At 61.6% G+C, this 57,671-nt stretch carries 52 protein-coding genes and 1 pseudogene (1 of these 53 running past the window's edge); 29 read left to right on the plus strand and 24 right to left on the minus strand.

Features of this window, described 5'->3' with window-relative positions:
• On the minus strand, positions 1-1,831 hold a 1,831-nt coding region (locus N8H71_RS22550), incomplete at its 3' end, for a methyl-accepting chemotaxis protein (protein WP_262195743.1).
• 282 nt (positions 1,832-2,113) lie between these two features.
• Between N8H71_RS22550 and N8H71_RS22555 the strand changes: the two genes are divergently transcribed.
• Both N8H71_RS22555 and N8H71_RS22560 read left to right on the plus strand, forming a co-directional pair.
• Complete coding sequence (locus tag N8H71_RS22555; RefSeq protein WP_119428670.1) at positions 2,114-2,368, plus strand: hypothetical protein; 255 nt, start codon at positions 2,114-2,116, stop codon at positions 2,366-2,368.
• A gap of 30 nt (positions 2,369-2,398) precedes the next feature.
• Positions 2,399-2,968 (plus strand): lipocalin family protein, encoded by a 570-nt coding sequence (locus N8H71_RS22560; protein ID WP_262195744.1) that lies wholly within the window; start codon positions 2,399-2,401, stop codon positions 2,966-2,968.
• A 48-nt stretch (positions 2,969-3,016) separates the two neighbouring features.
• On the opposite strand, the gene N8H71_RS22565 is transcribed toward N8H71_RS22560, so the two are convergent.
• Positions 3,017-4,381 carry a formimidoylglutamate deiminase gene (locus N8H71_RS22565; RefSeq protein WP_262195745.1) on the minus strand — a complete coding sequence of 455 codons (1,365 nt, stop codon included), beginning with the start codon at positions 4,379-4,381 and terminating at the stop codon, positions 3,017-3,019.
• A gap of 146 nt (positions 4,382-4,527) precedes the next feature.
• Between N8H71_RS22565 and hutC the strand changes: the two genes are divergently transcribed.
• The 21 genes from hutC (at position 4,528) to N8H71_RS22670 (ending at position 29,497) form a co-directional block, all read left to right on the plus strand.
• Positions 4,528-5,238 (plus strand): histidine utilization repressor, encoded by a 711-nt coding sequence (gene hutC / locus N8H71_RS22570; protein WP_170844914.1) that lies wholly within the window; start codon positions 4,528-4,530, stop codon positions 5,236-5,238.
• Positions 5,235-5,804, plus strand: coding sequence for a HutD/Ves family protein (locus tag N8H71_RS22575; RefSeq protein ID WP_262195746.1), 570 nt, complete (start codon positions 5,235-5,237; stop codon positions 5,802-5,804). The genes hutC and N8H71_RS22575 overlap by 4 nt, the downstream gene beginning before the upstream one ends.
• Positions 5,805-6,225: 421 nt before the next feature.
• Positions 6,226-7,908, plus strand: a complete 1,683-nt coding sequence (gene hutU, locus N8H71_RS22580; protein WP_039764719.1) for a urocanate hydratase — start codon at positions 6,226-6,228, stop codon at positions 7,906-7,908.
• A gap of 144 nt (positions 7,909-8,052) precedes the next feature.
• A complete protein-coding gene (locus N8H71_RS22585) occupies positions 8,053-9,525 on the plus strand; it encodes a purine-cytosine permease family protein (RefSeq protein ID WP_134023464.1) in 1,473 nt (490 codons plus the stop codon).
• 70 nt (positions 9,526-9,595) lie between these two features.
• Entirely contained in the window at positions 9,596-10,564 is a 969-nt protein-coding gene (locus N8H71_RS22590) for an ABC transporter substrate-binding protein (RefSeq protein WP_007952476.1), read from the plus strand.
• An 84-nt stretch (positions 10,565-10,648) separates the two neighbouring features.
• Positions 10,649-11,500 carry an ABC transporter permease gene (locus tag N8H71_RS22595; protein ID WP_262195747.1) on the plus strand — a complete coding sequence of 284 codons (852 nt, stop codon included), beginning with the start codon at positions 10,649-10,651 and terminating at the stop codon, positions 11,498-11,500.
• The gene (locus N8H71_RS22600) at positions 11,497-12,327 is read left to right on the plus strand and encodes a quaternary amine ABC transporter ATP-binding protein (RefSeq protein ID WP_179692956.1); all 831 of its coding nucleotides are present in this window, start codon (positions 11,497-11,499) and stop codon (positions 12,325-12,327) included. The genes N8H71_RS22595 and N8H71_RS22600 overlap by 4 nt, the downstream gene beginning before the upstream one ends.
• 145 nt (positions 12,328-12,472) lie before the next feature.
• A complete protein-coding gene (gene hutH / locus N8H71_RS22605) occupies positions 12,473-13,996 on the plus strand; it encodes a histidine ammonia-lyase (protein WP_262195748.1) in 1,524 nt (507 codons plus the stop codon).
• A gap of 114 nt (positions 13,997-14,110) precedes the next feature.
• On the plus strand, positions 14,111-15,643 hold the full coding sequence (gene hutH / locus N8H71_RS22610; RefSeq protein ID WP_262195749.1) for a histidine ammonia-lyase: 1,533 nt from the start codon (positions 14,111-14,113) through the stop codon (positions 15,641-15,643).
• 100 nt (positions 15,644-15,743) lie between these two features.
• Positions 15,744-16,949 carry an imidazolonepropionase gene (hutI, locus tag N8H71_RS22615; protein WP_262195750.1) on the plus strand — a complete coding sequence of 402 codons (1,206 nt, stop codon included), beginning with the start codon at positions 15,744-15,746 and terminating at the stop codon, positions 16,947-16,949.
• A 10-nt stretch (positions 16,950-16,959) separates the two neighbouring features.
• Positions 16,960-17,757 carry an N-formylglutamate deformylase gene (hutG, locus tag N8H71_RS22620; protein ID WP_262195751.1) on the plus strand — a complete coding sequence of 266 codons (798 nt, stop codon included), beginning with the start codon at positions 16,960-16,962 and terminating at the stop codon, positions 17,755-17,757.
• Positions 17,758-17,925: 168 nt separating this feature from the next.
• Positions 17,926-18,393 carry a DUF3757 domain-containing protein gene (locus N8H71_RS22625; RefSeq protein ID WP_262195752.1) on the plus strand — a complete coding sequence of 156 codons (468 nt, stop codon included), beginning with the start codon at positions 17,926-17,928 and terminating at the stop codon, positions 18,391-18,393.
• Between the two features lie 165 nt (positions 18,394-18,558).
• Positions 18,559-19,506, plus strand: a complete 948-nt coding sequence (locus N8H71_RS22630) for a choline ABC transporter substrate-binding protein (protein WP_262195753.1) — start codon at positions 18,559-18,561, stop codon at positions 19,504-19,506.
• On the plus strand, positions 19,506-20,423 hold the full coding sequence (locus tag N8H71_RS22635) for an alpha/beta hydrolase (RefSeq protein WP_262195754.1): 918 nt from the start codon (positions 19,506-19,508) through the stop codon (positions 20,421-20,423). The genes N8H71_RS22630 and N8H71_RS22635 overlap by 1 nt, the downstream gene beginning before the upstream one ends.
• 104 nt (positions 20,424-20,527) lie before the next feature.
• Entirely contained in the window at positions 20,528-21,499 is a 972-nt protein-coding gene (gene pip / locus N8H71_RS22640) for a prolyl aminopeptidase (protein WP_007952436.1), read from the plus strand.
• Entirely contained in the window at positions 21,496-21,933 is a 438-nt protein-coding gene (gene dtd, locus N8H71_RS22645; protein ID WP_064592873.1) for a D-aminoacyl-tRNA deacylase, read from the plus strand. Before pip ends, dtd begins: the two co-directional genes overlap by 4 nt.
• A gap of 321 nt (positions 21,934-22,254) precedes the next feature.
• The gene (locus N8H71_RS22650) at positions 22,255-24,069 is read left to right on the plus strand and encodes a glucan biosynthesis protein G (RefSeq protein WP_085608516.1); all 1,815 of its coding nucleotides are present in this window, start codon (positions 22,255-22,257) and stop codon (positions 24,067-24,069) included.
• The gene (gene mdoH, locus N8H71_RS22655; RefSeq protein ID WP_262195755.1) at positions 24,062-26,632 is read left to right on the plus strand and encodes a glucans biosynthesis glucosyltransferase MdoH; all 2,571 of its coding nucleotides are present in this window, start codon (positions 24,062-24,064) and stop codon (positions 26,630-26,632) included. Before N8H71_RS22650 ends, mdoH begins: the two co-directional genes overlap by 8 nt.
• 247 nt (positions 26,633-26,879) lie before the next feature.
• Entirely contained in the window at positions 26,880-27,677 is a 798-nt protein-coding gene (locus tag N8H71_RS22660) for a transporter substrate-binding domain-containing protein (RefSeq protein ID WP_039772466.1), read from the plus strand.
• A 133-nt stretch (positions 27,678-27,810) separates the two neighbouring features.
• Entirely contained in the window at positions 27,811-28,770 is a 960-nt protein-coding gene (locus N8H71_RS22665; RefSeq protein ID WP_007952431.1) for an amino acid ABC transporter permease, read from the plus strand.
• Positions 28,763-29,497, plus strand: coding sequence for an amino acid ABC transporter ATP-binding protein (locus tag N8H71_RS22670; RefSeq protein WP_262195756.1), 735 nt, complete (start codon positions 28,763-28,765; stop codon positions 29,495-29,497). Before N8H71_RS22665 ends, N8H71_RS22670 begins: the two co-directional genes overlap by 8 nt.
• A 128-nt stretch (positions 29,498-29,625) precedes the next feature.
• Here N8H71_RS22670 and N8H71_RS28950 read toward each other — a convergent pair whose 3' ends face one another.
• From N8H71_RS28950 to ubiE, 11 genes and pseudogenes are all read right to left on the minus strand, one after another.
• Entirely contained in the window at positions 29,626-30,498 is an 873-nt protein-coding gene (locus tag N8H71_RS28950) for a methyl-accepting chemotaxis protein (protein WP_371807397.1), read from the minus strand.
• Positions 30,481-31,542, minus strand: a pseudogene (locus N8H71_RS28955) (methyl-accepting chemotaxis protein); the annotation flags it as partial. The gene N8H71_RS28950 and the pseudogene N8H71_RS28955, both read right to left, overlap by 18 nt.
• A gap of 94 nt (positions 31,543-31,636) precedes the next feature.
• Complete coding sequence (locus N8H71_RS22680; RefSeq protein ID WP_262195758.1) at positions 31,637-32,344, minus strand: 16S rRNA (uracil(1498)-N(3))-methyltransferase; 708 nt, start codon at positions 32,342-32,344, stop codon at positions 31,637-31,639.
• A complete protein-coding gene (gene tatC / locus N8H71_RS22685) occupies positions 32,341-33,129 on the minus strand; it encodes a twin-arginine translocase subunit TatC (RefSeq protein ID WP_279309681.1) in 789 nt (262 codons plus the stop codon). Before tatC ends, N8H71_RS22680 begins: the two co-directional genes overlap by 4 nt.
• The gene (tatB, locus tag N8H71_RS22690; protein ID WP_262195759.1) at positions 33,126-33,590 is read right to left on the minus strand and encodes a Sec-independent protein translocase protein TatB; all 465 of its coding nucleotides are present in this window, start codon (positions 33,588-33,590) and stop codon (positions 33,126-33,128) included. Before tatB ends, tatC begins: the two co-directional genes overlap by 4 nt.
• A gap of 10 nt (positions 33,591-33,600) precedes the next feature.
• Complete coding sequence (locus tag N8H71_RS22695; RefSeq protein ID WP_007952423.1) at positions 33,601-33,879, minus strand: twin-arginine translocase TatA/TatE family subunit; 279 nt, start codon at positions 33,877-33,879, stop codon at positions 33,601-33,603.
• Positions 33,880-33,904: 25 nt separating this feature from the next.
• On the minus strand, positions 33,905-34,237 hold the full coding sequence (locus tag N8H71_RS22700) for a phosphoribosyl-ATP diphosphatase (RefSeq protein ID WP_007952422.1): 333 nt from the start codon (positions 34,235-34,237) through the stop codon (positions 33,905-33,907).
• The gene (gene hisI / locus N8H71_RS22705) at positions 34,230-34,631 is read right to left on the minus strand and encodes a phosphoribosyl-AMP cyclohydrolase (RefSeq protein WP_007909357.1); all 402 of its coding nucleotides are present in this window, start codon (positions 34,629-34,631) and stop codon (positions 34,230-34,232) included. Before hisI ends, N8H71_RS22700 begins: the two co-directional genes overlap by 8 nt.
• 80 nt (positions 34,632-34,711) lie before the next feature.
• Positions 34,712-36,316, minus strand: coding sequence for a ubiquinone biosynthesis regulatory protein kinase UbiB (gene ubiB, locus N8H71_RS22710; RefSeq protein WP_007952420.1), 1,605 nt, complete (start codon positions 36,314-36,316; stop codon positions 34,712-34,714).
• The gene (locus N8H71_RS22715) at positions 36,313-36,936 is read right to left on the minus strand and encodes a ubiquinone biosynthesis accessory factor UbiJ (protein WP_039772453.1); all 624 of its coding nucleotides are present in this window, start codon (positions 36,934-36,936) and stop codon (positions 36,313-36,315) included. Before N8H71_RS22715 ends, ubiB begins: the two co-directional genes overlap by 4 nt.
• Positions 36,936-37,706, minus strand: coding sequence for a bifunctional demethylmenaquinone methyltransferase/2-methoxy-6-polyprenyl-1,4-benzoquinol methylase UbiE (ubiE, locus tag N8H71_RS22720; RefSeq protein ID WP_085746406.1), 771 nt, complete (start codon positions 37,704-37,706; stop codon positions 36,936-36,938). Before ubiE ends, N8H71_RS22715 begins: the two co-directional genes overlap by 1 nt.
• Positions 37,707-37,871: 165 nt before the next feature.
• Here ubiE and N8H71_RS22725 point away from each other — a divergent pair, with 165 nt between their 5' ends.
• From N8H71_RS22725 to N8H71_RS22735, 3 genes are all read left to right on the plus strand, one after another.
• Positions 37,872-38,147: a polyhydroxyalkanoic acid system family protein gene (locus tag N8H71_RS22725; protein ID WP_007952417.1), complete on the plus strand. Its 276-nt coding sequence runs from the start codon at positions 37,872-37,874 to the stop codon at positions 38,145-38,147.
• A 259-nt stretch (positions 38,148-38,406) separates the two neighbouring features.
• The gene (locus N8H71_RS22730; RefSeq protein ID WP_007952416.1) at positions 38,407-38,829 is read left to right on the plus strand and encodes a phasin family protein; all 423 of its coding nucleotides are present in this window, start codon (positions 38,407-38,409) and stop codon (positions 38,827-38,829) included.
• Between the two features lie 10 nt (positions 38,830-38,839).
• Positions 38,840-39,682: a phasin family protein gene (locus N8H71_RS22735; protein ID WP_262195760.1), complete on the plus strand. Its 843-nt coding sequence runs from the start codon at positions 38,840-38,842 to the stop codon at positions 39,680-39,682.
• A 101-nt stretch (positions 39,683-39,783) separates the two neighbouring features.
• Here the strand turns inward: N8H71_RS22735 and N8H71_RS22740 are convergent, their stop codons facing one another.
• The 10 genes from N8H71_RS22740 to N8H71_RS22790 form a co-directional block, all read right to left on the minus strand.
• The gene (locus N8H71_RS22740) at positions 39,784-40,404 is read right to left on the minus strand and encodes a TetR/AcrR family transcriptional regulator (protein ID WP_007952414.1); all 621 of its coding nucleotides are present in this window, start codon (positions 40,402-40,404) and stop codon (positions 39,784-39,786) included.
• 28 nt (positions 40,405-40,432) lie between these two features.
• Positions 40,433-42,115 (minus strand): class II poly(R)-hydroxyalkanoic acid synthase, encoded by a 1,683-nt coding sequence (phaC, locus tag N8H71_RS22745; RefSeq protein ID WP_262195761.1) that lies wholly within the window; start codon positions 42,113-42,115, stop codon positions 40,433-40,435.
• 151 nt (positions 42,116-42,266) lie between these two features.
• Positions 42,267-43,121, minus strand: coding sequence for a poly(3-hydroxyalkanoate) depolymerase (gene phaZ, locus N8H71_RS22750; protein ID WP_007952412.1), 855 nt, complete (start codon positions 43,119-43,121; stop codon positions 42,267-42,269).
• Between the two features lie 140 nt (positions 43,122-43,261).
• Positions 43,262-44,941 (minus strand): class II poly(R)-hydroxyalkanoic acid synthase, encoded by a 1,680-nt coding sequence (gene phaC, locus N8H71_RS22760; protein ID WP_262195762.1) that lies wholly within the window; start codon positions 44,939-44,941, stop codon positions 43,262-43,264.
• Positions 44,942-45,199: 258 nt separating this feature from the next.
• Complete coding sequence (locus N8H71_RS22765) at positions 45,200-45,577, minus strand: gamma-butyrobetaine hydroxylase-like domain-containing protein (RefSeq protein WP_085711048.1); 378 nt, start codon at positions 45,575-45,577, stop codon at positions 45,200-45,202.
• 153 nt (positions 45,578-45,730) lie between these two features.
• Entirely contained in the window at positions 45,731-47,068 is a 1,338-nt protein-coding gene (gene hslU, locus N8H71_RS22770; RefSeq protein ID WP_262195763.1) for an ATP-dependent protease ATPase subunit HslU, read from the minus strand.
• Positions 47,069-47,123: 55 nt separating this feature from the next.
• On the minus strand, positions 47,124-47,654 hold the full coding sequence (gene hslV, locus N8H71_RS22775; RefSeq protein WP_007968352.1) for an ATP-dependent protease subunit HslV: 531 nt from the start codon (positions 47,652-47,654) through the stop codon (positions 47,124-47,126).
• 232 nt (positions 47,655-47,886) lie between these two features.
• The gene (locus N8H71_RS22780; RefSeq protein ID WP_115076257.1) at positions 47,887-48,603 is read right to left on the minus strand and encodes an SPOR domain-containing protein; all 717 of its coding nucleotides are present in this window, start codon (positions 48,601-48,603) and stop codon (positions 47,887-47,889) included.
• Position 48,604: 1 nt separating this feature from the next.
• Positions 48,605-50,341 carry an arginine--tRNA ligase gene (gene argS / locus N8H71_RS22785; protein WP_262195764.1) on the minus strand — a complete coding sequence of 579 codons (1,737 nt, stop codon included), beginning with the start codon at positions 50,339-50,341 and terminating at the stop codon, positions 48,605-48,607.
• Positions 50,342-50,551: 210 nt separating this feature from the next.
• Positions 50,552-52,771 (minus strand): primosomal protein N', encoded by a 2,220-nt coding sequence (locus N8H71_RS22790; protein WP_085608409.1) that lies wholly within the window; start codon positions 52,769-52,771, stop codon positions 50,552-50,554.
• 284 nt (positions 52,772-53,055) lie between these two features.
• Between N8H71_RS22790 and rpmE the strand changes: the two genes are divergently transcribed.
• From rpmE to N8H71_RS22805, 3 genes are all read left to right on the plus strand, one after another.
• Entirely contained in the window at positions 53,056-53,274 is a 219-nt protein-coding gene (gene rpmE, locus N8H71_RS22795; RefSeq protein WP_007952398.1) for a 50S ribosomal protein L31, read from the plus strand.
• Positions 53,275-53,315: 41 nt separating this feature from the next.
• Positions 53,316-54,098, plus strand: coding sequence for a thermonuclease family protein (locus tag N8H71_RS22800; protein WP_262195765.1), 783 nt, complete (start codon positions 53,316-53,318; stop codon positions 54,096-54,098).
• 184 nt (positions 54,099-54,282) lie between these two features.
• Positions 54,283-55,551, plus strand: coding sequence for a malic enzyme-like NAD(P)-binding protein (locus tag N8H71_RS22805; RefSeq protein WP_007952395.1), 1,269 nt, complete (start codon positions 54,283-54,285; stop codon positions 55,549-55,551).
• A 178-nt stretch (positions 55,552-55,729) separates the two neighbouring features.
• On the opposite strand, the gene N8H71_RS22810 is transcribed toward N8H71_RS22805, so the two are convergent.
• Positions 55,730-57,671: the 3' portion of a penicillin-binding protein 1A gene (locus N8H71_RS22810; RefSeq protein ID WP_262195766.1), read on the minus strand. It continues 506 nt past the right edge of the window; the window shows 1,942 of its 2,448 coding nt (coding positions 507-2,448); its start codon lies off the right edge, out of view; its stop codon occupies positions 55,730-55,732.

Genomic DNA, 57,671 nt, shown 5'->3' on the forward strand with positions numbered 1-57,671 from the left:
AAGCCCGCAACGTCGCCTGCAAGTTCTCCACCCCTTCCTGGTTCAGCGTGTTGATCTCGTTGATATCAACGTTGATCGACTCGACCACCGCCGTCTGCTCTTCCGTCGCGGTCGCTACCGACTGATTCATGCCGTCGATCTCGCCGATACGCTGGGTCACGCTGCCCAGGCGTTCGCCGGCCTGGTTGGCGATGCCGACGCTGCTTTCGCTCTCACGCTGGCTCTCGGTCATGATGCCGACCGCCTGACGCGCGCCGACTTGCAGCTCTTCAATCATTTTCTGCACTTGCTGCGCCGAGTCCTGGGTGCGGTGCGCCAGGTTGCGGACTTCGTCGGCGACCACGGCGAAACCGCGACCGGCTTCACCGGCACGGGCCGCTTCGATGGCCGCGTTGAGGGCCAGCAGGTTGGTCTGCTGGGAGATGCTGGTGATCACTTCCAGAATCTGCCCGATGTTCACGGTGTTGCTGTTCAGGGTTTCGATGTTGCCGCAGGAGTCGCTGATCTTCGCCGACAGTTGCTGCATCGCGTGGATGGTCTTATCCACAACCTGCTGGCCGTCTTCGGCCAGGCTGCGCGCATCGCTGGAATGTTGCGAGGCGAGGGCGGCGTTCTGGGCGATTTCCTGAGCGGCGGCGCCGAGCTGATTGATCGCGGCGGCCACGCTGTTGGTGCGCGAGGCCTGCTGGTCGGAGTTGAACATCGACGAGTTCGACGCCGCGACCACGCGCAGGGCGACTTCGTTGACCTGTCCGGTGGCCGACGACACCTCGCGGATCGAGGTATGGATGCGCTCGACGAAACGGTTGAACGACAGCCCCAGCGCGCCGAATTCATCGTGGCCGTGGATGGTCAGGCGTTTGGTCAGGTCACCTTCGCCTTCGGCGATGTCGTGCATGGCGCGGCCCATGGTCAGCAGCGGCTGCATCAGCACACGGATCAGCATGCCGAGCAGGGCGATGATGATGACTACGGCGATGACCATGGCGATCAGCGCCGAGGTGCGGAACTCGCTGAGCATCGAGAACGCGGTGTCCTTGTCCAGCACCAGCGCCACGTACCAGTCGGCCGACGGCACGCCGTTGACGTGGGTGAAGGAAATCAATTGGGTCTTGCCATCGAATTCGACTTCCTTCAGGCCCGGGCTGACTTTCGGCGCGCCGTTGGGATAGGCCTCGGCGAGGGTCTTGAGCACCAGCTTGCTGTCCGGGTGGATCAGGATTTTGCCGTCGGCACTGACGATGAACGCGTGGCCGTGGCCGCCGAAGTTCAGCGAGTTGATGATCGCGCTGACGCTCGACAGATCAATGTCGGCACCGGCCACACCGATCATCTGGCCCTGGCGCTGCACCGGGGTGGCAACGGTGATCACCAGTTTGCCCGACGAGGCGGCGATGTACGGTTCGGTGACGATGGTCTGTTGCGCAGCGTTGGCTGCCTTGTACCAGCCACGGGCGCGCGGGTCGTAATCCGGCGCGCGGTTGCCGGCCGGAACCGAGAACATCACGCCGTCGGCACCGCCGAAGTAGCTGAGCTGGAAATTGCCGGTGTAGGCGGGCAGGTCGATGATGCGTTTGAGGCTGGCCGGGGCGTTGCCGTCGACGACAACCTGTTGCGCCATCGATTGCAGCAACTGGATGCGGCTTTCCAGCCAGGTCTGGATGTTGCTGGTGGTCAGGCTGCCCAGTTCCTGCATCGACGATTCGGTGCTGCTTTGCAGGGCTTCGCGCTGGCGATAGTCGTTGAACAAAATGAAACAGGCGAACGCAACGGCCACCACGAGGGCGGCAGCCAACAAGATCTTGTGGCTGAATTTCATGTTTCTGGTCATTAAGTGAGCTACCGCGAAGGGGCTGGTCAAGAAAGGGCGGCAATTTGCCACACTATCGGGCTTTGCGCTGCTCTTATTTCGACCGCTGCGCGCCAAAGATTAGGCGCCTTTTGCGAAATGCGACGAAATGCTCAATAGCCTTACAAACTGTCTGATTTACCGGCGAAAGCCGGACGAGCGGGCTAACAAATAGCCAGCCTCCCAGGGAACCAGACAGGGGTTTTCTCTTCTAAGCTTCTGGTTGGCGCCATGCCTTCCCCCTTCCGCTCCAGGAGTTACACCATGTCGCTGCGATCTATCGCCCTGCTGTCGTTTTGCGTGCTGTTGGCCGCATGCAGCAAGGTCAATCAGGAAAACTACTCGAAGCTTTCGACCGGCATGGCCAAGGCCGAAGTGGAGACGCTGCTCGGCAAGCCCACTGATTGCTCGGGCGCGCTCGGCATGTCCAGTTGCACCTGGGGCGACAAGAACAGCTTTATCAGCGTGCAATACGCCGGTGACAAAGTGCTGATGTTTTCCGGCCAAGGCCTGAAGTAAACCGGGGCCACGCGCCCACGGAGAAGAAAAATGAAGCGGTTATTGCTTATCCTTTTCGCCGGCCTGGTATTGGCCGGCTGCGCCACGTCCGGTGAAGATCCGCTGGCGCCGAAGACGGTCAACAGTGTCAATCTCAAGCGTTACCAGGGCACCTGGTACGAGCTGGCGCGTCTGCCGATGTATTTCCAGCGCAATTGCGCGCAATCCGAAGCCCGCTACACCCTCAAGCCCGATGGCAATGTCGGGGTGTACAACCGCTGCCTGACGGCGGACTGGCAGTGGGAAGAAGTCAAAGGCACGGCTTATCCACAGGTGCCGGGCAAGACCGACAAACTGTGGGTCGAGTTCGATACCTGGTTTTCGCGTCTGATTCCGGGTGCGGCGAAGGGTCAATACTGGGTGCTGTACGTCAGCGATGACTACAAGACCGCCCTCGTGGGCGACCCGAGTCGCCGCTATCTGTGGCTGCTGTCCCGCACGCCGACCGTCAACGGTGTGGTGCGTGAGGAACTGCTGAGCAAGGCGCGTCAGCAGGGTTACGACACCACGCGCCTGATCTGGCGCACGTCGGATCAGCAGATGGCCAAGACGTCCAACTGACGCGCAACAAAAAACCTGTGGAGGTCACCCTCCACAGGTTTTTTTGTGTCAGCCCAAAAGTTCTCGCAGAACCTGGGTGAAGGCGCGATTGCTGTCCTCCTCCCCGGCATGTCGCCCCTCGCGAACGACCCACTGACCGTTGACCAGCACATCGCGCACCTGGCGATCGCCACCGGCAAACAGCCAGCGATTGAGGATCCCGTCACCGCTGGCCGTGGCCAGATACGGATCGCTGCCATCGAGCACAATCCAGTCGGCACGCTTGCCGACTTCCAGTGCGCCGATCGGCTGGCCCAGCGCCTGAGCGCCACCGTCCAGTGCCGCGTCATACAGCGTACGGCCAACCATCGGCTGATCCGCGCCATACAAGCGATTGCGCCGCTGATCGCGCAGGCGCTGGCCGTATTCCAGCCAACGCAATTCTTCCACCACGCTCAACGACACATGGCTGTCGGAGCCGATGCCCATGCGCCCACCCTGAGCGAGGAAATCCACCGCCGGGAAAATCCCGTCGCCGAGGTTGGCCTCGGTGGTCAGGCACAGGCCGGCGATGGCGCGACTCTTGGCCATCAGCGTGACTTCTTCCGGATTGGCATGGGTCGCGTGGACCAGGCACCAGCGCTGATCGACTTCGGTGTTTTCGTACAGCCATTGCAGCGGACGACGACCGCTCCAGCTCAGGCAGTCGTCGACTTCCTTCTGCTGTTCGGCGATGTGGATGTGCACCGGGCATTGCTTGTCGCTGGCTGCCAGTACTTCGCTGATCTGCTGTGGCGTGACTGCGCGCAACGAGTGGAAGCACAGACCGAGCGACTGCGCCTTTTGCTGCGTCAGCAGTGGTTGCAGACGTGATTGCAGCTTCAGGTAGTTTTCGGTGCTGTTGATGAAACGGCGCTGGCCTTCGTTCGGCGTCTGGCCGCCGAAACCGCTGTGGCTGTAGAGCACGGGCAGCAATGTCAGACCGATGCCGGCGGAGCTGGCCGCCTGGCTGATGCGCAATGCCAGCTCGGCCGGGTCGGCGTACGGCTGGCCGTTGTTATCGTGGTGGACGTAATGGAATTCGGCGACCGAGGTGTAACCGGCCTTGAGCATTTCGATGTACAGCTGACGGGCAATTACACCGAGCTGGTCGGGGCTGATTTTTCCGACGAGTCGGTACATCAGATCGCGCCAGGTCCAGAAACTGTCGTTGGGATTGCCGGCCACTTCCGCAAGTCCCGCCATCGCTCGCTGGAACGCGTGGGAGTGCAGATTCGGCATCCCCGGCAGCAGCGGACCGCTCAACCGTTCGGCGCCGTCTGCGGTGGAATCGGCCTGGATGCGGGTCAATACGCCATCGGCGCTGACCTCAAGACGTACATTGTTGGCCCATCCGTTAGGCAGCAGCGCGCGTTCGGCAAAGAAGGCGGACATGGTTCAGCACCCCATCGTGTGTTATTTGTATATACATATACAGACGTTTGCCTGCCCGGTAAACTCCGGCAAGCTAGCAACTTTCATCCAATGAACAGGGATCCACCGTGCCGACTCCGCCTCCAGTCTCCCCGTTGGCCGCGAACATGGGCGACAGTCCGGCGCCCTTGTACGCCCGCGTCAAACAGATGATCACCCAGCAGATCGATAGCGGTAACTGGCCGCCGCATTACCGCGTGCCGTCGGAAAGCGAGCTGGTCAGCCAGTTGGGCTTCAGCCGCATGACCATCAATCGCGCGCTGCGGGAAATGACCGCCGATGGTCTGCTGGTGCGCATGCAAGGCGTCGGCACTTTTGTCGCCGAACCGAAGAGCCAGTCCGCGCTGTTCGAAGTGCACAACATCGCCGACGAAATCGCCTCCCGTGGCCATCGCCACACCTGTCAGGTAATCACCCTTGAAGAAGAGGCCGCCGGTTCCGAGCGCGCGCTGGCGCTGGACATGCGCGAAGGGCAGAAGGTCTTTCACTCGCTGATCGTGCATTACGAAAACGACATTCCGGTGCAAATCGAAGACCGCTTCGTCAACGCGCTGGTCGCCCCGGAATACCTCAAGCAGGACTTCACCCTGCAAACGCCTTACGCCTATCTGAACCAGGTCGCACCGTTGACCGAAGGCGAGCATGTGGTCGAAGCGATCCTCGCCGAAGCGTCCGAATGCAAATTGCTGCAGATCGAAAAAGGCGAGCCGTGCCTGCTGATCCGCCGCCGCACGTGGTCGGGTCGTCAGCCGGTAACGGCGGCGCGCCTGATTCACCCCGGTTCCCGTCATCGTCTGGAAGGTCGGTTTCATAAATGAAAGAGTTGAAGGTATTACGCGCCGAAGGCTACCCGCGCATGCCGTGGAAAAACGGCGGCGGCAGCACCGAGGAAATCACCCGTGACGCCGGCGCCGGCCTCGACGGTTTTGGCTGGCGCCTGTCGATTGCCGACATCGCCGAATCCGGCGGCTTCTCGACTTTCGCCGGTTACCAGCGGGTTATCACGGTATTGCAGGGCGACGGTATGACCCTGTGTGTCGACGGTGACGATACCCGGCCGTTGTTACCCCTCGACCCGTTTGCCTTCAGCGGCGAGAGCCAGGTGTCCTGCACCTTGCTCGGTGGCGCAATCCGCGACTTCAACCTGATCTACTCGCCCCAGCGTTACAGCGCACGCCTGCAATGGCTGGACGGCGAGCAGCGGTTTTTCAGTTCGGCGAATACCGTGCTGGTCTTCAGTGTCAGCGAACGGCTGGAGGTCACGGTCGGTGACAGCGCATCGCAACTCGGCCGCCATGACTGCCTGCAACTGGACGGTAACACCGGGCTGACCGAGATCGCCGTCAATGCCGGCTGCTGTGTGATCGAACTGTCCCCACGCTGATTCCTTCACACGCTTTGCGTGGGAACGATCAAAAAACCGCTGCTTTCAAAGCAGCGGTTTTTTTTCGTCCCGACGTTCCCGAAATGCGCACCAACTTGTTACCGAACGCCCCAGCGTGGCGCAAAACCACGCTTTCGTAACAACCTCTCGCTACCCTCAATCCACCCCGCGAAAAATTTCATGAACGCCAGAGCCCTTGATTCAGGCGCTCTCCAGCCCTGTCTGGGATTTTTGTTGAACGACCCTCCAACAAGTTGGCCGCTCGATTGCATATGCTTGTATGTACAAGTAAAGACGTATGCGTATGAGTCGACAGAGACTCTCCGCAGCGTCCACTGATTCGCTTGTCGCGCACTGATGCGCACAGGCTGCTTGCCCACTGCCAGGGTTGGTTTGAATTGATCGCTGAGGAGTCTTTTTCGTGACTGACAACAAAACCACTAAGTTTCGTGACGTCGAAATCCGTGCCGCACGTGGCAACAAGCTGACCGCCAAGAGCTGGCTGACCGAAGCGCCGCTGCGCATGCTGATGAACAACCTCGACCCGGAAGTCGCCGAGAACCCGAAAGAGCTGGTGGTCTACGGTGGCATCGGCCGCGCTGCGCGTAACTGGGAGTGCTACGACAAGATCGTCGAGAGCCTGACCAACCTCAACGAAGACGAAACCCTGCTGGTGCAATCGGGCAAGCCGGTCGGCGTGTTCAAGACCCACAGCAACGCCCCGCGCGTGCTGATCGCCAACTCCAACCTGGTGCCGCACTGGGCGACCTGGGAACACTTCAACGAACTCGACGCCAAAGGCCTGGCCATGTACGGCCAGATGACCGCCGGCAGCTGGATCTACATCGGCAGCCAGGGCATCGTCCAGGGCACTTACGAAACCTTCGTTGAAGCCGGTCGCCAGCACTACAACGACAACCTCACCGGCAAGTGGGTACTGACCGCCGGCCTCGGCGGCATGGGCGGCGCGCAGCCACTGGCCGCGACCCTCGCCGGTGCCTGCTCGCTGAACATCGAATGCCAGCAGATCAGCATCGATTTCCGCCTCAAGACCCGCTACGTCGACGAGCAGGCCAAAGACCTTGACGACGCGCTGGCCCGCATCGCCAAATACACCTCCGAAGGCAAGGCTGTTTCCATCGCCCTGTGCGGCAACGCCGCTGAAATCCTTCCGGAACTGGTCAAGCGCGGCGTGCGCCCGGACATGGTCACCGACCAGACCAGCGCCCACGACCCGCTCAACGGTTACCTGCCGGCCGGCTGGACCTGGGACGAATACCGCGCCCGCGCCAAGACAGAGCCAGCCGCTGTGGTCAAGGCCGCCAAGCAATCGATGGCCGTTCACGTCAAAGCCATGCTCGACTTCCAGAAGATGGGCGTGCCGACCTTCGACTACGGCAACAACATCCGTCAGATGGCTCAGGAAGAAGGCGTCGAAAACGCATTCGATTTCCCTGGCTTCGTACCGGCCTACATCCGTCCGCTGTTCTGCCGTGGCATCGGCCCGTTCCGCTGGGCTGCGCTGTCCGGTGATCCGCAGGACATCTACAAGACCGACGCCAAGGTCAAAGAACTGATCCCGGACGACGCCCACCTGCACAACTGGCTGGACATGGCGCGCGAGCGCATCAGCTTCCAGGGTCTGCCGGCGCGTATCTGCTGGGTCGGCCTGGGCCTGCGCGCCAAGCTCGGTCTGGCGTTCAACGAAATGGTGCGCAGCGGCGAGCTGTCGGCTCCGATCGTGATCGGTCGCGACCACCTCGACTCCGGCTCGGTTTCCAGCCCGAACCGTGAGACCGAATCGATGCAGGACGGCTCCGATGCAGTTTCCGACTGGCCGCTGCTCAACGCACTGCTGAACACCGCGAGCGGTGCGACCTGGGTGTCCCTGCACCACGGCGGTGGCGTCGGCATGGGCTTCTCCCAGCACTCGGGCATGGTGATTGTCTGCGACGGTACTGACGAAGCGGCCGAGCGTATTGCTCGCGTGCTGCACAACGACCCGGGCACCGGCGTCATGCGTCACGCCGATGCCGGTTACCAGATCGCCATCGACTGCGCCAAGGAACAAGGGCTGAACCTGCCGATGATCACCGGCAAGTAATGCTTGCCCTGTAGGAGCGAGCCTGCTCGCGATAGCGGTTTGTCAGTCAACGAAAATGTTGCATGAACCGCCCTCATCGCGAGCAGGCTCACTCCCACAGGAACCAAAACAACAAAATCCAGAACAATCCACAGAGGTTGAATCATGGCGGGCAACACCGATCGTGCAGGCAGTAAACCGTTGATCGAAAGGCGTTCGATCGACTACATCCCGGAAGCGGAAAGACACGGTCGTCTGTTCAGTCAGTTCACCCTGTGGATGGGTGCCAACCTGCAAATCACCGCGATTGTCACCGGGGCCCTGGCCGTGGTGTTGGGCGGCGATGTGTTCTGGTCGTTGATCGGTCTGCTGATCGGTCAACTGCTGGGCGGCGGGGTGATGGCGCTGCACGCGGCGCAAGGGCCGAAGCTTGGCCTGCCGCAGATGATTTCCAGCCGGGTGCAGTTCGGAGTCTACGGCGCGGCGATCCCGATCGTACTGGTGTGCCTGATGTATCTGGGCTTTACCGCCACCGGAACCGTGCTATCGGGTCAGGCGCTGGGCCAGTTGTTCGGGGTCAGCGACACCGTCGGCATCCTGCTTTTCGCCAGCGTCATCGTCGTGGTCACGGTGCTCGGCTATCGGGTGATTCACTGGATCGGCCGTATTGCCAGTGCTATTGGCGTGATTGCTTTCGTGTACCTGTTCAGCCGTCTGATGAGCCAGGTGGACGTCGGCGCACTTCTGGAAATCCGCCATTTCAGCTGGAGCAGTTTCCTGCTGGCGGTGTCGCTCGCGGCCTCCTGGCAGATCGCTTTCGGCCCATACGTGGCGGACTACTCGCGCTACCTGCCGAGCAAGGTGTCTTCGGTGAAAACCTTCTTTGCCGCTGGTGCCGGTTCGGTGATTGGCGCGCAGGTGGCGATGATCCTCGGTGTGTTCGCGGCCGCTTCGGCCAACGGGCAATTCGCCGGGCATGAAGTCGCTTACATCGTCGGTCTGGGCGGGACCGGTGCTACCGCCGCGCTGCTGTATTTCAGCATCGCGTTCGGCAAGGTCACCATCTCTACCCTGAACTCCTACGGCAGCTTCATGTGCATCGCGACCATCATCAGCGGCTTCCGTGGCAACTTGCAGGTTTCGCGGATGCAGCGTCTGGTGTTCGTGCTGGTGATCGTCGGCGCGGCGACCCTGATCGCGCTGCTCGGCCAGCACTCGTTCCTCGGTGCGTTCAAGTCCTTCATCCTGTTCCTGCTGGCGTTCTTCACGCCGTGGAGCGCGATCAACCTGGTGGACTACTACTGCATCACCCGCGAGCGCTACGACGTACCGGCGCTGGCGGATCCGAACGGTCGCTACGGCCGCTGGAACATCCTCGGTATCAGCGTGTATGTGTTCGGGGTGCTGGTGCAACTGCCGTTCATTTCCACCAAGTTCTATACCGGTCCATTGGTAGCGGCACTGGGGGATGTGGATATTTCCTGGATCATCGGTCTCGTGCTGCCCGCAGCGCTGTACTACGTCTGCGCGAAAAAATGGCACGGCACCGTACCCGATCGACTGATTCTGCCCGTCGAGCAGGACAGCGTTGTACAACCTAAAACAAGCGGGGCCGGTCGCGCTGCGGCGCAGGCCTGATTTGGACGTGGACAGGGCTGGATGCCTCTTGACTGCCGTAAGCCAATTCATGATTAGGAGCGTCACAACAATGAAATCGAACAAGACCCTGCTGACCACATTGCTTTCCATGGGCCTGCTGGCCAGCGCCGGCGCGACCCAGGCCGCCGGCTGGTGCGAGTCCGGCAAACCGGTGAAATTCGCCGGCCTGAACTGGGAAAGCGGCATGCTGCTGACCGACGTTCTGCAGGTGGTGCTGGAGAAAGGTTACGACTGCAAGACCGACAGCCTGCCGGGCAACTCCATCACCATGGAAAACGCCCTGAGCAGCAACGACATCCAGATCTTCGCCGAAGAATGGGTCGGCCGCAGCGAGGTCTGGAACAAGGCCGAGAAGGCCGGCAAGGTCGTCGGTGTCGGGGCCCCGGTGGTGGGGGCGATCGAAGGCTGGTACGTGCCGCGCTACGTCATCGAAGGCGACGCCAAACGCAAACTCGAAGCCAAGGCGCCGGACCTGAAAAACATCGCCGACCTGGGCAAATACGCCGCCGTCTTCAAGGACGCCGAAGAGCCTTCCAAAGGCCGCTTCTACAACTGCCCGGCCGGCTGGACCTGCGAGCTGGACAACAGCGAAATGCTGAAAAGCTACGGCCTGGAAAACAGCTACACCAACTTCCGTCCGGGCACCGGTCCAGCGCTGGATGCGGCCGTGCTGTCGAGCTACAAGCGTGGCGAGCCGATCCTGTTCTACTACTGGTCGCCAACCCCGCTGATGGGCCAGATCGACGCGGTGAAACTGGAAGAGAAAGCGGGCGTCGACAAGACCGTGACCATCAAGGTCGGTCTGTCCAAGACCTTCCACGAGCAAGCGCCGGAGCTGGTGGCGGTGCTGGAAAAGGTCAACCTGCCGATCGATCTGCTGAACCAGAACCTGGGCCGCATGGCGAAGGAACGTATCGAGTCGCCAAAACTGGCGAAAATCTTCCTCAAGGAACATCCTGAGGTCTGGCATGCGTGGGTGAGTGAAGACGCTGCCAAGAAAATCGACGCGGCGCTGTAGGTCGAATTCCTCCCGGCCAACCGAGAGGCTGGCCGGGGTGTTCGCCGCAATCGCTTGATTGAGTTTCCTGATTGAGAGCCGCTTATGTTTCCCGAAAGCTTTACCTTTTCCATCGCCGACTGGGTCAACGGTTGGGTCGATGCGCTGGTCACCAACTACGGCGATGTGTTCCGCCATATCTCCGACACCCTGCTGTGGGCCATCGTCAATCTTGAAGGCCTGCTGCGCGCCGCACCGTGGTGGTTGATGCTGGCCATCGTCGGCGTCGTGGCCTGGCACGCAACGCGCAAAGTCGTGACCACCGCCGTGATCGTCGGTCTATTGTTCCTGGTCGGCGCCGTCGGTCTGTGGGACAAGTTGATGCAGACCCTCGCGCTGATGATGGTGGCGACGGTCATTTCGGTGCTGATCGGCGTGCCGCTGGGGATCCTCTCGGCGCGCAGCAATCGCCTGCGTTCGTTCCTGATGCCGCTGCTCGACATCATGCAGACCATGCCGAGCTTCGTGTACCTGATTCCGGTGCTGATGCTGTTCGGCCTGGGCAAGGTGCCGGCGATTTTCGCCACCGTGATCTACGCCGCGCCGCCGCTGATCCGTCTGACCGATCTGGGCATCCGCCAGGTCGACGGCGAAGTGATGGAAGCGATCAACGCCTTCGGCGCCAACCGCTGGCAGCAACTGTTCGGCGTGCAACTGCCGCTGGCCCTGCCGAGCATCATGGCCGGGATCAACCAGACCACCATGATGGCCCTGTCGATGGTGGTGATCGCCTCGATGATCGGCGCCCGTGGCCTGGGTGAAGATGTGCTGGTGGGCATTCAGACCCTCAACGTCGGACGCGGCCTGGAAGCCGGTCTGGCGATCGTGATTCTCGCAGTGGTCATCGACCGCATTACCCAGGCGTATGGTCGGCCACGGCATGAGGTGAGCAAATGAGCAACGCAACCGTGAGCAAGATCGAAGTCAAAAACGTCTTCAAGATTTTCGGCAACCGCGCCAAAGATGCCCTGGCGATGGTCGGCCAGGGCAAGACCAAGGATCAGGTGCTGAACGAGACCGGTTGCGTGGTCGGGGTCAACGACTTGTCCCTGAGCATCGGCACCGGCGAGATCTTCGTGATCATGGGCCTGTCCGGCTCCGGCAAATCGACCCTGGTGCGCCACTTCAACCGCCTGATCGACCCGACCAGTGGCGCGATCCTGGTGGACGGCGTGGACATCCTGCAATACGACATGGAAGCCCTGCGCGAATTCCGCCGGCACAAGATCAGCATGGTGTTCCAGAGCTTCGGCCTGCTGCCGCACAAGACCGTGCTCGACAACGTCGCCTACGGCCTGAAAGTGCGTGGCGAGACCAAGCAACTGTGCGCCGAACGCGCGTTGCACTGGATCAACACCGTAGGCCTCAAGGGCTACGAAAACAAATACCCGCACCAGCTCTCCGGCGGCATGCGCCAGCGTGTCGGCCTGGCCCGCGCCCTGGCAGCGGACACCGACATCATCCTGATGGACGAAGCGTTCAGTGCGCTGGATCCGCTGATCCGCGCGGAGATGCAGGACCAGTTGCTGGAGCTGCAAAAGACCCTGCACAAGACCATCGTCTTCATCACCCACGACCTCGACGAGGCCGTGCGCATCGGCAACCGCATCGCGATCCTCAAGGACGGCCGCCTGATCCAGGTCGGCACGCCGAAAGAGATCCTGCATTCGCCGGCGGACGAATATGTCGACCGCTTCGTGCAGCGGCGGGCGGCGGTGGTCTGATCTGAGTTTTGCAGTGCACAGACTGGCCTCATCGCGGGCAAGCCCGCTCCCACAGGGATTGTGTGAGCACCGGAGATTCTGTGGGAGCTGGCTTGCCAGCGATGAGGCCGGTGAAGCTGCATCAAAATTATGGTTGAGGTAAGTGATGTCCCAGGCTGAAAAAATCGTTATCGCCGACGCTCCGATGCGTTGGCAGGATGTGGTCGCAGTCGCCCGTCACGGCGCGCAGCTCGAGCTGTCGGCGCAGACCTGGGCGCGGATTGAAAACGCGCAGGGCATCGTCCAGCGCATCGTCGCCAGCGGCGAACGTGCCTATGGCGTGAACACCGGGCTCGGTGCGCTGTGCAACGTCTCGCTGAAAGACGAACAGCTCAGCCAGCTGTCGCGCAACACCTTGCTCAGCCATGCCTGTGGCGTCGGTCCGGTGCTGGCCGATGAGCAGACGCGCGCGATTATGTGCTCTGCGATTCGCAACTACAGCCACGGCAAATCCGGTATTCATCGTCGGGTGGTCGAAGCGCTGCTGGCGTTGCTCAATCGCGACATCACCCCGCAAGTGCCGTCGCAGGGCTCGGTGGGTTACTTGACCCACATGGCGCACATCGGCATCGCGCTGCTGGGCGTGGGCAATGTCAGCTATCGCGGCAAAGTGGTTTCCGCGCAGCAGGCGCTGGCCGAAGAGGGCCTGCAACCGGTGCAGCTCGGCGCTAAGGACGGCCTGTGCCTGGTCAACGGTACGCCGTGCATGACCGGCCTCGGTTGCCTGGCGATTGCCGACGCCACGCGTCTGGTGCAATGGGCCGACGTGATCGGCGCCATGAGCTTTGAAGCGCAACGTGGCCAGATTGCCGCGTTCGATGCCGAGATCATCGCGCTCAAGCCACATCCGGGCATGCAGCAGGTGGGCGTGAATCTGCGCGCTTTGCTCGATGGCAGCGAAGTGATCGCCGCCAGCAAAGGCATTCGCACTCAGGATGCCTTGAGCATCCGCTCGATCCCGCAGGTGCACGGCGCCGCCCGCGATCAACTGCAACACGCGATCAAGCAGATCGAAACCGAACTCAATGGCTGTACCGACAACCCGTTGCTGCTGGGCACGCCGGATGATTTCCGGGTGATGTCCCAGGCCAACCCGCACGGACAATCGGTGGCGCTGGCGGCGGATCTGCTGGCGATTGCCATGGCCGAAATCGGCTCGATTGCCGAGCGGCGTCTGGACCGTTTGATCAACCCGCACGTCAGCGGTCTGCCGGCGTTTCTGGTGGCCAATCCGGGGGTGAACTCCGGGATGATGATCGTGCAATACGTCGCCGCGTCGCTGTGCGCGGAAAACCGCCAGTTGGCGCAACCGGCGGTGCTCGACAACTACGTCACTTCGGGCCTGCAGGAAGACCACTTGAGCATGGGCACCAACGCCGCGCTGAAGCTGCACCGCGCGCTGGAAAACTGCACGCAGATCCTCGCCATCGAATACCTGCTGGCGGCCCAGGCATTTGAATTTCTCAAGGAACAGCGCTTCGGCGCGGGCACCGATACCGCCTGGCGACTGCTGCGCGAGAAGGTCCCGGCCTACGATCAGGACCGCTGGCTGGCGCCGGATATCGCCGCTGCCGCGAGCGTTCTGAAAGACACGGATCTGCTGCACAACGCATTACCGAATCTGCACTGAACTACCCACGCCAGCGTGCCAAGGCGCGGCTCCCCAAAAGGGCAGACGCGACGGACAACGGACATCTCCGGAGCGTCTGGCGAGTTAACAATAAACTCTCAAAAGGAGCACAAAATGACTGCGCTGAACCTGACCCCCGGCCAACTGAGCCTGGCTCAACTGCGTGACGTTTATCAGAACCCGGTCAAGCTGACCCTCGACAGCAGCGCCAGTGCGCAAATCGAGGCCAGCGTGGCCTGCGTCGAGCAGATCCTCGCGGAAAACCGCACCGCCTACGGCATCAACACCGGTTTCGGCCTGCTGGCCTCGACCCGCATCGCCAGCGAAGACCTGGAAAACCTCCAGCGTTCGCTGGTGCTGTCCCACGCCGCCGGCGTCGGCCAGCCGATCAGCGATGAGCTGGTGCGTCTGATCATGGTGCTCAAGGTCAACAGCCTCAGCCGTGGTTTCTCCGGCATCCGTCGCGTGGTGATCGATGCGCTGATCGCCCTGATCAACGCCGAGGTTTACCCGCACATTCCGCTGAAAGGTTCGGTCGGTGCCTCCGGCGACCTGGCACCGCTGGCGCACATGTCGCTGGTGCTGCTGGGTGAGGGCAAGGCGCGCTACAAGGGCGAGTGGATGGAAGCGACCGAAGCGCTGAAAGTCGCCGGTCTGACGCCGCTGACGCTGGCGGCCAAAGAAGGTCTGGCGCTGCTCAATGGCACCCAGGTTTCAACCGCATTCGCTTTGCGTGGACTGTTCGAAGGCGAAGACCTGTTCGCCGGCGCACTGGCGCTGGGCGGCCTGACTGTGGAAGCGGTGCTCGGTTCGCGTTCGCCGTTCGACGCACGCATCCATGCCGCCCGTGGTCAGAAAGGCCAGATCGACGCCGCTGCCGCTTACCGCGATCTGCTCGGTGAGCGCAGCGAAGTCTCCGACTCGCACCAGAACTGCGAAAAGGTCCAGGACCCGTACTCGCTGCGTTGCCAGCCGCAAGTCATGGGCGCGTGCCTGACCCAGTTCCGTCAGGCTGCCGAAGTGCTGGCTGTCGAAGCCAACGCCGTATCCGACAACCCGTTGGTGTTTGCCGCTGAAGGCGACGTGATTTCCGGCGGCAACTTCCACGCCGAGCCGGTGGCCATGGCCGCTGACAACATGGCGTTGGCCATTGCCGAAATCGGTTCGCTGAGCGAGCGCCGTATCTCGTTGATGATGGACAAACACATGTCGCAACTGCCGCCGTTCCTGGTGGCCAACGGTGGCGTGAACTCCGGCTTCATGATCGCCCAGGTGACCGCTGCGGCCCTGGCCAGCGAGAACAAGGCGCTGTCCCATCCGCATTCGGTGGACAGCCTGCCGACCTCCGCCAACCAGGAAGACCATGTGTCGATGGCCCCGGCTGCCGGCAAGCGCCTGTGGGAAATGGCCGAGAATACGCGCGGGATTCTCGCGGTGGAATGGCTGGCGGCGGTGCAGGGTCTGGACCTGCGCAACGGCCTGAAGACCTCGGCCAAACTGGAACAGGCCCGGGGGATTCTGCGTCGCGAAGTGCCGTTCTACGAGAAGGACCGCTTCTTTGCGCCGGACATCAATGCGGCGACCGAACTGCTGGCTTCGCGGGTTCTGACTGAACTGGTTCCGGCGAAGTTGCTGCCTAGCCTGTGATGGCCTCTTCGCGAGCAAGCTCGCTCCCACAGAGGTACGAGTTTCAACTGTGGGAGCGAGCTTGCTCGCGAATCGATTTTGAACAAGACGAGGACTTGGGATGAAAACCCTCTGGCAACACTGCCACGTCGCAACCATGGCGCAAGGCGTCTACTCGATCATCGAGGATGCGGCCATCGTGACGTCCGGTGCATTCATCGAGTGGATCGGCCCGCGCAGCCAATTGCCGTCAGGCGAATACCCGGCGGTCAATGACTTGCAAGGCGCGTGGGTCACCCCTGGCCTGATCGACTGCCACACCCACACTGTGTTCGGCGGCAACCGCAGCGGCGAATTCGAGAAGCGCCTGCAAGGCGTCAGCTACGCCGAGATCGCAGCGGCCGGTGGCGGCATCGCCAGCACCGTGCGCGCCACGCGTGAAGCCTCGGAAGACGAACTGTTCGCCAGCGCCGCCAAACGCCTGAAAAGCCTGATGCGCGATGGCGTGACCACGGTCGAAATGAAATCCGGCTACGGCCTCGATCTCGCCAGCGAGCGCAAGATTTTGCGGGTCATCCGTCGCCTCGCCGCCGAGCTGCCGATCAGTGTGCGCAGCACCTGCCTGGCCGCCCACGCATTGCCACCGGAATACAAGGATCGCGCCGACGATTACATCGATCACATCTGCGCCGAGATGCTCCCGGCTCTGGCCGCCGAAGGGCTGGTGGATGCGGTGGATGCGTTCTGCGAATACCTGGCCTTCTCCCCGGAACAGGTCGAGCGGGTGTTCATCGCCGCGCAAAAACTCGGTCTGCCGGTGAAGCTGCACGCCGAGCAATTGTCGTCACTACACGGCTCCAGCCTCGCCGCGCGCTACCACGCATTGTCCGCCGATCACCTGGAGTTCATGGACGAAGCCGACGCCATTGCCATGGCGGAATCCGACACCGTCGCGGTGTTGCTGCCGGGCGCGTTCTACTTCCTGCGTGAAACCCAATTGCCGCCGATGGAAGCCCTGCGCAAACACAAAGTGAAAATCGCCATCGCCAGCGACCTCAATCCCGGCACTTCGCCGGCGCTGTCATTGCGCCTGATGCTGAACATGGCCTGCACCTGTTTCCGCATGACCCCGGAAGAAGCGCTGGCTGGCGCCACGATTCACGCGGCGCAAGCCTTGGGCATGGCCGAGACCCACGGTTCGCTGGAAGCCGGCAAGGTTGCGGATTTTGTCGCCTGGCAAATCGACCGCCCGGCGGATCTGGCGTACTGGCTGGGTGGCGAACTGGACAAACGCGTCGTGCGTCACGGCGTTGAATCAAGTCTGTAGGAGAGCGGTTGTGGATAAGGTTCTGAACTTCAAACAAGGTCGCGTGCCGCTGCTGATCAGTATGCCCCACGCCGGTGTGCGCCTGACCCCGGCGGTCGAGGCCGGATTGATCCCGGACGCGAAAAGCCTGCCGGACACCGACTGGCACATTCCGCAGCTCTACGACTTCGCCGCCGAACTGGGCGCCAGCACGCTGGCGGCCGAGTACTCGCGATTCGTCATCGACCTGAACCGGCCGTCCGACGACAAACCGCTGTACGCCGGCGCCACCACCGGTCTGTACCCGGCGACGCTGTTCGATGGCATTCCGTTGTTCAAGGAAGGCAAGGAGCCGTCGAAAGAAGAACGTGCGACGTATCTGGAGCAGATCTGGACGCCGTACCACCGCACCTTGCAGGAAGAGCTGGCGCGGCTGAAGGCCGAGTTCGGTTACGCGTTGCTGTTCGATGCGCATTCGATCCGTTCGGTGATCCCGCACCTGTTCGACGGCAAGCTGCCGGACTTCAACCTCGGCACCTTCAATGGCGCCAGTTGCGATCCACAACTGGCCACGCAGCTGGAAGCAATCTGCGCCCGTCATAACGATTACAGCCACGTGCTGAACGGACGCTTCAAGGGCGGCCACATCACCCGTCACTACGGCAACCCGGCCGAGAACATCCACGCCGTGCAACTGGAGCTGGGCCAGTGCACTTACATGGAAGAGTTCGAACCGTTCCGCTACCGCGCCGATCTGGCCGAGCCGACGCGGGTGGTACTCAAGGAGCTGCTGCAGGGCTTGCTGGCTTGGGGACAGGCAAACTATTGATTTGACGCTTAAATGATCGCGTGCCGAGCGCGATCATTCTTCCTCCGGGAAATGAGGAAGCGAACTACGTGACTCTCAGATGTCGGCTACCGTTTTTCCGTCTCAAAAGAATTACCGTCTGCCTGGAACCTGTCTTTTTCGGCAGATGACTTCTTGGAAGACTCAATAATGAAAGTAAAAGCAGCTTTAGCCCTGACGTTAAGCCTGTCGGCAATAAATGCCCAGGCACTCGAAATTGATCATTGTCCTTTGCCTGAAAACATCAAGAACACTCGAGGTGTCTTCACGGCCAACACGGTCAGCCGACAGGGACAATGGGTAGGAACCGTCTCAGCCGTCCGGGTCAAAGGCGGGGACAGTTTTTCAGCCGAGTCTGTTGCATCATTCAATGGTGCCATTTTCTACTCGACGAAACCTGGTGGGGTCAGTCGCGGCATCTTGAGTCGGTGCCTGTATTCCACTCGCGACGGAGAGAAACTGGACATGTATTACCGCCCGGAGGTTCGTCCCGAACTGGCGGTGAGATTGCTTGATCTGAAAAGCTGGAAACTTCAGCCGGAATCCAAATCAGGTTTGCAAACCTATATATGCAAAAACAAGCAACAGGGCGGCTGTGTTTTTGCGCTTATTGACTAGTGACGTCAGGTTTCCGTTTGATGGAGAGGGGCCGACAGTCGCTACCGTGCAAATCCCGGTCGCCACAGTTCGCTTTTCCCGCTCGTCTGCTGCGTAATGTTTCGGCCACGGTGCAAGAAGACACCGATCCGAACAATAACCCGCTGCCGCACGAGACGATCCCACATGAAAAAACTGTTCACTCGTTGTGCGTTAATCTTTACCGGCAGTGCGCTGCTCAGCGCCGGCGCCATGGCTTCCGATGATGCGTCCTGCAAAACCGTGCGCATGGGCGTGGTCAACTGGACCGACGTGATCGCCACCAGCGGCATGGCCGATGTGCTGCTCAACGGCCTCGGCTATGAAAGCAAACAGACCAGCGCCGTACAGCAAATCATCTTCGCCGGCATCCGCGACAAACGCCTCGATATTTTCCTCGGCTACTGGAAACCGGCGATGGACAAGAACATCGCGCCGTTCCTCGCCGCCAATCAGGTCAAGGTCATGGACAAGCCAAGCCTGGCCGACGCTCAGGCAACACTGGCGGTTCCGGATTACGTGGCGGCCGCAGGGCTGAAGACCTTCGGCGACATCGCAAAATTCAAGGATCAGCTCGGCGGCAAGATCTACGGCATCGAACCCGGCAGCGGCGCCAACACCACGATCAAGACCATGATCGAAACCAACCACTTCGGCCTGAAGGATTTCAAGATCATCGAATCCGGTGAGGCCGGCATGCTCGCCGCCGTGCAGCGGGCGGTGAACCGCAAGGAGTTCGTGGTATTCGTCGGCTGGACCCCGCACCCGATGAACATCAACATGAAAATCACCTACCTGACCGGCAGCGAAGACGTCTACGGCCCGAACGAAGGCGCCGCCACTGTTTCTACGGTCACCGCGCCGGACTACGCCGAGCGCTGCCCGAACGTCCATCGATTGCTGGAAAACCTGACCTTCACCGCCGCCCAGGAAAGCCAGTTGATGGTGCCGATCATGGAGCGCAAGACACCTCAGGAAGTGGCGAAAACCTGGCTGCGTGAACATCCCGAAGACCTGCAACGCTGGCTGGCGGGTGTCAGCAGTGTCGACGGCAAGGACGGCGTGGCCACGGTTCAGGCCAGCCTGAAAAACTGATGAGCACCTATCCACTCTCGCCGTCGATGATAGCGTTCGTCGCCAGCACCGAAGGTTTTGCCAGCGATGACAGCAGCCTCGGCGGATTGCGCAAATCCTATGACGACATGTGCCGCGCCTTCACGCCCGAACGGCCGGCGGGTCTGGAGGTGGTGGATTTCCAGTTGAGCGGGGTGGCGGTGCGCTCGTATCGTCCGCCCGTCCAGCCATCGGCCAGTGGCTGGCCGTGCGTGTTGTATCTGCACGGCGGCGGTTGGGTGGTTGGCGGGCTGGACTCCCATGACTTCATCTGCTGCGAGCTGGCCATGGTGCTCGGGGCAATGGTGGTGGCGGTGGATTATCGGCTGGCGCCGGAGCATCCGTTCCCGGCCGGTTTCGAGGATTGCCTGAGCGTGTGGCGCGCGTTGCGCAGCGGGCCGTTCTGGTTCGATCCCGGAAGGATGCTGGTGGCGGGCGACAGCGCCGGAGGCAATCTGGCGGCGGCGCTGTGCCTGGCGCTGCGCGATGCCGGCGAGCCGCTGCCGGGCGCGCAGGTCTTGATCTATCCGGGGCTGGGAGGCGACGAGCAGTTACCGTCGCGCAGCGAATGCGCCGATGCGCCGCTGCTCGCCAGCAGCGACGTCGATTGTTATCACGCCCTGTACCTGCGCGGCACCGCCAGACCGGACGCTTATGCGATGCCGTTGCTGGCCGAGGATTTCAGCGGCTTGCCCCCGGCGTGGATCGCCGTCGCGCAGTTTGATCCGCTGCGTGACGACGGCGTGTGCTACGCCGAACGGCTGAACGCAGCGGGCGTCGACGCGGCGCTGTACTTCGGCGAAGGGCTGGTTCACGGCTGCCTGCGGGCGCGGCATCAGGTCGCCGAGGTCGATCGTCTCTTTGAGAACCTGCTGGGGTTCATGGCTGACAAATTGTGACAGCGCGCGGGCATGCTCATTGACGTAAATCGGGTTTATGATGCCGGACGGCAGAATAATAGAAGTCCCCCCAGGGATGACCTCGACCCCTTACGGAGCGCGCAATGCAGACTTTGTTTCCGCAGATCAAACCTCACGCACGGCACGATCTGGCCGTCGATGACACCCATACGCTGTACGTCGACGAAAGCGGTTCACCGGAAGGTTTGCCGGTGGTGTTCATCCACGGAGGTCCCGGCGCCGGGTGCGACGCCCAGAGTCGCCGCTACTTCGATCCGAACCTGTATCGCATTGTCACCTTCGACCAGCGCGGTTGCGGTCGTTCCACGCCCCACGCCAGTCTGGAAAACAACACCACCTGGGATCTGGTCGAAGACCTCGAGCGCATTCGTAAACATCTGGGCATTGATAAATGGGTGCTGTTCGGTGGTTCCTGGGGTTCGACCCTGGCGCTGGCCTACGCGCAGACCCACCCGGAGCGTGTGCATGGTCTGATCCTGCGCGGGATCTTTCTCTGCCGTCCGCAGGAAATCGAATGGTTCTACCAGGCTGGCGCCAGCCGTCTGTTCCCCGATTACTGGCAGGACTACCTCGCGCCGATTCCGCTGGACGAGCGGGACGACCTGCTCAGTGCTTTCCACAAACGCCTGACCGGCAACGATCAGATCGCCCAGATGCACGCGGCCAAGGCCTGGTCGACCTGGGAAGGGCGCACCGCGACCCTGCGTCCGAATCCGCTGGTGGTCGACCGCTTCTCCGAGCCGCAGCGCGCCTTGTCGATCGCGCGGATCGAATGCCACTACTTCACCAACAATGCGTTCCTTGAGCCAAACCAGCTGATCCGCGACATGGGCAAGATCGCCCATCTACCGGGCGTGATCATCCATGGTCGCTACGACGTGATCTGCCCGCTCGACAACGCCTGGGAACTGCATCAGGCCTGGCCGAACAGCGAGCTCCAGGTGATCCGCGATGCCGGCCACGCTGCCTCGGAACCGGGCATCACCGATGCACTGGTGCGCGCCGCGAGCAAAATGGCCCGTCGTCTGCTCGACCTGCCGCCCGAAGAAGCATGAAGGGTCTTTTGCAGCGCGTGAAAGGCGCGCGGGTCGAAGTGGCGGGCGAGGTGGTCGGCAGTGTCGATCAGGGTTTATTGGTGCTGGTGGCGGTCGAACCCGACGACACGCCGGCCAGCGCCGACAAACTTCTGCATAAGCTGCTTAACTATCGAGTGTTCAGTGACGCCGAGGGCAAGATGAATCTGTCCCTGGCGGATGTGGGCGGCGGGTTGCTGCTGGTCTCTCAGTTCACCCTCGCTGCCGACACCAAAAGCGGGTTGCGCCCGAGTTTCTCGACCGCCGCCCCTCCGGCGCTGGGCGAAGAATTATTCGACTATCTATTAAGCAAAGCGAAACAGATGCATGGCACAGTGGCATCAGGTAGATTCGGCGCGGATATGCAGGTGCACCTGGTCAACGATGGCCCGGTAACCTTCCTGTTACAGACATGAAAGCGCTTGAAACATCTTTTTAAGGGCTTTTCGACTGAAAACAGGGAATTTTCGCGATAAATACTTTGTTACCCCTGATGCGTTGTCACGCGGGCTACTAGATAATCGCGCGCTACGGGGATCAGCGTTCGTTGGTCCATTTTGACTTAGGTAGAGACTTGTCCGGATCCGATTGGGGAATCATTTTGACCCAGCGGAGTCGGAACAATGCTCGCCAACTTGGCAAGGGTGCCCTGAAAGGTCGGTTTTTTTGTACCGAATCCCTCACAGGCACTTCATCTGGCCGTTGGTTTATTGATCTGTTTTCGGCGAGGGTTGCTCGTGATTGTTAGTCCCTGTAATGCAGCAAAATTGTCTGCCAAACGCTTGCGCAGCGCTCTGGTAGCGGGCTCGGCAGTACTCTGCCTGCTCAGCGCCGGCCAGCTTTGGGCATTCAATCTTGACGATGTGTCGGCCAAGGCCAAAGAGCTGGCCGGGCAGAAGTTCGAAGCCCCGCGCAGCAACCTGCCGAACGAATTCCGTGAAATGAAATTCGCGGACTATCAGAAGATTCGTTTCCGCACCGAAAAAGCCGAATGGGCCGACCAGAAGAACCCGTTCAAGCTGTCCTTCTATCACCAGGGCATGCACTTCGATACGCCGGTGAAAATCAACGAAATCACCGCGAACACCGTCGAAGAGATCAAATACGATCCTAGCCGTTTCGATTTCGGCGACCTGCAGTTCGATCCTAAGGCCACCGAACAACTGGGCTACGCCGGTTTCCGTGTCCTGTACCCGATCAACAAGGCTGACAAGCAAGACGAAATCATGACCATGCTGGGCGCGAGCTACTTCCGCGTCGTCGGCAAGGGTCACACCTACGGTCTGTCGGCCCGTGGCCTGGCGATCGACACCGCTCTGCCGTCCGGCGAAGAATTCCCGCGTTTTCGCGAGTTCTGGATTCAGCAGCCGAAGCCGGGTGACAAGCACCTGGTGATCTTCGCCCTGCTGGATTCGCCACGTGCGACCGGCGCCTACCGTCTGATCCTGCGTCCGGGCAGCGACACCATCGTCGACGTCAAGGGCCAGATGTACCTGCGTGACAAGGTCGGCAAGCTCGGCATCGCGCCGCTGACCAGCATGTTCCTGTTCGGCGCCAACCAGCCGTCGAAAGTGCTCAACTACCGTCGTGAACTGCACGACTCCAGCGGTCTGTCGATCCATGCCGGCAACGGCGAGTGGATCTGGCGCCCACTGAACAACCCTAAACATTTGGCTGTCAGCCAGTTCAGCGTCGAGAACCCGCGTGGTTTCGGTCTGCTGCAACGTGGCCGTGACTTCAGCCACTACGAAGACCTCGATGATCGCTACGACAAACGCCCAAGCGCCTGGATCGAGCCGAAGGGCGACTGGGGCAAAGGCACCGTCGATCTGGTCGAGATCCCGACCGCCGACGAAACCAACGACAACATCGTTGCGTTCTGGAGCCCGGAAAAACTGCCGGAGCCTGGCCAGCCGCTGGACTTCGCCTACCGCATGCACTGGACCATCGACGAAGCCGCGCTGCACGCGCCGGACAGTGCCTGGGTCAACCAGACCCTGCGTTCGACCGGTGACGTCAAGCAATCGAACCTGATCCGTCAGCCGGATGGCAGCGTTGCCTACCTGGTCGACTTCGAAGGCCCGTCCCTGGCGGCCCTGGCCCCGGATGCGGACGTTCGCAGCCAGGTCAGCGTCGGCGACAACGCCGAACTGGTCGAGAACAGCGTGCGTTACAACCCGGAAACCAAGGGCTGGCGCCTGACCCTGCGGATGAAGATCAAGGACGCGAGCAAGTCCACCGAGATGCGCGCGGCTCTGGTTCAGCCAGTGGTCACCGCTGATCTGGCCAAATCTTCGGTGCCGACGTCCAATTCGTCGGTAGCCAAAGCCGACAAGGTTGCCGCCAAGCAACAAGAGAAAGCCGACAAGGAAGCCAAGGCCGCCGAGGCCAAACAGGCCGACGCCAAGCCGGTTGCAGATGCCAAGGACAAGGCCAACAAAGACGCCAAGCAGCCAGCCGCTGCGGACGCGGCCCCAGCCACACCGGAATCGGCACCGACTGAAGAAGTCCTGACCGAGACCTGGAGCTATCAGTTGCCTGCCGATGAGTAACTCTCAAGTACAGCCAGAGACTCTGTCCGAGTACCTGGCGCATCTGCCGATGACCGACGAGCAGCGCGCGGAACTCGCGGGCTGCCAGTCCTTCAGCGAATTGCATGAACGCCTGTCGTCCAAGACCTTTGACGCACCGACCGAAGCCGCCCAGGCTTCGGTGGGCAAGCGCCTGACCCTGAGCACCGCCGAAGAGCTGGAAGACGCGGAAATGCTGGTGCTCGACGCCAGCGGCCGGGTCAGCATGAAGGCCACGCCGCCGATCCGTCGGACCAAGGTCGTGCCGGAGCCGTGGCGCACCAACATTCTGGTGCGTGGCTGGCGCCGCCTGACTGGCCGGACCAACCCGCCGCAACCGCCGAAGGACGCCAATGTGCTGCCGGCGGCGCGCTGGCGCACGGTCGGTTCGATCCGTCGCTACATTCTGCTGGTGCTGATGCTGGGTCAGACCATCGTCGCCGGCTGGTACATGAAAGGCATCATGCCGTACCAGGGCTGGTCGTTCGTCGATCTGGAAGAAGTCCTGCATCAACCGCTGCTGCAAACCGCCACGCAAGTGCTGCCGTATGCGCTGCAAACCAGCATCCTGATCATGTTCGGGATTCTGTTCTGCTGGGTGTCGGCCGGTTTCTGGACCGCGCTGATGGGCTTCCTCGAATTGCTCACCGGCCACGATAAATACCGGATCTCCGGTAAAAGTGCCGGCAACGAGCCGATTCCGAAGGATGCGCGTACCGCACTGGTGATGCCGATCTGCAACGAAGACGTGCCTCGGGTGTTCGCCGGTCTGCGTGCGACCTTCGAGTCGGTCGCCGCTACCGGTGACCTGGACCGTTTCGACTTCTTCGTCCTCAGCGACAGTAACGACACCGACATCTGCGTGGCCGAGCAGCAGGCCTGGCTGGACGTCTGCCGCGAAGCCAAGGGCTTCGGCAAGATCTTCTATCGCCGCCGTCGCCGCCGCGTCAAACGCAAGAGCGGCAACCTCGATGACTTCTGCCGTCGCTGGGGCGGTGACTACAAGTACATGGTCGTACTCGACGCCGACTCGGTAATGAGCGGCGAGTGCCTGACCAGTCTGGTGCGCCTGATGGAGGCCACTCCGGACGCCGGTATCATCCAGACCGCGCCGCGCGCTTCGGGCATGGACACGCTGTATGCACGCATGCAGCAGTTCGCCACTCGCGTTTACGGTCCGCTGTTCACTGCCGGTCTGCACTTCTGGCAGTTGGGTGAATCCCACTACTGGGGTCACAACGCGATCATCCGCATGAAGCCGTTCATCGACCACTGCGCACTGGCGCCGTTGCCGGGCAAGGGGGCGTTCTCCGGTGCGATCCTGTCTCACGACTTCGTTGAAGCTGCGCTGATGCGCCGTGCCGGCTGGGGCGTGTGGATTGCCTACGATCTGCCGGGCAGCTACGAAGAGCTGCCACCGAACCTGCTCGACGAGCTCAAGCGTGACCGTCGCTGGTGCCACGGCAACCTGATGAACTTCCGTCTGTTCCTGGTAAAAGGCATGCACCCGGTGCACCGCGCGGTGTTCCTGACCGGCGTGATGTCTTACCTGTCGGCGCCGTTGTGGTTCTTCTTCCTGGTGTTGTCGACCGCGCTGCTGGCGGTGAACACGCTGATGGAGCCGCAGTACTTCCTCGAACCGCGTCAGCTCTATCCGCTGTGGCCACAATGGCACCCGGACAAGGCGATCGCGCTGTTCTCGACGACCATCGTGCTGCTGTTCCTGCCGAAGCTGCTGAGCATCATCCTGATCTGGGCCAAGGGCGCGAAAGAGTTCGGCGGCAAGTTCAAGGTGACCCTGTCGATGCTGCTGGAGATGCTGTTCTCCATGCTGCTGGCGCCGGTGCGGATGATTTTCCACACCCGTTTCGTTCTGGCCGCGTTCCTCGGCTGGGCTGCGACCTGGAATTCGCCGCAGCGTGACGACGACTCCACGCCGTGGAGCGAAGCGGTCAAGCGTCACGGTCCGCAGACCCTGCTTGGCTTCTTCTGGGCGCTGCTGGTGATCTGGCTGAACCCGAGCTTCCTGTGGTGGCTGGTGCCGATCGTCGGTTCGCTGATGCTGTCGATTCCGGTGTCGGTGATTTCCAGCCGCGTCGGTCTGGGCCTCAAATCCCGTGACGAGAGCCTGTTCCTCATCCCCGAGGAATACAATCCGCCACAGGCGCTGCTGGCCACTGATCAGTACACCCACGAAAACCGCTGGCACGCGCTGAACGACGGCTTCGTCCGCGCCGTGGTCGATCCACAGCAGAACGCCTTGGCGTGCTCGCTGGCGACCTCGCGTCACGGTGAGGCCGAGCCGATCGAATGGCTGCGTCAGGAACGTGTGCGTCACGCGATCAAGGTCGGCCCGGCCGGGCTGAACAATCATGATCGTCTGCAACTGCTGAGCGATCCAGTCGCCCTGGCCCGTCTGCACGAGCAGGTGTGGGCCGAAGGCCACGCCGAGTGGCTGGACGCATGGCGGGCTTCGGTGAAAGCCGATCCTCATGCGCCGCTGCTGCCGCTCAAGCCTGTGAGCTTGCAGGCGCAGCCGGCCTGATGAAGAAACCCCGCGAAAGCGGGGTTTTTTTTGCCTGCCGATTACCGTCGCGGATCACGCGTTCCCACGCTCTGCGTGAGAATGCAGCCCGGGACGCTCTGCGTCCCGTCCGGCAACAACCGATCAAAAAACCTTGTGCAAACGGACGAGTGCGTTAGCATCCGTCCCCGAATTGGCGCACCCGGACAATCTTGTCCATTTCTGTCGGTTTTCGCGCCGCAAACGCAATGGTTTTGGGGACTTGAAGATGAAGAAGTATCTGTCGATGCTGCTGGTCGGCGTCACGGCACTGGTTGCAGTCAATGCGGCGCAGGCCGGCGCAATCGATGACGCGGTCAAGCGCGGCTCGTTGAAAGTCGGCATGGATCCGACCTACATGCCGTTCGAAATGACCAACAAGCGCGGCGAAATCATCGGTTTCGAAGTCGACATCCTCAAAGCCATGACCAAGGCCATGGGCGTCAAGCTGGAGCTGGTCTCCACCGGCTACGACGGGATCATCCCGGCACTGATGACCGACAAGTTCGACATGATCGGCAGCGGCATGACCCTGACCCAGGAACGCAACCTGCGCCTGAACTTCAGCGAACCGTTCATCGTGGTCGGCCAGACCCTGCTGATCCGCAAGGAGCTGGAAGGCACCATCAAGTCCTATAAAGACCTGAACACCGCCGACTACCGCATCACCTCCAAGCTCGGCACCACCGGCGAGATGGTCGCCAAGAAGCTGATCTCCAAGGCCAAGTACCACGGCTACGACAACGAGCAGGAAGCCGTACTCGACGTGGTCAACGGCAAGGCTGATGCCTTCATCTACGATGCGCCGTACAACGTGGTCGCGGTGAACAAGGTCGGCGCCGGCAAACTGGTGTTCCTCGACAAGCCATTTACCTACGAGCCGCTGGCCTTCGGTCTGAAGAAGGGTGACTACGACAGCATCAACTTCATCAACAACTTCCTGCACCAGATCCACGAAGACGGCACCTACGATCGCATCCATGACAAGTGGTTCAAGAGCACCGAGTGGCTCAAGGACATGGAATAACTCGGTCATATAGACCGAGTCGCCCCATTCGCGAGCAAGCTCGCTCCCACATTGGAATGCGTTCCCCTGTGGGAGCGAGCTTGCTCGCGAAGAGGCCTTCCTGGCGACACAACTTTCGGATTTCGCTAAACCCATGAAACAGAAAAAAGCCCAATGGCCCTGGCACGTCCTGACCGTGCTGGTGCTGGTCGGCCTGGCCGGCGCGCTGTATTACGCCACGTCGCTGATGTCCTACGAATGGCGCTGGAACCGCGTGCCGCAGTACTTCGCCTATCAGGCCGAGGAAACCCAGCGCGCGACCGACATTTCCACCGTCAGCGAGCTGGTGCGCAAAGGTGGCAGCGCGCAGGTCACCCTGCGCAACGATGCCGGTGACGAGCAGCACCTGACCGTCGACGAAAACAGCCTGCAATTCGCTCAGGGCGACGATGTGGCCGAAGGCGACGTCGTGGGCGTGACGCGGCATTGGGCGGCAGGTCCGCTGTTGTGGGGCCTGTGGACCACACTTTGGCTGTCGGTGGTGTCTGGGGTGCTGGGCCTGCTGATCGGTCTGGCCACCGGGCTGTGCCGGCTGTCGAGCAACCCGACCCTGCGCGACCTGTCGACGATCTACGTCGAACTGGTGCGCGGCACACCGCTGCTGGTGCAGATCTTCATTTTCTATTTCTTCATCGGCACGGTGATGAACCTGTCCCGGGAGTTCGCCGGGATCGCCGCGCTGTCGCTGTTCACCGGCGCTTACGTGGCGGAAATCATCCGTTCCGGCGTGCAGTCGATTGCCCGCGGGCAGAACGAAGCAGCGCGTTCGTTGGGACTGAGCGCCGGCCAGTCGATGCGTCATGTGGTGCTGCCGCAAGCGTTCAAGCGTGTGCTGCCGCCGCTGGCCGGGCAGTTCATCAGTCTGGTCAAAGACACTTCGCTGGTGTCGGTGATCGCCATCACCGAGCTGCTGAAAAGCGGCCGTGAAGTCATCACCACGTCGTTCTCGCCGTTCGAGATCCTGTTCTGCGTCGCCGGCCTGTACCTGTTGATCAACCTGCCGCTGTCGAAAATCGCCAGCCGGCTTGAGCGGAGGCTCGCGCAAAGTGATTGAAGTCCGCGATCTGGTAAAAGTCTTCGACACCCGTGGGCAAGTGGTCCGGGCTGTGGATAACGTCAGCACGTCTGTCGCCAAGGGTGAAGTGCTGGTGGTGATCGGCCCGTCCGGTTCCGGCAAGTCGACCTTCCTGCGTTGTCTCAATGGACTGGAAGCGTTCGATTCCGGCTCGGTGAGCATCGACGGCCTGCAACTGGCTGACCCGAAAACCGACGTCAACGCTTACCGCCGCGAAGTCGGCATGGTGTTCCAGCATTTCAATCTGTTCCCGCACATGACCGTGCTGGAAAACCTGTGCCTGGCGCAGAAAGTCGTGCGCAAGCGCGGCCAGAAGGAAAGCGAAGCCAAGGCTTTGGCATTGCTGGAAAAGGTCGGCATCGCCCAGAAGGCCCGCGAATACCCGTCGCGTCTGTCCGGCGGTCAGCAGCAGCGCGTGGCGATTGCCCGGGCGTTGGCGATGGACCCCAAGGTCATGCTGTTCGACGAACCGACCTCGGCCCTCGACCCGGAAATGGTCGGTGAAGTGCTGGACGTGATGAAGAACCTGGCCGTGGAAGGCATGACCATGGTCTGCGTGACCCACGAAATGGGCTTCGCTCGGGAAGTGGCGGATCGGGTGCTGTTCTTCGATCACGGCAAACTGCTGGAAGACGCCTCGCCGTCGGCGTTCTTCGATGCGCCGAAGGATCCGCGAGCCCAGGCGTTCCTGCGGCAAGTCCTCTAGTCTTCAGCGCCTGATCAAGCGCTTTCGCGAGCAAGCTCGCTCCCACATTGGAATGCATCTCTGTGGGAGCGAGCTTGCTCGCGAAGGCATCACCTCGGTCCCAAGCGAACCGAGGCAGATGAATCACCTCAAACCTTGAACCGTCCCACCAGCGTTTGCAGGTGAGTGCCCAAACGCGCCAGCTCGACGCTGGAGGCCGCCGTCTCTTCACTGGCCGCCGAGGTCTGGTCCGAGACATCCCGCACGTTCAGCACGCTGCGGTTGATCTCTTCGGCCACGGCGCTCTGCTGCTCGGCCGCCGCTGCAATCTGCTGGTTCATCGCCTGAATCGCCGAAACGGTGCGGGTGATGCTTTCCAGCGAACCACCGGCGCGACGGGTCAGCTCGACGCTGCTGTCGGTCAGGGTGCGGCTGTTGTCCATGATCGTCGCCACTTGCTGGGTGCCGTTCTGCAGGCCGACGATCAGTTCTTCGATCTCTTCGGTGGACTTCTGGGTGCGTTGCGCGAGGCTGCGGACTTCGTCGGCAACCACCGCGAAACCACGTCCGGCTTCACCGGCTCGGGCGGCCTCGATGGCGGCGTTGAGGGCCAGCAGGTTGGTTTGCTGGGCCACGGACTTGATCACGTCGAGCACGCTGCCGATCTTGTCGCTTTCGCGCTTGAGCTCGCCCATGGCCTCGGTGGAATGGCCGACTTCGGCAGCCAGACGTTCGATCTGGGCGATGGCCTCGCCAACTACCTTGTCACCCTCACGGGCCTGCTGGTCGGCGGCGACTGCTGCTTCCGAAGCTTCCTCGGCGTTGCGCGCGACTTCCTGCACGGTGGCGGCCATTTCGTTCATGGCGGTCGCGACCTGGTCGGTCTCGACTTTCTGATTGTTCACGCCGGCGCTGGTCTGCTCCGTAACGGCGGACAGTTCTTCGGCAGCGCTGGCGATCTGGGTCACGCCGTCGCTGATCCCGCCGATCAATTCGCGCAGGCCCTGAGTCATGCTCTGCATCGAGCGTTGCAGCTGACCAAGTTCGTCGCGGCGCAGGGATACCAGATTGTGGGTCAGATCACCGGCAGCCACGCGCTCGGCGACTTTCAGGGTTTGCTCCAGCGGGATAATGATCTGGCGGGTGATCGCCCAGGCAGCGAGCAGACCGAAGGCCACGGCCAGCAGGGTGGCGATCAGCAGCTTGCTTTTCGCGCTGGCGGCATCGGTGTCACGGACGATGGTTTGGGATTCGGTAAGCTTCTTGCTGACGTCGATGAGGATGTCGCCCTGAGCCGACATGCGCGCGGCGGCCTTGGCGTTGTTGACCTGCGAGTCGCGGAACTGGGCAACCGCTGCGCGATAGGCTTTGATCGAGTCGGTGGCCTGTTGCAGATTGGCGATGTGCTGTTCGGGTAATTTTGCCGGCAGGCTGTCGAGGTTTTTCAGGGCGTTGTCGATGGCATCCAGCGCCGGTTGCTCGGCCTCGGCCTTGCCGCTGTAGGTGTAGCCGCGCACCTGATAGCGCGCTTGTTGCAGCAGTTTGCTCAGTTCGATCACGCTGTTGAATTGCGCGACGCTGTCACCTGCGAGCATTGATTTTTCCACTTCCGCGACTTTCGCCACGGCGTTGTCGGCACTTGCGCCGAGCTTGCTGCGGGCATCTTCACGCTGCACGGTGGCCTGGGTCATGTCGCCAAAGGCGCGCTTGTACTCGGCGACCGCCGCCAGTTGCTGATCGATCATGGCCACGTCGGACGGTTGCTCGATCATGCCGCGGGCGCTTTGCAGGCCGCTGTCGAGTTTGCCGAGCAGGTCGTTGACCGCGCCGGGGCCCTGTTCGCCACGGCGGGCTTCATAGTCCAGGCGCGCCAGACGCAGGTCTTTGGTCAGCTCGTTGAGGCTGGAGATGAACCCGAGCTTGTCGCCCCGACTGATGATGCCGCTCATGCCGGTCCAGCCGGTAAAAGTGATCAACAGCGTCAGCAGCAGCACCAGGCCGAAACCGATGCCCAACTTGCGTTTGACGCTGACGTTTCCAAGATTCTCGGCTAACCAACGGTACATGCGACGACTCCCCTCGGACCACTAATTGGACTTATGGAGAGTGTATCGGCCGCATGATGGCAATCTGTAACGCGATTTGTCTGGCGAAGGGCTTTTAGAACAGCCGGGCGAGCAGCGCGGTGACGGCGGTTTCGACCCGCAGAATGCGGTCGCCCAGTTGCACCGGTTGCAGCCCGGCCTTGGCCAGCAGATCGATTTCGTAAGGAATCCAGCCACCCTCGGGGCCGATCGCCAGGGTCACCGGTTCGTTGAGAGCACGGGGGCAGGGCGGGAAGTTGCCCGGATGGCCGACCAGACCGAGGGTGCCGTCGGTGATGGCCGGCAGGCGGTCTTCGACGAACGGCTTGAAGCGCTTCTCGATGATGATTTCCGGTAGCACGGTATCCCGAGCCTGTTCGAGTCCGAGGATCAATTGTTCGCGGATCGCTTCCGGTTCGAGGAACGGCGTCTGCCAGAAGCTTTTCTCGACGCGATAGCTGTTGACCAGAATCACCTTCGACACGCCCATGGTCGCCACGGTCTGGAACACCCGGCGCAGCATCTTCGGACGGGGCAGGGCGAGTACCAGGGTCAGCGGCAGTTTGGCCGGCGGCGGTTGATCGAGGGTGACGCGCAGTTCGGCTTCACCCGCGTCCAGGCGCAGCAGCTCGGCCGAGCCCATCAACCCGTTGATGCGCCCGACCCGCAGGCTGTCGCCGACTTCAGAGCGGTGGACTTCCTGCATGTGGGTCAGGCGCCGATCGCGCAGCACGACGCGGTCGGCCGCGATGAAGTCGGCCTCTTCGAGCAGCAGCAGGTTCATGGCTGAGTCGCTGGCGGCTGGTCGTTGTGATCGTCGGCGGTTTCTTCCGGGCGCTCGCGCTTGCTGACCAGACTGCCGAACAGGATGCCGACTTCGAACAGCATCCACATCGGCACGGCCAGCAGGGTCTGGGAGAAGATGTCCGGCGGGGTCAGGATCATGCCGACCACGAAGCAGCCGATGATCACGTACGGACGGATCTTCTTCAGGTATTTGACGTCGACCACGCCGATCCACACCAGCAGCACCACGGCCACCGGGATTTCGAACGCCACGCCGAAGGCGAAGAACAGCGTCATGACGAAATCGAGGTAACTGGTGATGTCGGTCATCATTTCCACGCCGGCCGGGGTGGCCGAGGCGAAGAACTTGAAGATCAGCGGGAACACGAAGAAGTAGGCGAACGCCATGCCGGTGTAGAACAGCAGGATGCTGGAGATCAGCAACGGCACAGCAACGCGCTTTTCATGCTTATACAGGCCCGGCGCGATGAAGCCCCAGATCTGATGCAGGATCACTGGAATCGCCAGGAACAGCGAGACCATCATCGTCAGCTTCAGCGGCGTCAGGAACGGCGACGACACGTCGGTGGCGATCATCGTCGCGCCGGCCGGCAGGTACTGGCGCAGCGGCGTCGAGACGAAGGTGTAGATCTGCTGGGTGAAGGCAAACAGCCCGGCGAAGATGATGAAGATCGCCGCGACGCAACGCAGCAGGCGGGTGCGCAACTCGGTGAGGTGCGAAACCAGCGGCATGTGCTGGTCGTTTTCGGGGAGATCGCTCATGGGGCTCGCGGCGGCAATGTTGGGTCGTGAGGTGCCGGCGTGGTTGGCGCGGCGGCTGGAGCAACGGGTTCGATCGGTTTCATGCCCGGAGCAGTTTCAGCGGCGGCGGCAGAGACGTGTTCGACGCTCGCCGGTGCATGAATCGTTTGCTCTGCGACAGGCGGCATTGGCGTCTGGTCTGCCGCCGGCTGCACTGGCGTCGGCTCCTGCTGAACCGGTGGCGTGAAGATCTTCCGCGCCTCCTGCTCCAGCGACAGGATATGTTCGTTGTGCAGTTGCCGACGGATTTCGTCGGCACCGATTTCACGCTCAACTTCCTGTTTGATCGCGTTGAAGCTGCGCTTCAGCCGTCCGACCCACAGGCCGGCGGTGCGCGCAGCACCCGGCAGACGCTCGGGACCCAGCACCAGCAGGGCAACGAGGCCGACGAGCAGCAGTTCAGAGAAGCTGATACCAAACATTAGTCAGTGCTCACACGTCTTTGCGGATCGGCTCTTCGACTTTCTGCGCCTGCACGTCGATGGTGTGCGGCGGGTTGGCCTGAGCGGTGGCTTGCGGCTGAACCGGTGGCACCGGTTGCGCAGGCGTGACGGTCGGATCGGCCGGTTTTTCGTCGTCGTTCATGGCTTTACGGAAGCCCTTGATCGATTCGCCAACGTCGGTGCCGAGGTTTTTCAGTTTCTTGGTACCGAACACCAGTACCACGACCACCAGGATGACGATCCAGTGTTTCCAGTCAAAAATGCCCATGTTGCTGTTCCTCTCTAATAGTTGTTCAGGCGGACGGACGCGAGGCTTTCTCGACGTGTCCGGACAGGCCGAAACGGCGATCCAGTTCATCCAGCACTGCCTGCGGATGCTGCCCCAGCTGGGCAAGCATGACCATGCTGTGGAACCACAGGTCGGCGGTCTCGTAGATCACGTCGCTGCAGTCGCCGCTGACGGCGGCGTCCTTGGCGGCAATGATCGTTTCGACCGATTCTTCGCCGACTTTCTCCAGAATCTTGTTCAGACCCTTGTGATACAGGCTGGCGACATACGAGCTGTCGGCGGCTGCGCCTTTGCGCTCTTCCAGCACCTGAGCAAGGCGGGTCAGGGTGTCACTCATGTTTGTGTCCTGCGGAGTAAATAGCGTGCGGGTCTTTCAGGACCGGGTCGACCGTTTTCCAGTCGCCGTTTTCGAAGACGCGGTAGAAGCAGCTTTGACGGCCGGTATGGCAAGCGATGTCGCCGATCTGTTCGACCATCAGGATGATGACGTCGGCGTCGCAGTCCAGACGCATTTCATGCAGCGTCTGTACGTGGCCGGACTCTTCGCCCTTGCGCCACAGCTTGCCACGGGAACGTGACCAATAGATGGCACGGTTTTCCGCCGCGGTCAGCTCCAGGGCTTCGCGGTTCATCCAGGCCATCATCAATACGCGTCCGGTCTTGTGATCCTGGGCAATCGCCGGCACCAGGCCATCGGCGTCCCACTTGATCTCGTCCAGCCAGTTTTTCATCTTCGACTCCGACAGCGAACCCACACTTCAATAGTCGGGTTCAGGCGTTGAAACAGTGTGCCAGCCGATCACGGAACTGGCTATCGGCGAACGACCAGATACAAGCCGACTGCCACCATGATCCCGGCGGGCCAATGCCCCAGTTCGTGCATCGGGCCCCCGGCGGCGAGGATCGTACCGCCCGCCAGATGGGCGCTGCCGAGCAGGCGCAGGAACCAGTCGTCCTTGCGTTTTTTCCACGGTGGCGGCGGGTCGTTGGCGTGGGGCTGGGACATCCGTTCGAGCAGGTCACGGGCCATGTTGGCCAGATGCGGCAACTGTTCGAACTGGCTCTGGACGTTGCCGATCAAGGCTTTCGGGCTGACGCGCTCGCGCATCCAGCGTTCGAGGAACGGCTGCGCGGTGTTCCACAAATCGAGGTCCGGGTACAGCTGACGGCCCAGGCCTTCGATGTTCAGCAAGGTCTTTTGCAGCAACACGAGTTGCGGCTGCACTTCCATGTTGAAGCGGCGCGCGGTCTGGAACAGGCGCATCAACACCTGACCAAATGAAATATCTTTTAATGGTTTTTCGAAGATCGGCTCGCACACGGTACGGATCGCCGCTTCGAATTCGTTGAGCTTGGTTTCCGCCGGCACCCAGCCCGAATCGATGTGCAATTGCGCCACGCGGCGGTAGTCGCGCTTGAAGAAGGCGAACAGGTTGCGCGCCAGATAGTCCTGGTCTTCCGGGGTCAGGCTGCCGACGATGCCGCAGTCGATCGCAATGTACTGCGGGCTCCACGGGTTGACGGTGCTGACGAAGATGTTGCCCGGGTGCATGTCGGCGTGGAAGAAACTGTCGCGGAACACCTGGGTGAAGAAGATCTCCACGCCGCGTTCGGCAAGCATTTTCATGTCGGTGCGCTGGTCGGCGAGGGTCGCCAGATCCGTCACCTGAATCCCGTAGATGCGCTCCATCACCAGCACTTTCGGCCGGCACCAGTCCCAATAGACTTGCGGCACGTAGAGCAGCGGCGAGCCTTCGAAGTTGCGTTTCAACTGGCTGGCGTTGGCCGCCTCGCGCAACAGGTCGAGTTCGTCGTAGATGGTTTTTTCGTAGTCGCTCACCACGTCCACCGGGTGCAGCAGACGGGCGTCGGCGGAGACCTTTTCGGCGGCGCGAGCAAGGATGAACAGCCACGCCAGATCCTGGGCGATGATCGGCTTCAGGCCCGGGCGGATCACCTTGACCACCACTTCTTCGCCGGTCTTCAGTTGCGCGGCGTGTACTTGCGCGACCGAGGCCGAGGCCAGCGGTTCGACGTCGAAGCGGCTGAATACTTCGCTGATCTTCTTGCCCAGCTGTTCTTCGATCAGTTTGACCGACAGCTGCGAATCGAACGGCGGCACGCGGTCCTGCAACCGCATCAGCTCATCGGCGATGTCTTCCGGCAGCAGGTCGCGGCGGGTCGAGAGGATCTGCCCGAACTTGATGAAGATCGGCCCGAGGTCCTGCAAGGCCAGGCGCAGGCGGGCGCCACGGCTCAGGTCCAGCGGCTTGCGCGGGAACCAGCGCCACGGCAAGACGTAGCGCAGCGCCAGCAAAAACCACGGCAAAGGCAGATCGAACAGCAGGTCATCGAGGCGGTAGCGGATCACGACGCGCTGGATGCGCAACAGACGGCGGACGGCGAGCAGCTTCATGCGTTATCGCTTGGGTCGAGGGATCGGGAAAGGCGCTCGAAGCGCGCCTCGAGACGTTCCAGATCGAGTTTGATCCGGTCCAGTTCGCTGAAGCGGGCTTCGGCTTCGCGCTGCCCGACGAGGGTGCGCGATTCTTCGGCCAGGTATTCGGCGAGGTTCTGGTTGAGGCTGGCAAATCCTTGTTGATACCAGCGGGCGCGGCTGCGCAGGTGACCGCCGACCAGTTGCGTGGCGACAGGTCCCAGCCAGCGCGAGAGTTCGTACTCCCAGTCCAGCTCGAGGTCCTGCAGCACGCCCGCCAGCTCCAGCAGCACGCCGCTGTCGCCGTCGAGTTCGACTTCCGGTGCGTGCAGCACCGCGGTCTTGTCCTTGCTCAGGGCCAGTTTCACCAGACTCGAAGCCGGGGCGCGCAGGGTGCAGTCGACGCCGGTTTCCCAACGGGACGCCAGCATCAGGCCTTCATCGCTCGGCAGGATGAACAGTTGCAGCGCCGGGCTGCGGCAATCCACGGCAATCACTTTGCCGGTCAGGTGCGCCAGTCGCGGCAGCGCCGTGCTGTCGAGACGCAGCACGCGGTTCAGGCCGAGTTCGACGCTGGCGAGCAGCCCGGTCAGCAGCATCAGGGTTTGATGCCGCGGTGCAGGGCGACGATGCCTGCGGTCATGTTGTGATAGGTCACGCGGTCGAAACCGGCGTCGACCATCATCGACTTCAGGGTTTCCTGATTCGGGTGCATGCGGATCGATTCGGCCAGGTAGCGATAGCTTTCCGAGTCATTGGTGATCAGCTTGCCCATCAGCGGCATGAAGGCGAACGAGTAGGCGTCGTAGGCCTTGGACATCAGCGCGTTGGTCGGCTTGGAGAATTCCAGCACCAGCAGGCGGCCGCCCGGCTTGAGCACACGCAGCATCGAACGCAAGGCGTCCTCTTTGTGCGTCACGTTGCGCAGGCCGAAGGCGATGGTCACGCAGTCGAAATGGTTGTCCGGGAACGGCAGCTTTTCAGCGTCGGCCTGGACGAACTCGACATTACCCGACACGCCGACATCCAGCAGGCGGTCACGACCGACCTTCAGCATGGATTCGTTGATGTCGGCCAGCACCACCTGACCGGTCGGGCCGACCAGGTGCGAGAATTTCTTGGTCAGGTCGCCGGTGCCGCCGGCGATGTCCAGCACGCGGTTGCCGCTGCGCACGCCCGACAGCTCGATTGCGAAACGCTTCCACAGACGGTGCATGCCGCCCGACAGAAGGTCGTTCATCAGGTCGTACTTGGCGGCCACGGAGTGGAATACCTCAGCGACTTTTTCCGCTTTCTGGCTTTCCGGAACGTTTTTGAAGCCGAAGTGAGTGGTGGGTTCGGCATCGCTGCCTTTGCGCTGATCAGTCATATCGCTGTCACCAAAAGAGAATGCGCGACATTCTAATCCCCAAGCCATGCTTTGTCTTGGAATGGCTAAAGGTAAGATGGGCAACCTTCGGGACGATTTGCCGCAGTGGCGGTCAAGATTCGTTGCAGGCATTCATAGCCCCATTCAAAAAGCAGGAGTCATTCAATGGCCCATATCAGTGTTGAGCGTGCCCACAGCCTGGGCAAGGAAGCGGCCCGCGAGAAAGCCGACAAACTGGCGCAGAAACTCTCCGATCAATATGGCCTGGAGCCGCAGTGGTCGGGCGATGTCCTGAACCTCAAGCGGTCGGGCGTGAAGGGCGCGGTGCATGTGGCGGAGGATTCGATCCGGGTCGACGTGGAACTGGGCCTGATGATGTCGGCCATGAGCGGCATGATCAAAGCCGAGATCGAAAAGGCGCTGGATAAAGCGCTGGTCTGATTTCTGCCTGAAATGAAATTCCCCTGTGGGAGCGAGCTTGCTCGCGAATGCGGACTGTCTGCTGACTGAAATGTTGGCTGATACAACGCCTTCGTCGGATCGCCGCCCGGAGCAAGCTCGCTCCCACATTTGTTTTGTGGTGTGCCCACCTGTTTATGTCAGTTGTTAGGGTGCCGTTTCTAATTTTTCTCCCTACTTTGTGCCTGAGCCCGACACTCGTCAGGGCAGTTCCTCAAACCTTCTGCGCGTGAGGTGCACCATGGCCAAAGTCATTTTGAAGAAAAAAATCGACGCTTCGACTTCCGCTCTGAGCGACGTCAAATCCTATGCCCGCAAGATCTGGCTGGCAGGCCTGGGTGCCTACACCAAGGTCGGTCAGGAGGGCAGCGAGTACTTTCAGGAGTTGATCAAGGCTGGTCAAACTGTTGAAAAGAAAGGCAAAAAAGCCGTCACCGAAAAACTCGAAGCGGCCAACGCCGAGATCGATGAAGCCAAGAGCGAAGTCAGCTCTTTCAAAGGCCGGGTCGAAGTTCAGCTCGACAAGGTCGAGAAGGCGTTCGACACGCGTGTCGCCAGTGCCTTGAATCGTATCGGCATTCCGTCTAAACATGACGTTGAGGCACTCTCTGCTAAGCTCGATGAGCTGACGGCATTGCTCGAACGCGTCGCGCGTAAATCTTAAGGAGAACGGGATGGCTGGTAAAAAGAACACCGATAAAGAAGGCAGCTCGTGGATCGGAAAAGTCGAAGACTATTCCCGCAAGATCTGGCTGGCTGGTTTAGGCGTGTACTCGAAGATCGACACTGACGGCAGCAAGCTCTTCGATACATTGGTCAAAGACGGCGAGAAAGCCGAGAAGCTCACCAAGGCTGCAGTCGGCAAGAAAGTCGATGCTGCCAAGGACTCTGCAAGCTCGGCAAAATCGCGCATCAGCGGCGTGAAAGATCGCGCACTGGGCACCTGGGATCAGCTGGAAGGGGCTTTCGACAAGCGCCTGAACAGTGCGATTTCGCGCCTGGGCGTACCGAGCCGCAACGAGGTGAAGGATCTGCACAAGAAGGTCGATACCCTGACCAAGCAGATCGAAAAACTCACCGGCCTGAAAGCTCAGCCTGTCGCGGCCAAAACCGCAGCAGCCAAGCCTGCGGCCAAAACCGCTGCCAAGCCACTGGCTAAAGCCGCCGCCAAACCGGCCGCAAAACCAGCAGCTAAAACTGCTGCCGCCAAGCCTGCAGCGAAAGCCGCGGCCAAACCGGTTGCCGCCAAGGCCGCCGCCAAGCCGGCAGCAAAACCAGCCGCCAAACCTGCGGCCAAGCCAGCAGCGAAAACCGCTGCCGCCAAATCCGCTGCGGCGAAAAAACCGGCAGTGAAAAAACCGGCCGCGCCGAAAGCCGCTGCGCCGAAAGCAGCAGCTCCAAAACCGGTGACCACACCGCAAGCACTGGCAAGCACGTCGAACTCCGCCTCGGCTCCAACCCCGGCGCCTGCTCCGACTGCTGCATCGACTCCGTCGACGCCAACCAGTCAGTCCTGATTTTTCAGGGCTCAAGAAAACGCCCGGCCTGTGAAGGTCGGGCGTTTTTGTTTGGGCGATTTAAAAGTCATCCTCTCCCAAAGGGAGAGGGGAGTTTGGCGTTACTCGTGATCTTCGAGATATTGCAAAGCCATCCGCTCCGTCGCCACCTTCACCGGCGGCAACAGATGCGGCGCCACCAGCATCATGATCTGGTACACCACCAGCCGAACCTCCCCTTCGCGATCAAGAATCCGCTGATAGTCCAGCGAGAACAGCAACGTCATGGTGATCTGCTCCACCAGTTGCCCCAGCGCCTGAGTGTCGCTGACCAACTGCCCCGACGCCTTCAACCTCGCCAGCAATGACGCCAAGGTGCGCTTGAGCACGTTGAGAAACTGGCGAATCCCCTTGGCCAGTTTCGGCAGGCGCCCGGCCAGGTTCGACAGGTCCTGGAACAGGAAGCGGTACTGCGCCAGTCGCTCGACGATCAGGTGCAGGAACAGCCAGTAATCCTCCGGCGCCAGTTCGACATCGGCGGGCGGGTCGAGCAGCGGGGCGAGGTCGTTCTGGAAGCGCTCGAACAGTCCGAGAATCAGCGGTTCCTTGCCATGGAAGTGGTAGTAGAGGTTGCCGGGGCTGATCCCCATTTCATTGGCAACCTCCATGGTGGAGACATTCGGCTCGCCCTTTTCATTGAACAACTGCAGGGCACATTCGAGGATCCGTTCGCTTGTTTTCATCCAGTCTTCTTAAAAGGGCTTGAGTCAGTCAGCGCACACGCACGTACGTGCCGGGTGCCGCTTCCATCGGTGGATAATTGGCGTTGCCGAGGGTCATCTGGGTTTCGCGCAGAGTGCCGGAGCGCTGCTGCACCCACTCCAGCCATTGCGGCCACCAACTGCCGTCGACTTTCTTGGCGTCGTAGTACCAGGCACGCGGATCGCCGCTGAGCTTTCCGTTCTCGACGTAATTGGCTTTCGGGTTGCCCGGCGGGTTGAGGATGCTCTGCACGTGGCCGCTGTTGGATAGCACGAAGCGCCGCTCACCGCCCAGCAACAGCGTCGAGCGATACACCGCGTCCCACGGCGTGATGTGGTCGTTCATGCCGGCCACGCTGAAGCTGTCGACTGTGACCTTCTGCAGATCGATCGGCGTGCCGCACACTTCCAGACCACCCGGATGGGTCAGCGGGTTGTGCTTGAAGAAGTCCAGAATGTCGCCGTGAAACGCGGCGGGCAGGCGGGTGCTGTCGTTGTTCCAGTAGAGGATGTCGAACGCCGGCGGCTCCTTGCCCAGCAGGTAGTTGTTGACGAAATAACTCCAGATCAGATCGTTGGGGCGCATCCAGGCGAACACCTTGGCCATGTCGCGGCCGTCCAGCACGCCTTTCTGATAGGAGCGCCGCTTGGCCGCTTCGAGCGTTTGCTCATCGGCGAACAGGGTGGCCGGGGTGTTCATCTCACTGTCGAGCAGGCTCACCAGATAGGTGGCGCTGGAGACCCGCCGCAACTGCCGCTTGGCCTGCAGATGCCCTTGCAGCGCCGCGATGGTCAGCCCGCCGGCGCAGGCGCCCATCAGGTTGACCTCACGGGCGCCGGTGATCGCCCGGCAGATGTTCATCGCTTCTTCCACGGCTTCGACGTAGGTCGACAGGCCCCATTCGCGATGGCGCACATCCGGGTTGCGCCAGCTGATCATGAAGGTCTGCAAGCCGTTCTTCAGGGCGAACTGGACGAAGCTGTTGCTCGGGCTGAGGTCGAAAATGTAGTACTTGTTGATTTGCGGCGGCACCACCAGCAGCGGTTTCGAATACTGCTTTTCGCTCATCGGCCGGTACTGGATCAGCTCGAGCATTTCGTTGCGAAACACCACCGAGCCGGTGGTGGTGGCGACGGTCTTGCCGACTTCGAAAGCCTGTTTGGTGACCTGGCGTGGCAGGCCGTCGTTGTGCAGCAAATCATCAAAAAGATGGCTGAGGCCGCGCACCAGACTGTGGCCGCCGGAGTTGAACAGCTCCTTCACAGCCAGCGGATTGAGCAGTGTGTTGGAGGGCGCCACGGCGTCGTTGAGCAGGGTGAAGGCGAAGTGCGCGCGGGCGCGGTCGTCGTCGCTCATGCTGCTTTCGTCGATCCAGCTCTTGACCTGTTTCTGCCAGGCTAGATAAGCCTGAAGGCTGCGCCGGTAGAACGGGTTCAGGCTCCACGCCGGATCGGCGAAGCGGCTGTCCTGCGGATTGGTCGGGTGCAGGGTTTCGCCGAGCAGCACGCGTCCGAGCGCGCCGCCCAGCTTCAAGGCGTGTTTTGCACTGTGGATCGGATTGCGCAGACCGTGGGCGGCGACGCTGCGCAAGGTCGAGATCAGGTCCCGGCCGCGCAGACCGGTCATGGCACTCTGTGCATTGATGAACACGGCGGGGCTGGGCACGACGCCCGTCGCTGGTTTGTCACGCATGACTCAACACTCCTTCGTCTTCAGGCCAAAAACAAACACACCGAACCAGAACACCATAGACGCTGTTGCGGGTTGTTGCCTGCGCGGCTCCCTGCCACGCACCTGTGCGGAAGCGTTGCAAGACGCTGTCCAAAAATTCGTGCCGGGACGGTTATCCGCCCAGCGGTGTCGGGTGCGGATGCATCACCGCACGCTGACGTTCCTCCTGGAGGAATTTCATGATGATCGGCGCGACCGCCTCGGCCCGGGTAATCAGGAACAGATGCCCGTCATCGATGATGTGCAACTGTGCGTTGGGGATTCGCCAGGCGAGCATGCGCATGTTGATCAGAGGGATCAGCGGGTCGTCATCACCGGCCAGCACCAGCGTCGGCTGATGGATCTTGTGCAGCCAGTGAATGCTGGTCCAGCCAAGGCCCGCGAACAGTTGCCAGTAGTAACCGAGCTTGCCCGCCGAACGCACCTTCGCCGCATGGCTGGCGGCGAGTGTCGGGTCGCGACGGAACGAGCCGCCGTAGATCATCGGGGCGATGCGGATCACATGGGACGGCTGGATGTAGCGCCGTGGGCTGGCCATCATCCACAGCACTTTCGGCTTGCCCGGCACCATCACCGCACCGGCAGCGGTCGCCGCCAGCACCAGCTTCTTGCAGCGCTCGGGATAGTCGTAGGCGAACTGCTGCGCCAATGCGCCACCCCAGGACACGCCGATCACGTTGACCTGTCCGTAGTCGAGGTAATCGAGCATCCGTGCGGTGAGCTTCGCCAGTCCCGGAAAGCGATACGGTCGGCTCGGCGTCGAGGAACCGCCGACACCGGGCACGTCGAAGGCGATCACCTCCAGGTCCGGATCCAGCGCCGCGACAAAAGGAAACACCAGCTCCAGGTTGGCGCCGATGCCGTTGAATATCAGCAAGGGCGTCAAGTGAGGCTTGCCGGGGCGGACCGCCGTGCGGATGGTCTGGCCATCCAGCTCGACAGTTCGAAAGATGAACGGATGCGGCATGCTTCAGGGCCCTGTGGGTGAAATCTCTATCTCATCTTGAACTGTGGGAGCGAGCTTGCTCGCGAAAGCGGCGGATCAATCGACTTCAATGTTGAATGTCAGTCCGCCTTCGCGAGCAAGCTCGCTCCCACAGGTGTCGGTTACCGCTCGTGTACGTAAGTGCCCGGTGAAGCTTCGCCTGCCGGATACGCCTTGTTGCCCAGCTTGGTCGGCGCCTTTTTCAGCTCGCCCGAACGGGCCGCCTGCCAGGCCTGCCAGTGCAACCACCAGGAATCGGCGTGCTTGGTCGAGTTTTCCTGCCAGTCATCGGCATTGGCGGTCATTTCGTCGCTGGTCATGTAGCGCGATTTCGGGTTGCCCGGCGGGTTCAGGATGCTCTGGATATGTCCGCTGCTGGACAGCACGAATTCGACTTTGCCACCGAACAGCTGCGCCGACTTGTAGCAGGACTTCCACGGCGTGATGTGGTCGTTGGTGCCGGCCAGCGAGAAGATGTCGGCGGTCACCTGCTTGAGGTCGATCGGCGTGCCGCACACTTCCAGTGCATCGGGGCGGGTCAGTGGATTGTTTTTGAACATCTCGATCAAGTCGCCGTGGAACGCGGCCGGCAGTCGAGTCGTATCGTTGTTCCAGAACAGGATGTCGAACACCGGAGGCTCGTTGCCGAGCAGGTAGTTGTTGACCCAGTAGTTCCAGATCAGGTCGTTGGGGCGCATCCAGGCGAAGACCTTGGCCATGTCTTTGCCTTCGAGCACGCCGGCCTGATAGGAATGACGCTTGGCCATTTCCAGCGTCTGCTCGTCGACGAACAGGGCAACGTCGCTGTCCAGAGTGGTGTCGAGCACGCTGACCAGCAGAGTCAGGGCGTTGACCTTGTTCTCGCCGATCGCCGCATAGTGGCCGAGCAGGGCGGTGCAGGTGATGCCGCCGGAGCAGGCGCCGAGCATGTTGACGTCCTTGCTGCCGGTGATCGCGGTGACCACGTCGACCGCTTCCTTCAGAGCTTCGATGTAGGTCGAGAGGCCCCACTCGCGCTGTTCCTTGGTCGGGTTGCGCCAGCTGACGATGAAGGTCTGCACATTGTTGCGCAGGCAGAAACGCGCCAGGCTCTTGTCCGGGCTCAGGTCGAATACATAGAACTTGTTGATCTGCGGCGGTACGACCAGCAGCGGGCGCTCGTGCACCTGCTCGGTGATCGGTTTGTACTGGATCAGCTCCAGCACGTCGTTGCGAAATACCACCGCGCCTTCGGTCACGCCCAGGCTTTTGCCGACCTCGAACGCGCCCATGTTGACCTGGCTCGGCATGCCGCCGTTGTGCACCAGATCCTTGGCCAGATGTGAGAGGCCATCAAGCAGGCTCTTGCCGCCGGTCTCGAAGAAGCGCTTGACCGCCGCCGGGTTGGCCATGCTGTTGGTCGGCGCCATGGCTTCGGTCATCAGGTTGATCACGAAGTGCCCACGCGCGATGTCCTTGGGCGAGAGGCTGCTGTCGTCGATCCAGGCATGGAGTTCCTTGCGCCATGCCAGATAAGTTTGCATATAACGTTTGTACAGCGGGTTCTGACTCCACGCCGGATCGACAAAACGACGGTCATCGCCAGCCGGTTGCAGTTCTGATTTGCCGAACAGCACGTTCTTCAGTTCGATGCCGAACCGGGTGACGTGCGTGACGCTATGGATCGGTTGTTTGATGGCCTGGGTCAGCACCATTCGAGCAGAGGCCAGCAGATCCTTTCCGCGAAGCCCAACGACAGGATTCAGCCCCAGGGTGTTCTCCGAGGCCTGGTACTTCAAATCATCGTTATTCTTGTTACTCATCTACGACGCTCCATTGTCCTGAGACGAGTACCCGGTTTTCTGCTGTGCAGTTCCACAGCCAATGCCAGGTACTACTGCTCGGGTGACCGTTGATTCTGCATAGCTGCTTTACAGTCGTAGAGCATTGCAGGGAACTTGCCAGTTCCATTGGTTACCCGAGATTGATTTTTTTCGCAAGCAGCCGATCCCGGGCCGCTTTAGCGGAGCATTCAAACAGATGAATCTAGAAAATGCCTTCTAAACAGTCCGAGGCGCGGACTAGAGCATCAGCTTGACGACAGACTCGTCCGGGTCGCGGGTTTTGCCGGCGGCTTTGAGCTCGGCCAGATAATCCGCCCAGAGTGCGTCATAACGTCGCCCCAGTTCATAGAGATAATCCCAGGTGAACAGGCCGCTGTCGTGACCGTCGTCGAAGGTCAGTTTCAGTGCGTACTGACCGGCCGGTTCTACCTTGGTCAGGCCGACATGAAGCTTGCCGAATTGCAAGATCGGTTTGCCGTGGCCCTGGACCTCGGCGGAGGGGGAATGCACGCGCAGGAATTCGGCAGGCAGGGTGTATTCCTCGCCGGACGCGTATTTGAGCGACAGGGTTTTCGAGGCTTTGTGCAGTTTGATGTCGGTGGGGAGTTGGGTCATGGGCTGGCGTCCGAAGTGTGGGCGACCCTTGAGCAAGTGTGGGAGCGAGCTTGCTCGCGAAAGCGGTGTGTCAGACAACATTGATGTTGACTGACACGGCCTCTTCGCGAGCAAGCTCGCTCCCACAGGGTCCGCTACCGCTGTAAGTATGGCTTACAGGATATAACGGGACAGGTCTTCGTTCTGCGCCAATTCGCCCAAGTGGCTGTTGACGTATTCGGCGTCGATCTGGATCGCCTTGTCGTCGTGGGCGCTGGCCAGATCGCCGGCACTGAACGACACCTCTTCCAGCAGACGCTCGAGCAACGTGTGCAGGCGACGGGCACCGATGTTCTCGGTCTTCTCGTTGACCTGCCAGGCGATCTCCGCCAGACGCTTGATGCCTTCCGGCTGGAACTGGATGTTCAGGCCTTCGGTTTTCAGCAGCGCGCAGTATTGCTCGGTGAGCGAGGCGTGCGGTTCGCTGAGGATGCGTTCGAAGTCTTCCGGGCTCAGGGCCTTGAGTTCGACGCGGATCGGCAGACGGCCTTGCAGCTCAGGTACCAGATCGCTCGGCTTGCTCAGGTGGAACGCACCGGAGGCGATGAACAGGATGTGGTCGGTCTTGACCATGCCCAGCTTGGTGTTGACGGTGCAGCCTTCGATCAGCGGCAGCAGGTCACGTTGCACGCCTTCGCGGGACACATCGGCGCCGCCGACATTGCCGCGCTTGGCGACCTTGTCGATCTCGTCGATGAACACGATGCCGTGCTGCTCGACTGCTTCGAGAGCCTTGGCCTTCAACTCTTCTTCGTTGACCAGACGACCGGCTTCTTCATCGCGCACCAGCTTCAGCGCTTCCTTGACCTTGAGCTTGCGGGCCTTCTTCTTGCCCTTGCCCATGTTGGCGAACAGGTTCTGCAACTGGTTGGTCATTTCTTCCATGCCCGGAGGCGTGGCGATTTCGATGCCGGCCATTTCGGCGACTTCGATCTCGATTTCCTTGTCGTCCAGCTGACCTTCGCGCAGGCGCTTGCGGAACAGCTGGCGGGTGTTGGAATCCTGGGTCGGCGCTTCTTCATTGCTGAAGCCCATGCGTGCCGGTGGCAGCAGGGCGTCGAGGATACGGTCCTCGGCGGCGTCTTCGGCGCGGTGGCGAACGCGGGTCATTTCCTGTTCGCGCAGCATCTTGATCGCGGCATCGGCCAGATCACGGATGATCGATTCGACGTCACGGCCGACGTAGCCGACTTCGGTGAACTTGGTCGCTTCGACCTTGATGAACGGCGCGTTGGCCAGCTTGGCCAGGCGACGGGCGATCTCGGTTTTACCGACACCGGTCGGGCCGATCATCAGGATGTTCTTCGGGGTCACTTCAACGCGCAGCTCTTCAGGCAGCTGCATGCGGCGCCAGCGGTTGCGCAGGGCAATCGCGACGGCGCGCTTGGCATCGTCCTGGCCGATGATGTGGCGGTTGAGTTCGTGGACGATTTCGCGGGGAGTCATGGACATAATAATTGACGGTCCTCAAGCAGAAACAAGCCGTGGCACAGGGGCCGCGTCAGGCTTATTCAGCGAGATCCTGCTCCTCAATGGTCTGGGTGTGGTTGGTGAATACACAGATGTCGCCGGCGATGCCGAGAGCGGTCTCGACGATTTCGCGGGCCGACAGGTCGGTCTTCTTCAGCAGGGCGCTGGCGGCGGCTTGCGCATAGGCGCCACCGGAACCCATGGCGATCAGGCCGTCTTCGGGTTCGACCACGTCACCGTTACCGGTGATGATCAGGGAGGCGTCCTTGTTGGCGACCGCGAGCATCGCTTCGAGGCGGCTCAGGGAGCGGTCGGTGCGCCATTCTTTGGCGAGTTCGACGGCGGCGCGTATCAGGTGGCCCTGATGTTTCTCGAGCTGGCCTTCGAAACGTTCGAACAGGGTAAAGGCGTCGGCGGTGGCACCGGCGAAACCGGCGATGACCTGGCCGTGGTACAGGCGACGAACTTTCTTCGCGTTGCCTTTCATCACGGTGTTGCCGAGAGAAACCTGGCCGTCGCCGCCCATGACGACTTTGCCGTGGCGGCGGACTGAAACGATGGTGGTCAAGGGAAGAGTCTCCACACTGCGGGGCGAAAATGCCTTATGCCCATTCATATGGGGGTAGTGGAGAGGATTTCAACCGGGGAGGGTGCGGAGGGACGAACGGTGGGGATTGATCGGGGATATGTGGTGTTGCAAACATTGCCTTCGCGAGCAGGCTCGCTCCCACAGTGACAGCGGAATTCCTGTGGGAGCGAGCCTGCTCGCGAAGAACGATGACGCGGTGATTCTGGCGAAATCAGCGGCTCTGGCGTTGTTGTAACAACAGGTTGCTGAAGCCGGCGCCCGCCAGTTGTTTCTGGGCGGTGGTCAGTTGTTCGCGGTTGCTGAACGGGCCGACCAGCACGCGGTACCAGGTTTCATCCTTCACCGTCCCGGATTCAACCGCCACCGCCTGGCCGAGCAGAATGATCTGCGCGCGCACCTTGTCGGCATCCGTCTCTTTGCGGAACGAGCCGGCTTGCAGGAAGAACTTGGTCACCGGCGCAGCCTTGGTCACCGGCGGCGCTGGCGGCGGGGTGATCCCGGCCAGTGCAGCCTGAGCCCGTGCGGTGTCGATCTTCGCCGCTTCCGCCGGGGTCACCGGCGTGGTCGGGATCGCCGGCACCTGTGGCGTCGGCAGGGTTTTCTCCGGCACGGCGTCCGGCGGCACGATTACTTCCGATTCCGGCAGCAGGGTGTAGAAGTCGTACTTCGGCTTCACTGGTTGCGTCGGGCTCGGCGGGGTCTTGTTGGCCTCGGCGATCTTGGTGGCTTTCTGTTGTTGCTGTTGCTCGACCTTCTCGCGCTTGACCGTGTCGCTGCCCTTGCCCGGCTCCAGTTTCATCAGGAACACGATGAACGCGCCGACCGTCAGGCCGATGGCCATCCACAGCCAGCCCGGAATCGGCTGCTTCGCTGGAGCTTGGTAACGGCTGGCGCCACGCTTGGGTGCAGGTTTTTTCTTGGCAGCCAACTTACATGCGCTCCAGGGTTTCCAGGCCGAGCAGTTCCAGGCCTTGCTTGAGGGTACGGCCGGTCAGCGCGGCAAGGCGCAGACGGCTTTGCATTTGTGCCGGGGTGTCGGCGGCGAGGATCGGGCAGTTCTCGTAGAAGCTGGAGAACAGGCCGGCAACGTCGTACAGGTAAGTGCAGAGGGTGTGTGGCGTGCCCTTTTCCGCAACGTTGTTCAGTACTTCACCGAACTGCGCCAGTTTGGCCGCCAGTTCCTGCTCATGCGCCGCTTCGAGAACGATCTGGCCGTCGACTTCGCTGAAGTCCTTGCCCAGTTTGCGGAACACACCGGCCACGCGAGTGTAGGCGTACAGCAGATATGGCGCGGTGTTGCCTTCGAAATTGAGCATCAAGTCGAAGTTGAAGCTGTAGTCGCTGGTGCGGTGCTTCGACAGGTCGGCGTACTTCACCGCGCCGATGCCGACCACTTTGGCGATCGCGCGCAGTTCATCTTCGGCCAGTGTCGGGTTCTTTTCCTTCACCAGACTGTAGGCACGTTCCTGCGCTTCGGTCAGCAGGTCGATCAGCTTCACGGTGCCGCCGTCACGGGTCTTGAACGGACGGCCGTCCGCGCCGTTCATGGTGCCGAAGCCCATGTGCTCCATTTCCATCGGATGGGTCACGAAGCCGGCCTTGCGCGCCACGGCGAACACTTGCTGGAAGTGCAGGGCCTGACGCTGGTCGACGAAGTACAGCGCGCGGTCGGCCTTCAGTTTGCCGCTGCGATAACGCACGGCCGCCAGGTCGGTGGTGGCGTACAGGTAGCCGCCGTCAGCCTTGACGATGATCACCGGCAGCGGCTCGCCTTCGGCGTTCTTGAATTCGTCGAGGAACACGCACTGGGCGCCGTTGCTTTCGACCAGCATGCCGGCGGCTTTCAGGTCGTTGACCACGTTGATCAGGTCGTCGTTGTAGGCGCTTTCGCCCATCACGTCGGCCATGGTCAGTTTGACGTTGAGCAGTTCGTAGATCTTCTGGCAGTGCGACAGCGAGATGTCCTTGAACTTGGTCCACAGCGCTAGGCACTCGGCATCGCCTGCCTGCAGCTTGACCACCAGACCACGGGCGCGGTCGGCGAACTCCGCAGATTCGTCGAAGCGTTGCTTGGCGGCGCGGTAGAAGTTTTCCAGGTCCGACAGCTCGTCGCTGGTGATCGGGTTTTCCTGCAGGTACGCCATCAGCATGCCGAACTGGGTGCCCCAGTCGCCGACGTGGTTCTGACGGATGACGGTGTCGCCGAGGAATTCGAGTACCCGCGCCACGCCGTCGCCGATGATGGTCGAACGCAGGTGGCCGACGTGCATCTCTTTGGCCAGGTTCGGTGCCGACAGGTCGACCACAGTGCGTTGTGCCGGGCCGGCCTTGCGCACGCCAACTTGAGCGTCGGCCAGGGCGGCGTCAAGGCGCGAGGCCAGCGCTTGGGTGTTCTGGAAGAAGTTGATGAAGCCTGGACCGGCGATTTCGGCCTTGGTGACGTTCTCGTCAGCCGGCAGGGCGGCGATGATTTTCTCCGCCAGATCGCGCGGCTTCATGCCCGCAGGCTTTGCCAGCATCATCGCGATGTTGCTGGCGAAGTCGCCGTGGGTCTTGTCCCGGGCGTTTTCCACCTGGATCGCCGGCGTCAGGCCTTCAGGCAACACACCTTCGTTGACGAGTTGGGTGAGGGCTTGTTGGATCAGCTGGCGAATGGTGTCTTTCATGGTCTTCTCTTTCGACCGCAAGCGCGGCGGCGCATCGATGCGCGGGTTGAAAAACTGGGCATTATCCGTTGCGAAGACGGGCTTGCCAACCTTAGCAGGCAGGATGTGGATGTGTGGTGACAAATAGACTGCTTTCGCGAGCAGGCTCGCTCTCTCCCTGGAATACATTTCCCTGTGGGAGCGAGCTTGCTCGCGAAGGCGAGCGTCAGATCAATACAAGTCGACTGGGTCGACATCCAGCGACCAGCGCACCGCCCGGCCGCTTGGCATCTGCTCCAGCACCAGCAACCAGCTCGCCAGCAATCGGTGCAGGGGCGCCCGGGCCGTGGCCTGCAACAGTAGCTGCGCGCGGAAGCGCCCGGCGCGGCGTTCCATCGGTGCCGGCACGGGCCCCAGCAACTCGATTCCGCTCAGGTTCTGTTCGGCCAGCAAACGCTCGGCCTCGCTGCAAGCTTCGTCAAGAAAACCTTCGGCCTGCCCCGGCTTGTGCGCTTCGGCGCGCAACAGTGCCAGATGTGCAAACGGCGGCAGGCCGGCGGCGCGGCGTTCGCTCAGGGCCTGCTCGGCGAAGGCGAAGTAACCCTGCTCGGTCAGTTGCACCAATAAAGGATGGTCGGCGAGGTGGGTCTGGATGATCACCTTGCCCGGTTCTTCAGCCCGCCCGGCACGGCCGGCAACCTGCACGATCAGTTGCGCCATGCGCTCGCTGGCGCGGAAGTCGCCGGAGAACAACCCGCCGTCGGCATCGAGGATCGACACCAGCGTCACCCGAGGGAAATGGTGACCCTTGGCCAACATCTGGGTGCCGACCAGAATGCACGGCTGGCCTTTCTGGATGGTGGCGAACAACTGGTTCATCGCATCCTTGCGCGACGTGCTGTCGCGGTCGACGCGCAGCACCGGATAGTCCGGGAACAGAATCGCCAGTCGTTCTTCTGCCCGCTCGGTTCCAGCGCCTACTGGCCGCAGATCGACCTTGTTGCACTTCGGGCACTGGCGCGGCACGCGTTCGACGTAACCGCAGTGATGGCAGCGCAGCTCGCCGTAGCGCTGGTGCACGGTCATCCGCGCATCGCAGCGCTGGCACTCGGACATCCAGCCGCAATCGTGGCACAGCAGCGTCGGGGCAAAACCGCGACGGTTGAGGAACACCAATACCTGCTGGCCGGCGGCGAGGGTCTGGCCGATGGCTTGCTGCATCGGCCCGGAAATGCCGCTGTCCAGTGGACGACTTTTCACATCCAGGCGCAGGAAACGTGGCTGCTTGGCGCCGCCGGCACGTTCGTTCAGGCGTAGGAGTCCGTAGCGACCGGTGTAGGCGTTGTGCAGACTTTCCAGCGATGGCGTCGCGGAGCCGAGCACGATCGGGATGTTTTCCTGCCGCGCGCGCACCAGCGCCAGATCCCGCGCGTGGTAGCGCAGGCCTTCCTGCTGTTTATAGGAGCCGTCGTGTTCTTCGTCGATGATGATCAGTCCCGGATTTTTCATCGGGGTGAACAGCGCCGAGCGGGTGCCGATAATAATGTCGGCCTCGCCATCGCGGGCAGCGAGCCAGGCATCCAGCCGATCACGATCGTTGACTGCCGAGTGCAGCAGGGCGATGCGCGCATTGAAGCGTTGTTCGAACCGCGCGAGGGTCTGCGGGCCGAGGTTGATCTCCGGGATCAGCACCAGCGCCTGTTTGCCGGCCTCGAGGGTTTCGCGGATCAGCTGCAAGTAGACTTCGGTCTTGCCGCTGCCGGTGACCCCGGCCAATAGGAACGCGTGATAACTGTCGAACCCGGCGCGAATCGCCTCGTAGGCAGCACGCTGTTCGCTGTTGAGCGGCAGCTCGGGCTGGGCCAGCCAGTGTTCATGGCGCGCGCCGGGGGCGTGACGGCGCACTTCGACCTGCACCAGGTCCTTGGCCAGCAGCAGATCGAGGCTGTCCTTGCTCAGCATCAGTTTGCTCAACAACTGATGGGCGACGCCGTGGGGATGCTGGGCCAGCGTCGCCAGGGCTTCGCGCTGGCGTGGGGCGCGGGCGATGCGCGGATCATCGAGGCTGGCGCCGGGGGCGGCGGACCAGAAGCGTTCCTGCCGAGCCTCGGCCAGTTCGCCCTGACGCAGCAGCACCGGCAGCGCCCAGCTCAGGGTGTCGCCGAGACTGTGCTGATAATACTGGGCGGTCCACAGGCACAGCTTGAACAGCGCGGGCGGCAGCGGTGCGGTGGCATCGAGCAGGGCCAGCGCCGGTTTGAGCTTTTCCACCGGCACTTCGCTGGTGTCAGTGACTTCTACCAGAATCCCGATCATCTCCCGTCGGCCGAACGGCACCCGCAGACGCATGCCCGGTTGCAACTGCGAACGCAGCACGCCGGCCGGGGCCCGATAGTCGAACAGGCGGCGCAGGGGTGAAGGCAGGGCGAGGCGCAGAATGGCGTCGGGCACGCGGGGGATTCTCGATAGCAACGATAAAAGGGATTGGTATTCAATCTGTGGGAGCGAGCCTGCTCGCGAAAACGGTGCGTCAGGCGGCTGATATGTTGCTGACAGATCGCCTTCGCGAGCAAGCTCGCTCCCACAGGGATCGCGCAATGGGCCGGGAGCCTAGCAGACGGTCGGTCTCAGTGACAGCTTGCGTGATCGGGATTGTCTGGTAGAATCCGCGGCCTAATTACGTGCGGTATTCAACAATCGTGTTGGATGGCGGCACGCCAGCTGAGGAAAACACCATGAAAGCCGATATCCACCCGAATTACCCAGAAGTTGCAGTAACTTGCAGCTGCGGCAACAAGTTCGAAACCCGTTCGACCTTCGGCAAAGCCCTGGCGATCGACGTTTGCAACGAGTGCCACCCGTTCTACACCGGTAAGCAGAAGACTCTGGACACCGGTGGTCGCGTTCAGAAGTTCGCCGACCGTTTCGGTGCTTTCGGCGCGAAAAAGGCCTAAGGCCCTTCATTCTGGAAAACCTCAGCGGCTTTTCCGGTCTGATGAAAAAGGCGTCCCTTGCGGGCGCCTTTTTTGTGTCCGCGATTTGGTTCTCCGCCGCCCAGGCCTTCTGCCCGGCGCCGTCCGGGCTGGACAGCGCCACGGTGCAGCGGGTGGTTGACGGCGACACCCTGCGCCTGAGCGACGGTCGCAATGTGCGGATGATCGGCCTCAATACGCCCGAGCTCGGCAAGCAGGGCCGCAGCGACGAGCCGTTTGCGGTGGCTGCGCGCAAGCGCCTTGAAGCTCTGGTCGCCGAGAGCGACGGACGGGTTGGCCTGCAACTCGGCGCCCAGTCCAAAGACCATTACGGCCGCACCCTTGCTCACGTTTTCAGTGCCAAGGGTGAGAATCTCGAAGCGCAGATGCTCGCTGATGGCCTCGGTTTTCAGGTCGCGGTGGCGCCAAATGTCGATCTGGTCGATTGTCAGCAAGCCGCCGAACGCCGCGCGCGACAGGCCGGGCTTGGCCTGTGGAAGCGCTCGCCTGTATTGAAAGCGGAGCAGATCGAGCGCTCGGGTTTCGCGCTGGTCAGCGGTCGTGTGAGCAAGGTTCAACGCAATCGTGGCGGAATCTGGATCGAGTTGCAGGACAAGCTTGTACTGCGCGTTGCACCCAATCTGCTCGATCGCTTCGACGGCGCCTCTCTGCAGGCGTTGAAGGGCAAGCAGATCGAGGCCCGTGGCTGGGTGGTCGACCGTTCCCGGCGCGGTGGATTGAAATCAGGTCAGGCACGCTGGCTGTTGCCGCTGACCGATCCTTCGATGCTCCAGTCGTCCCGCTGAAGAAAAAGTTGTAGACATTTTTTCTATCGATTGTGAACAGTCTAGCCCTTGTGCGCCGTGGCTCTTGGCCCAAAGTCGTAGGGCAGGGCGCTTGACAGGGGTGACCGGGCAGTCTTGTGGGGACTTTGCGAGGCGCGTATCCTCGCTGACCAGTCTGTCCAACAGTAAAAAGCGGAATGCCAAAATGTCTGATCTGAAAACTGCCGCTCTCGAATATCATGCCAATCCTCGTCCAGGAAAGCTGAGTGTCGAGCTCACCAAGGCCACTGCTACCGCCCGCGACCTGTCGCTGGCCTACAGCCCCGGCGTAGCTGAACCAGTGCGCGAGATCGCCCGCGATCCTGAACTGGCCTACAAGTACACCGGCAAGGGCAACCTGGTTGCAGTCATTTCCGATGGCACCGCGATTCTGGGTCTGGGTAACCTCGGCCCACTGGCTTCCAAGCCAGTCATGGAAGGTAAAGGCGTGCTGTTCAAGCGCTTCGCCGGCATCGACGTCTTCGACATCGAAGTCGACTCCGAAAGCCCGCAAGCCTTCATCGACACCGTAAAACGCATTTCCATCACCTTCGGCGGCATCAACCTGGAAGACATCAAGGCACCTGAGTGCTTTGAGATCGAACGCGCTCTGATCGAGCAGTGCGACATTCCGGTATTCCACGATGACCAGCACGGCACCGCGATCGTGACCGCTGCGGGCATGATCAACGCCCTGGAAATCGCTGGCAAAACCCTGGCCGACGCCAAGATCGTCTGCCTGGGCGCTGGCGCAGCCGCCATCTCCTGCATGAAATTGCTGGTGAGCATGGGCGCCAAGGTCGAGAACATCTTCATGGTTGACCGTACTGGCGTGATCCACGCTGGCCGTGACGACCTGAACCAGTACAAGGCTGTGTTCGCTCACCCTACCGAGAAACGCACCCTGGACGACGCCATCGAAGGCGCTGACGTATTCGTCGGCCTGTCGGGCCCGAACCTGCTGAGCGCCGAGCAACTCAAGCGCATGGCGGCCAACCCGATCGTCTTCGCATGCTCCAACCCGGATCCGGAAATCTCCCCGGAACTGGCTCACGCCACCCGTAACGACGTGATCATGGCCACCGGCCGTTCGGACTACCCGAACCAGGTCAACAACGTACTGGGCTTCCCGTTCATCTTCCGTGGTGCCCTGGACGTTCGCGCCAAGCGCATCAACGAAGAAATGAAGATCGCTGCCGCCAACGCCCTGCGCGAACTGGCCAAACTGCCGGTTCCTCAGGAAGTCTGCGACGCTTACGGCGGTATCTCCCTGGAATTCGGCCGTGAGTACATCATTCCGAAGCCAATGGACAAGCGCCTGATCACCGTGATCTCCGACGCCGTGGCCAAGGCCGCGATCGAGACTGGTGTGGCGACTCTGCCGTATCCGAAGAACTACCCGCTGAAAAGCGTGGATGACGTGTTCAACGGCTAAGTCGTTGTAGCGCATCAACCGAAAGCCCCGGCTCGTGAGAGTCGGGGCTTTTTTATATCTGAGGGTTTTGCATTGTTTTTCAGGGTCTTTTAGCGAGCAGTTCAGTTAATGCCTCGGTTGGCAGGCATAAAAAAGCCCCGCACTTCTCACGAAGGCGGGGCTTTTTGGCAGTTGAGGATCAGAACAAATCGATCGGCGCCTGCTCATCCGCTGGCAGCGGACTGCCCGGCACGGTGCCATTGCCGATCTCATTGACCGACGGCGGCGTGTCCTCAGCCTTGAACAGCTCGAAGTAGGCGCCCGGTGTGCTCGGCGATGCTGCGCGACCGCTGACCGGGTCCACCCGCAGGCTGAGGATGCCTTCCGGCTCCGGCTGGACATGCGGCGGCTTGTCCTTGAGCGCTGCGCTCATGTAGTTCATCCAGATCGGCAGTGCCACGGTGCCGCCGAACTCCCGGCGACCCAGGCTTTCCGGCTGGTCGAAACCGGTCCATACGGTGGTTACGTAATCGGCGTTGTAGCCGGAGAACCACGCATCCTTGGATTCGTTGGTCGTGCCGGTCTTGCCGGCAATGTCGCTACGGCCCATGGCAAGTGCACGACGGCCGGTGCCGAGCTTGATCACGTCCTGCAACATGCTGTTGAGGATGTAGGTGGTACGGCCATCGACGATGCGCTCGGCAACTGCTGGAGCTTGCGGCATGGCGGCGCTGCCCGGCGCTTCACCCGGAACCGGCGCTGCATTGACCGTGAACGCCTGAGTGGCGGGTGCGGCAATGCCATCGGTGGCCGCGCCGCCCTGCGGTACGGTCGGCGGGTTGGCGACGAACAGCGTGTCGCCATTGCGACTTTCGATCTTGTCGATGATGTACGGGGTGATCTTGTAGCCGCCGTTGGCGAAGGTGCTCCAGCCGGTGGCGATTTCCATCGGCGTCAGGGTCGCGGTGCCCAGCGCCAGCGACAGATTTGGCGGCAGGTCCTGTTTGTTGAAGCCGAAGCGGGTGATGTAGTCGATGGTCTTGCCTACGCCCATGGCTTGCAGCAGGCGGATCGAAACCAGGTTGCGCGACTTGTACAGCGCTTCACGCAGACGGATCGGGCCGAGGAAAGTGTTGGTGTCGTTCTTCGGACGCCAGACCTTGTCCAGGTACTCGTCGACAAAGACGATCGGCGCGTCGTTGACCAGGCTGGCGGCGGTGTAGCCGTTATCCAGTGCGGCGCTGTAGACGAACGGCTTGAAGCTCGAGCCCGGCTGACGCTTGGCCTGCATCGCGCGGTTGTAGTTGCTCTGCTCAAAGGCGAAGCCGCCGACCAGGGAGCGGATCGCGCCATTCTGCGGATCCAGCGAGACCAGTGCGCCCTGCGCCTGCGGAATCTGGCTGAACTTCAGCGAATTGTTCGGCTGGCGCTGCACGCGAATCAGGTCGCCGATCTGTGCCACATCCGACGGCTGACGCGGGTTGGCGCCCATGCTGTTGGTATTGAGGAACGGTCGCGCCCATTTCATGGTGTCCCACGCCACGTGCTCTTCGCCGGTGCGGGTCAGCACTTGCAGGCCGTTCTTGTCGACCTGGGTGACGATCGCCGGCTCGAGGCTGCTGATGGTGCGTTGCTTGGTCAGTTCGGTCGCCCAGGCTTCGCGGGTCTTGCCCGGCAGGCGCGATTCAGGGCCACGGTAGCCGTGACGCTGGTCGTAAGTCATCAGGCCTTCGTGCAGCGCGGTGTTGGCCATTTCCTGAAGGTTGCTCGGCACCGTGGTGGTGACGCGGAAACCTTCGGTATAGGCGTCGCTGCCGTAGCGGCCGACCATTTCGGCACGGGCCATTTCGGCGATGTACGGCGCGTTCACTTCCGGGGTCGGTACGTGATAGCTGGCGTTCAGCGGCTCATTGATCGCGGCGGTGTAGTCGGCTTCGGTGATCTTGCCGAGCTTGTACATGCGGCCGAGGATCCAGTCGCGACGCTCCTTGCTGCGCGCCGGGTTGGCCAGCGGGTTGAAGCGCGACGGGGCTTTCGGCAGACCGGCGATCATCGCCATCTGCGCCAGGCTGACTTCGCGGATCGACTTGCCGTAATACACCTGCGCCGCCGCCTCGATGCCGTAGGCGCGGTTGCCCAGA

Source organism: Pseudomonas koreensis, from assembly GCF_025447595.1.
Classification (GTDB): domain Bacteria; phylum Pseudomonadota; class Gammaproteobacteria; order Pseudomonadales; family Pseudomonadaceae; genus Aquipseudomonas; species Aquipseudomonas koreensis_H.

Bases quoted from the DNA above. Each gene is read 5' to 3' on its own strand.
- N8H71_RS22555 (WP_119428670.1), top strand. From the start codon at position 2,114: ATGTCGCTGCGATCTATCGCCCTGCTGTCGTTTTGCGTGCTGTTGGCC.
- N8H71_RS22560 (WP_262195744.1), top strand. From the start codon at position 2,399: ATGAAGCGGTTATTGCTTATCCTTTTCGCCGGCCTGGTATTGGCCGGC.
- N8H71_RS22565 (WP_262195745.1), bottom strand. From the start codon at position 4,381: ATGTCCGCCTTCTTTGCCGAACGCGCGCTGCTGCCTAACGGATGGGCC.
- hutC (WP_170844914.1), top strand. From the start codon at position 4,528: ATGGGCGACAGTCCGGCGCCCTTGTACGCCCGCGTCAAACAGATGATC.
- N8H71_RS22575 (WP_262195746.1), top strand. From the start codon at position 5,235: ATGAAAGAGTTGAAGGTATTACGCGCCGAAGGCTACCCGCGCATGCCG.
- N8H71_RS22585 (WP_134023464.1), top strand. From the start codon at position 8,053: ATGGCGGGCAACACCGATCGTGCAGGCAGTAAACCGTTGATCGAAAGG.
- N8H71_RS22590 (WP_007952476.1), top strand. From the start codon at position 9,596: ATGAAATCGAACAAGACCCTGCTGACCACATTGCTTTCCATGGGCCTG.
- N8H71_RS22595 (WP_262195747.1), top strand. From the start codon at position 10,649: ATGTTTCCCGAAAGCTTTACCTTTTCCATCGCCGACTGGGTCAACGGT.
- N8H71_RS22600 (WP_179692956.1), top strand. From the start codon at position 11,497: ATGAGCAACGCAACCGTGAGCAAGATCGAAGTCAAAAACGTCTTCAAG.
- hutH (WP_262195748.1), top strand. From the start codon at position 12,473: ATGTCCCAGGCTGAAAAAATCGTTATCGCCGACGCTCCGATGCGTTGG.
- hutH (WP_262195749.1), top strand. From the start codon at position 14,111: ATGACTGCGCTGAACCTGACCCCCGGCCAACTGAGCCTGGCTCAACTG.
- hutI (WP_262195750.1), top strand. From the start codon at position 15,744: ATGAAAACCCTCTGGCAACACTGCCACGTCGCAACCATGGCGCAAGGC.
- N8H71_RS22625 (WP_262195752.1), top strand. From the start codon at position 17,926: ATGAAAGTAAAAGCAGCTTTAGCCCTGACGTTAAGCCTGTCGGCAATA.
- N8H71_RS22630 (WP_262195753.1), top strand. From the start codon at position 18,559: ATGAAAAAACTGTTCACTCGTTGTGCGTTAATCTTTACCGGCAGTGCG.
- N8H71_RS22635 (WP_262195754.1), top strand. From the start codon at position 19,506: ATGAGCACCTATCCACTCTCGCCGTCGATGATAGCGTTCGTCGCCAGC.
- pip (WP_007952436.1), top strand. From the start codon at position 20,528: ATGCAGACTTTGTTTCCGCAGATCAAACCTCACGCACGGCACGATCTG.
- dtd (WP_064592873.1), top strand. From the start codon at position 21,496: ATGAAGGGTCTTTTGCAGCGCGTGAAAGGCGCGCGGGTCGAAGTGGCG.
- mdoH (WP_262195755.1), top strand. From the start codon at position 24,062: ATGAGTAACTCTCAAGTACAGCCAGAGACTCTGTCCGAGTACCTGGCG.
- N8H71_RS22660 (WP_039772466.1), top strand. From the start codon at position 26,880: ATGAAGAAGTATCTGTCGATGCTGCTGGTCGGCGTCACGGCACTGGTT.
- N8H71_RS22665 (WP_007952431.1), top strand. From the start codon at position 27,811: ATGAAACAGAAAAAAGCCCAATGGCCCTGGCACGTCCTGACCGTGCTG.
- N8H71_RS28950 (WP_371807397.1), bottom strand. From the start codon at position 30,498: ATGCAGAGCATGACTCAGGGCCTGCGCGAATTGATCGGCGGGATCAGC.
- N8H71_RS22680 (WP_262195758.1), bottom strand. From the start codon at position 32,344: ATGAACCTGCTGCTGCTCGAAGAGGCCGACTTCATCGCGGCCGACCGC.
- tatC (WP_279309681.1), bottom strand. From the start codon at position 33,129: ATGAGCGATCTCCCCGAAAACGACCAGCACATGCCGCTGGTTTCGCAC.
- tatB (WP_262195759.1), bottom strand. From the start codon at position 33,590: ATGTTTGGTATCAGCTTCTCTGAACTGCTGCTCGTCGGCCTCGTTGCC.
- N8H71_RS22695 (WP_007952423.1), bottom strand. From the start codon at position 33,879: ATGGGCATTTTTGACTGGAAACACTGGATCGTCATCCTGGTGGTCGTG.
- N8H71_RS22700 (WP_007952422.1), bottom strand. From the start codon at position 34,237: ATGAGTGACACCCTGACCCGCCTTGCTCAGGTGCTGGAAGAGCGCAAA.
- hisI (WP_007909357.1), bottom strand. From the start codon at position 34,631: ATGAAAAACTGGCTGGACGAGATCAAGTGGGACGCCGATGGCCTGGTG.
- ubiB (WP_007952420.1), bottom strand. From the start codon at position 36,316: ATGAAGCTGCTCGCCGTCCGCCGTCTGTTGCGCATCCAGCGCGTCGTG.
- N8H71_RS22715 (WP_039772453.1), bottom strand. From the start codon at position 36,936: ATGCTGCTGACCGGGCTGCTCGCCAGCGTCGAACTCGGCCTGAACCGC.
- ubiE (WP_085746406.1), bottom strand. From the start codon at position 37,706: ATGACTGATCAGCGCAAAGGCAGCGATGCCGAACCCACCACTCACTTC.
- N8H71_RS22725 (WP_007952417.1), top strand. From the start codon at position 37,872: ATGGCCCATATCAGTGTTGAGCGTGCCCACAGCCTGGGCAAGGAAGCG.
- N8H71_RS22730 (WP_007952416.1), top strand. From the start codon at position 38,407: ATGGCCAAAGTCATTTTGAAGAAAAAAATCGACGCTTCGACTTCCGCT.
- N8H71_RS22735 (WP_262195760.1), top strand. From the start codon at position 38,840: ATGGCTGGTAAAAAGAACACCGATAAAGAAGGCAGCTCGTGGATCGGA.
- N8H71_RS22740 (WP_007952414.1), bottom strand. From the start codon at position 40,404: ATGAAAACAAGCGAACGGATCCTCGAATGTGCCCTGCAGTTGTTCAAT.
- phaC (WP_262195761.1), bottom strand. From the start codon at position 42,115: ATGCGTGACAAACCAGCGACGGGCGTCGTGCCCAGCCCCGCCGTGTTC.
- phaZ (WP_007952412.1), bottom strand. From the start codon at position 43,121: ATGCCGCATCCGTTCATCTTTCGAACTGTCGAGCTGGATGGCCAGACC.
- phaC (WP_262195762.1), bottom strand. From the start codon at position 44,941: ATGAGTAACAAGAATAACGATGATTTGAAGTACCAGGCCTCGGAGAAC.
- N8H71_RS22765 (WP_085711048.1), bottom strand. From the start codon at position 45,577: ATGACCCAACTCCCCACCGACATCAAACTGCACAAAGCCTCGAAAACC.
- hslU (WP_262195763.1), bottom strand. From the start codon at position 47,068: ATGTCCATGACTCCCCGCGAAATCGTCCACGAACTCAACCGCCACATC.
- argS (WP_262195764.1), bottom strand. From the start codon at position 50,341: ATGAAAGACACCATTCGCCAGCTGATCCAACAAGCCCTCACCCAACTC.
- rpmE (WP_007952398.1), top strand. From the start codon at position 53,056: ATGAAAGCCGATATCCACCCGAATTACCCAGAAGTTGCAGTAACTTGC.
- N8H71_RS22800 (WP_262195765.1), top strand. From the start codon at position 53,316: ATGAAAAAGGCGTCCCTTGCGGGCGCCTTTTTTGTGTCCGCGATTTGG.
- N8H71_RS22805 (WP_007952395.1), top strand. From the start codon at position 54,283: ATGTCTGATCTGAAAACTGCCGCTCTCGAATATCATGCCAATCCTCGT.